Genomic DNA, 57,671 nt, shown 5'->3' with positions numbered 1-57,671 from the left:
CGGATTTCCCCGGTTTCCTCGATCAAACTTTTCGTGCCGCAACCCTCGCACCTCGCCTTCGCGGGAAACTGAGCGGGCTCGAGTTCGTACACGCGGGCACAGGCGGGGCACTGGAATTTCATCGGCACGGTGGAGTAATAACGAATGAATTGGCCTAAAGTAGCATATTTTGTGAAGATAAATGACGATGTGTGGTGATTTTTGGATGCGCGAGCACCCGGTCGCATGCCTTTCTGCGCCTAATCGGATTGGACGCGACGCCTCCCGCCAAGCATGCTCCCGCCGTGCTCCCTGCGCTCACTGGTTACGATCCCGCCGCCCTGGAGGCCTACTTGGCCGCCGAAGGCCAGCCTGCGTTCCGCGCCGGGCAGATTCTCGATTGGATCTGGAAAAAAAAGGCTCCCTCGGTGGATGCCATGAGCAATCTCCCCGCCGCCTTGCGGGAGAAACTCGGCTCAGGCTTCCGACTCCACTCGCTGGATCACACGCACACCCAGGGCAGCGCGGACACCACCCGCAAGTTCCTCTTCAAGCTCCACGACGGCCGCTACGTTGAAAGCGTGTTGATCCCGGCAAACCCCGCTCTTTACGGCGAGAAGTCGGACCGCCGGACGCTGTGCGTCTCCTCACAGGTCGGCTGCGCCTATGGCTGTAAGTTCTGCGCCTCCGGCCTCGCTGGCTTCTCGCGCAATCTGGAGCCCTCGGAAATCGCCGGCCAAGTGCTCATGGCAGAACTCCTCTCCGGTGAACGCGTCGACAATCTCGTCTTCATGGGCATGGGTGAGCCGCTCGCGAATCTCGATAACCTGCTCGCCGCCATCACGACCATCACCTCGCCGTGGGGCCTGTATCTCGGCGCACGGCACCTTACGATTTCTACCTCCGGCCTCGTCCCGCAGATCCGCCAGCTCGCTGAGCACCCGCAGCAGATCCGTCTCGCGATCTCCCTGCACGGTGCGACCGATGACGTCCGCGGCCAGATCATGCCGGTGAACAAGAAGTGGGGCACCGCCGAACTCTTCGATGCGCTCGACTACTGGAACTCCCGCAAGAAGCAGCACCTCACGCTGGAGTACATCCTCATCGAGGGCGTCAACGACGACCTCGAACAGGCGCGCATCCTCGCCACTCACGCGCGCCGCCTGAAGGCGAAGGTGAACCTAATCCCCTACAACACCGTCGAAGGCCTCGATTGGAAGCGGCCGTCCGAGCATCAGTGCCGCGCCTTCCGCGACATCCTGAAAAACGCCGGCGTCTCCGCCACCCTGCGCTTGGAAAAAGGCCACGACATCGACGCCGCCTGCGGCCAGCTCCGCCTCAAGCAAGAGACGGAAGAGGGGATCATCGAGGCTCCGATGAAGCGCAAATAAGGAGCGTGGACATTCTGTCCACGCCGTGTCGACAGGATGTCGACACTCCTTAATTCACTTACGCCGCCGTCACTCCCTCCACCAATCTCCGGCACGCCGCGATCCGCGGATTCCGCTTTGCTTCCAGCTCGTAGTAGGCCTGTAGCAAGCTTTCCTCCAGGCCCACCCGTCGTCTCACCTCGCGCAGCGGGTAGTCCATCAGCGGCGTGAAATCGACCCGGTCCAGCGGCTGGCAATCGGAGATCGCCGCGAGATGCACCGCATCGTGAAACACCCGGTGCGCCGTGGGTGGAAAACGATAGGCTTTCGGATAAAAGCGGCTCGCGACCTGCCCGAAGAACTCGGTGGCCGAAGTGCGCATCCGCTTCGTCGAGCCCATCGTGAAGCCGATGATGAACGCCTCGTCCATCAACGTGGTCCCGCGACCCAGCAGCAGGTGGATGTAGTCGTGCTGCTCCAGCGTAACCCGCCCGCGAAAGAGCGACAGCGGCGGCACATCGAAGGCGGGGTTCTCCATGATCCTCACGATCCACGGCACGTCCCCTTGGGGATTGCCGATGGCCATGAGCCGTTCCATGCCCTCTCGCAAGGTGACGTGTCCCTCGCGGAGCGGAAGAAAGAAGGTCTTCAGTCCCGGATGGTAGCCTGGCATGGGAGACTATCCCATTTTCGGGAGAGCAAAGCAAGATGGCAGTCCGAGTCTTGCCTGCTCTTCCCGGTCCCAACGGGGACCACTCATAAAAGCCCGGCACGAAGTGCCGGGGAAATACCATGCGCGATCGGCTGCAGACTCTCAGGCTTGGAAACTTTCCCGGATCTCCACCAGCAATCCATTCACTACATCCCGATCCGGCTGTTCCGGCAGGGGACTTCTCTCAAAGGCAGCCTGCACTTCGACAAGCTGCTCTTCCGCCTTAGCCACAAGATCCTCGTAAGCAAATTCACCCGTGCGCACCCGCAGCAGATACTCCCGGTTCGGCCTGCGCACTCGCAGCGCGCCCTCCGTCGCGATCTCCCCCGCCATGTCGAGCAGCCGCAGCGTGTGCATCAGGTTCTTGGAATCATACCCGCGGCCATGGCTGGCATTGGTCGCATAGCGCTCCTCATTGCGCTGGCCGACCCATTCCCAATACTCGCGATGAGCCTTGCAGTGGGCTTGGAAGGCATCGCGGTTGAAGTGCATCCACGCCAAGGGGATGGCCTCTTTCGGCACGCTGCTGAAGATGAGCGTGTCGGGATCCTTGGGTGAAACGATCCCGCGCTCCTCGCCACGAGGGTCATGGTAGATCGCGAACATTCCGGCCGCGTGCTGCACCGCAGTGAGCCCGCATTCGCGCGGGGAGATGCCGCGCGCGGCGAGCCAATCAAGCACTGGCGTGCTGCCTTGGCCTTCCGGCACATGGCAAAACTCCAGCATCGCCCGCCGCTGTTCCGGCTCGGGATTCACGATCTTCTTGTTCAGTCCGCGCGCCTTGCGGATCTGGCCCATGGCGTATTCGCCGAAAGTCTTGGCGCAGAGTTTCGAGAGGAAGATCTCCGGCTTCAATCGCTCGAATAGCGCATGCCGGTGGCGGATGCAGTCGTCCGGCATCGCCAGCAGTTCGAGCGCATTCGGATTGTTCTTCAACAGCAGCGCCACAAAGTGACCCAGCTCGTAATAGACTTGGTCGTTGCGCTCATCCGCGACCTGCTCGATCTCATCGAGTCCAAATAAGAACGAGCGCGGCACCGCGAAAACACCTCGGCGGTCTTCGTCCGAGCCAGCGATGGCGGTGCCATAGGCATGGCTCCCGGCGACCGTATCGAGCAGCAGCACATTATGCTGGCGGACGCGATCGAGAGTGAAGTCCACGGGCTTGAGCACCTGCGATGGCCTGCGAATCTCGGTACGCAGCAAGGCATCGAGCGGCTCAGCATTGACCGTGAGCGCCGGGATCTCGATTTGTTCCGCCAGCGAGGCGGCGAGGAATTCGTCGAGCACCGGCAGGCGTGCCATGCGCTCGCTCTCTGCCGTGCGTGCCTTGTGCTCCAGCAGGCCGGGAATTAGCGCCCGGATCTCTTCCGGTGCACTTGGAACCAGTTCGGCGAAAGCCACCGGTGGGATGCCGTTTCCATCGGCAATCCACCGGGCGCAGAGGATGGAGCGCAGGGCGTAGAGGTAGTCCTTCGCGCGGACCTGCTCGCCTTCCAGCTTTCCGAATAGCATCTGCTTCGCCAGTCCATGATAGTGGTCGCGGGAGGCGCGGGGCGAAAATACGGCGCGCGCCGTACTTTGCCAGCGCTCCCGGAAGCCCGGCTCGCAGCGATAGACCACGGGCGAGTGAAGCCATTCCACCAGCGCGCCATTCGACTTTCCTAACAGCCGCGCTGCCTTGCGCGCGTCCCAGCCGCCGGCATCCAGTTCGCCTTCCAGCGGAAGGTCGATGGATTCATTGCCATCCAGCACGGACAGGTAGGTCTTCTCCGCCCGCACGAAGATGAAGCGGATGTCATAATCGCTGTCCGGCGACGCGAAGCCCCAGGCACGGCTGCCGGATTCGCAGGCGTAGGGAATCGTCACGCCATGCTGGCGTTCGATACGGTCGAGCAATGCTTGGATTTCGGCTTCCATGCCGCCGCGATGACGCCCGAAGCGCGCCACTGCTGGAAGGGAAAAGGACAAGTCCGCCGAATGAAAACCGCCTCACCCTCCACTCGAAAGCTCGGGAGAACCGGAGCAGTCCAAGGGCAGCGGCCCCGCTGGCATTGAGGCCATTCGTTCGGTAGCTCGGCGGAATCTCCGCCATCTCCACGCCACCACCGCCGCCCACGGAAGCAGATAGAGCGAAAGGAGGAACCAGTGGGGAAGAGTCAGGAAGTCGCTCGACATGCGTTCGGTATTGTAGCGGACACCGATCCATCCCGGGCGCAGTTCGTCATGTCGGAACCGGGGGATCCTTGCGTTTTCCGCGGGCATCGGAAGCCAGGATGGGCTGGGATCGGCTCGTGGGGTACGTGTTCGGGTCACGCCCGTTGGCAGCAACTTGTCGTACAACGAATCCTGAATCTGGAGATAGCCGAATTGCTGCGAGACGGAGACGAAGCGCTGACCCTTCGCCGCGATCAGAGTGGAGTCGTATTTTCCCGAATCCACCCAAGCCCAAAGCAGAAACACCAGTCCCGGCATGCCAAACCAGAAGGCGCGCGAACGGAACAGGTGGAATCTCATTCGCTTCTCCTACCTTGGAGCCAAGAAGTTGGTCCACCCGGAATGCAAAAAGGCGGCAGCCCTTTCAGCCACCGCCTCTTGTCGTCCTTCAGCGAATGACCCCGGCGGGCGCGGGAAGAAACCCAAGAATCCCGCACCCGCCGTGGTGCACCGTGATGGAGGTTAGTTAAACCCAAGAAACCTTCCTCCATCACGGACCATCCGCTAACCAGGAAGAGCTTTCACGGTGCCAACGCTGGCTCCAATTTTCCGAAAATGTATGAGTCCGGGATCATGCCGATGTGGTCGACGATCAAATCCGGCTCATAGGCGAACTTCTTCAAATCCTTCCGGCAGGTGCCGCCGCTGAGCACCAGCACGCTGCGGTAGCCCATCTGCACCGCACCGAGGATATCGGTCTCCATCGTGTCGCCCACCATGATCACCTCGTCGGTGCGCAGGCCCATTTCCTTGCGCGCGGCACGCATCATCACCGGGCTCGGCTTGCCCACGGAGAAGGCTTCCACACCGGTGGCACGCTCGATCATCGCGACAATCGCGCCACAGCCGGGACGGGTGCCTTGATCTGTCGGACAATTCGGATCGGGATTCGTCGCAATCAAGCGTGCACCCTTCTCCACCAGTCGCACGCCACGCTCGATCATCTCGAAGGTCATGGTGCGGCCTTCGCCGACCACCACGAAATCGGGATCATCATCCACGACGGTGAGGCCATTGCGATGCAGCGCGGCAGCAAGGCCGTGTTCACCAATCACATAGGCGGTGCCATTCGGCTTCTGGGATGCCAGGAAGCGCGCTGTCGCCATCGCACAGGTGAAGACCTCGTTCTCGCTCGCCTCGATGCCGAGGCGATGGAGTTTCAGCGCGACGTCACGGCGTGCGCGTTGCGAGTTGTTCGTGAGAAAGCGGAACGGAATCCCATGATTCCGCAGGCGGTTAATGAAGTCGGAGGCGCCGGGAATCAGCCGGGAACCCCGGTAGATCACGCCATCCATGTCGAGTAGGAAGCCAACGGTTGCCATGCCGTTGAACCAGCGGCTGCCATGCCACCACGTGCCCTCCTCCGGCGAAGCGACTGAGGCATCCTCATGCGGATACCCCATCCGGGTGACGCTGCTGAATGTTTGGCCGAATTAGACATTCAGGCCTGCGAAATCGGTCAGGAGCTGTGTGTCGAGGCCGTCACGGATGTTGCTTCAGCAGTTCCTCAGGCGTGTAGAAGTCGACCTTTGCCTTCGTGGCTTCGCGGACTTTGGCGACGGTCTTTGGCTTCACCGCGGGCGCTTGGTTACCGAAGCTATTGCGGACGTAGGTCAGCACGCCGGCGAGTTCCTTGTCATTGAGCATCGGTCCGAAGCCCATCATCGGTGGCACACCGTTGGCAGGCTCGAACTGCGTGCCCTTCACGGTGATGGGACCGTAAAGGCCTTTCAGCGTGAGCTTGATCAGGCGCTCTTCATTGCCGGTGACCCATTCACTGCCGGCGAGTGGTGGATAGATCTTCTCCTGGCCTTTGCCGTCGGGCTGGTGGCAGGTGAAGCAGTGGGCATCGCGGCCGAAGACTTCCTTGCCGATGCGCCATAGCTCCAGTTCATCGGCGGGCAACTTCGGCTCGGGAGTTGCGGCGGCAGTGGTTTCCTCGGCTTCGAGCTTCAGCTTGCCGGAAAGGAAGTCGGCGGCGCGCGGGTTGTTGGACAGATCCAGTTTGCCGTCCTTCTTCAGCACTTCGATGTCATCGGCCAAGGTGAGGAAGGCGGTCTTCACTGCTTCCGGCATCCACTTGTCGATCGGCTGCTTCAGCACTTCGAGCGCAACGCGTGCGCCATCCGCATTATCCATCCACGAAGCCGCGGCGAGCGCTTCAAGGCGGACGAGTGAATCGGGATCTACAGCGGCCTTTAGAAGAATGTCCGTATGATCAGGGATCTTGCGCCAAGCATGACGCACGACTTCAACAGCAGCCGCACGGGCTTCATGAGCCTTTGCAGAAAGGCACAGGCCGAGGATGTCGCGATCGACGCGGTTCTGCGCCCAGGTCGCCCACAGCGCTTCGCAGAGATGGTGCTCATAGCGCGGGTCGGCCTTGTCGAGCGTGCCGATCCACGCCTTCGCTGCGGCCACGACGGTGTCCGCAGGATGGCTGCGAAGTTCCCGGCGCGCGCGATAGCGGGTGCGATACTCGGGCTCCTTGAGAAGGTTGAAGAGGCTGGCCACGGAAGCGCCGGCAATGTTCGCCGGCTTCACCAGCGGGCGCGACTTGCAGGTAATGCGATAGATGCGGCCGTGCTCGTGGTCGCGATTCGGGTCACGCGCCGAGTGCTGCATGTGACCGATCAGCGCATTGTGCCAGTCGACGACATACAGCGAACCATCCGGTGCGAACTCAAGATCGGCTGGGCGGAAATTCGGATCGGATGACGTCACCAGATCACCGAGATGCTTGCCGGAGAAGCCCCCGCGATCTTCCCACACCTGGTGGATGCTGGTGCCGAGGAAGCCGATCGAGTTATTCGTCATGAAGCCGCCTTGCAGCTCATCCGGAAAATTGCGGGACGAGATGAACTCCGCACCTGCCGTCGGACGCGCACGCTTCGGTGCGAACTCCCCGATCTTGCCGGTCTCGTAGCTGAAAGGTGCTTTGATTGAGATCGGCAGCGCCCAGTAATTGTTGCCGCCCGAGGCATCGGCGATGAAGCACTGCTGCCAATCATCGAAAGCGATGCCCCATGGGTTGTTGAAGTAGGTCTGCACGTAGCGCTCCAGTCGCCACGTCTTCGGATCGAAGCGCCAAATGCCGCCTCCCGTGCAACGCTGCGGGCCATAGGGAGTCTCGACCTGTGAGTGAAGGAACACGCCTTCACCCATATAAAGAGCGCCCGCAGAGTCCGAGCAGAAGGCGTGGATCGCGTGGTGGGTATCGTGGGAATCGAAGCCGTGCAGCAGGTACTCGCGCTTGTCTGCCTTGTCGTCGCCATTGGTATCACGCAGCAGCACCAGATTCGGCTCCTGCGAAACATAGACCCCTTCCGGCGCGAGCTCGATCCCGATGGGAAGATGCAGTCCATCGGCGAAGACCGTCTGCTTGTCCGCACGGCCATCGCCATCGGTGTCTTCGAGGATGAGGATCTTGTCATTCGGCAGCGGGTCGCCCGGCCGGTAGTGCGGGTAGCTCGGCATCGTGCAGATCCACAAGCGACCCTTGTTGTCGAAGGTCATCTGCATCGGATTCGCGAGATCCGGGAAATCCTCTTCAGAAGCAAAGAGGCCGATCTCGAAGCCATCCATCATCTTGAACTTCTCCAGCGCCTGCTTCTCGCGCAGGTACTGGATCGGCTGGTTGAAGTTGGTCTTCACTTCATCCAGCGGTCGCGTCTTCGCGTCTTCCGCCTTGAGGTCGAAGGCCTGGCCCTTCACCGCGGCCCACACAGCGCGGTCGCGGTTCGCGGTCATCTGGCGGATCTTCTCGATCTCCTGCGGGTAGTTGAATTCTCCATACGGCTCGAAGCGACGGCCATAGGCGTGGACGCCATTGAGCATGCGGTGATCATTCTGCCAGAACCATGACTTCTCCTTCACCAGCCGGAGCAGCTCGCTGACGCTGCCTTCGACCACGATTTCCTTGGCATCATAGAGAGAGCTGGCGAGCAGATTGCCCACTTCATCGTCGCCGGCTTCGTTCAGGGAAAATCCATTGATGGTGAGTGGCTGCTTGGCCTCTGCGAATGTCTTCTTGGTCGGCGTGAAGAGATCGATGAACCCGACCTGCTGTTCCTTGGCGACCTGCTCCATCACCTTGGTGTAGCGCTCCAGGTTGGCGTTCTCCTGGGTGCCATCTGGAAGATCGAAGAACTTGGTCAGGTTCTCGAAGGCGATCGGCGAAATGAGCACCAGCTTCGGCGCAGCGGTACCATTGTACTTCTGGGTGAGCGTGTGGGTCACGAAGGCGCTCAGCTCGCGGCGATATTTTTCCACACCGTCCGGACCATCGAAGGACTCATTGAAGCCGAAGAAGGCGAGGATGGTGTCCGCCTTGCAAATCGTCAGCCACTCGTCATCGGACGGATAGTGGCCCTCGCCCTTGTGCTGGTTCAGTTCGGGCCGCAGGGTTTCACCGCCGGGAAAGGCCCATGGCGTGTTGCGGCCGGCGCGGGGGCGATAGGCCGGGGTGTCGCCGGGATAGCACATGTTGCGGACCACCAGGTGATGATCCGGAAAGCGCATGTGCAGCTGCGTTTCGAAGTTCCCGTAGTACTGCATGCGCTCGCCGAGGCCATTGCCGATCAGGACGATGTGCTCGTCCTTGAGCGGCTCCTTGAAAAGCGGCGACGCGGTCAGTGAAGAGACGAGGGCGGCGACGATGGCGAGGACTCTGGCTTTCATGAAGGGTGCGGTGGCGGGCAGTAGTAGACGGTAAGCGTCGGGAATCTGTCTTTTCCTCCGGAAATGTCTGCTTGGTTTTGTTTGGCAAGCGGGCGCTTGCCCGCAAGCGCCATCGTGAGCAAACTGGAAACATGAAAATCATCGCGAAAGTGCTCGCCAGCTGCCTGCTCCTCATTGGAGTGGCCTGCGGGGCCGAGTGGCAGGAGCTTTTCAACGGCCGCGATCTCGATGGCTGGGAGCCGCAGACGAAGGTCGACTGGCAGGTGAAGGAGGGCGCCATCGTCGCCACCAAGGGTGCCCAAGGCCTTCTCACCACCAAGGGCACTTACCTGGACTACGAGCTGGAAATCGAATTCCGCGCCCCGGAGGGCACCAACAGCGGCGTCTTTCTCGCCACGCCGAAAACCGTCACCGACCCGGCCAGCGAATGCTACGAGCTGAACATCGCGCCGGCCTCGAATCCTTATCCGACCGGCAGCCTGGTGGGCCGCGCCCGCCACGATGGCGGCGAGGCACCGGAGTGGCGGAAATTCCGAGTGAAAGTAGAGAGCGGCCGGATCGAAGTCTGGCTGAATGACAAGCAGATCATCGACTACAAGGACCGCAAGCCGCTCGGCAGCGGCCACATCGGCCTGCAATTCAACCAGGGCCGGGTCGAGTTCCGCGGGATTCGGATTCGCAAGCTGGGCCTGCCGTGACCCCCGACCCGCGAGTCATCGCCACCGAGGTCCGGGCCATCTATCGCGAGTGGGAGCAGCGGCCGCTCGAGCGCGCCTGCACCGGTCGCGGCGATTGCTGCCGGTTCCGCCACACCGGCCGCACGCCTTTCCTGACGAAGGGCGAGGCGCTGGTCGCCGCCATGGCGTGGCGGGCTGCCGGACGCACCGAAGTCCCGGAGACGGCCGACGGAGCCTGTCCCTTCCTGAAGAACAACCGCTGCCAGATCTACGAGGGCAGGCCTTTTGGCTGCCGCACGCACTTCTGTGATGCCGCGGGCGGGCCCGCCTCGCGCAAGGAAGTGCGCGACCTGATCCAGCGGCTGGAAGACATCGACCACCGGCTTGGTGGAAACGGCGGGGTCAACCTGCCCGGCGCGGTTGCGGCGGCCATGGGCTCGCTCTCCAAGCGCCGGTAGGAGGCATCCGGGCAAAAAATTGCCGCCGGGGTCCCACCCCCGGCGGCTAAAATCGTCATCGGTCAGGCCGAGGCCCTTCGTCTGACAATATGCTGTTCACCCTTACATGAAAACTCACGCAAAGCGCGGTCTTCATAGGGTCAGACCCTTCAGATCGGAGGACGTTCAAAAGTTCTGAAACTTTTTTTCGCTCCTCACTTCCGGCGGTAGAGCTCGCTGTCCGGAACGGCCCGGCGCAGGGTCCGCAGCACACCCTTCGTGCCATCATCCACCACGAAGATCGCCACGTAGGCCTCCCCGGCCCAGAGGTGCATGAGCTGCGTCTCCAAGGCCCGGCGGGCGATGGTGGAGAGGCCGGGTTCCAGCTCGATCCCGATGACCACCAAGGGCCAGCGGGGAAAATACAGGACCTCCTTGGAGGCCATCCACGCCCTCGCCACGGCAGGTTCGCGCGTCAGAAGATCGCGGAGCGCCTGATGGTCGCCTTCGCAGAGATCGTGGGGGAAAAAGCTATCGGACGCCGATAGACGGCTGCGTTCGACCAAGGCGGCTCGCAGCTCGATATCGTGCTGGTGCGCGCGCTCCTTCACCAGCGCGGCTTCTTTTTCCCGGCCATGGCTCGTTAGGGCTTGTGCCAAGGCCTCAAAGGCGCGGCCCGCGATGGTGGGGTCGGAGGTCGCCCGTTCCAGGAATTCGCAGGCTTCCGGGTCGCATTTTTCCGCCAGGTGACTGCCTCGCAGGTAGAGGGCGCCCGAGTGGGCCGGCTGGCGATCAAGGAGTGCCATCACCTCCGGCTGGACCTTTTCCAAGCCGTCAAGACGGACGAGCGCGGCGATCCTTTCCCACGCCTTGCGGGTGCCGGCCGTCTGCTCCAAGTCCTGCTGGCGGGCCCTCCGGGTGAAGCCTTCACCGGCCTCCTCCACCCATCTCCGGCTGAAATGCTGGCGGGCCTGATCGAGGAGTCCGGGAGTGAGCAGCAGATCCGCGGACGACATGCCTTTGGCAAGAGCGGACGGGAGCGTGTCCCCGGAATCCGTTGGCAAGTCGAGAGCCGCCAGCCGGATCGCCAGTCCGGGATGGCTGGCAGTCGATCCCGCCCGGATAGCCGTTGCCTCGGCAAGCCAAGCGGCCGCCTGCCCGGGTTCCACGGGTCGCCGGATCACTGCTGTCAGCCGGTCCATCACGTCTCCGGGCAGCTCGCCACCCTCCGTCACCAGTCGATCCAGAGGCTCCCAGAATTCACGCTCGGCCCGCTTGCCGAGGATCGCCAGGCGGCGCAGGCCCGAGGCCAGCGCTTGCGGCGACACCGCTTGGGCGGCGAATTGGTCGGCCGCCAGTTCGTTGAATCGCGACAGCACGATGACCCGGGAACTGAAATGCGGCCAAAACCATTCGAAGAACTCCCCGACCAACGGAAAGCGGCCATTTCGGGAAAATCGTTCCATCACCCGCTCCCACGTTTCGCGGGTCCGGTGCAGCCACGTGCAGGTCTTCCCGTCGGCGCGGGTGAGATGGCTGATCTCGTGGGCCAGCACCGCCTTCAGCTCGTCGAGCGGCAGCGCCTCCATCAGTGGCAGGCCGATCACCAGATAGGCGCGATACCAGCCAAACACGCCCAGCCGCGGCGTTTGCACCACGGAAGCATTCATCTCGGGATCCAGCAGGACCCGGTGGAAGCGCATCCCACCGGCGAGATCGCCGATTTCAGCCAGCACCCGGTGGAGTTCGGGGTGGTCCTTTTCTTCAAGCGCCAGGCCCTCTGGTGGCTCGAAGCGCACCCGCAGGCAGCCGAGGACGAAGACCGCCAGCCCGAGCCCTGCCAGCGCAACCATCCCTGCGACGAGAGTCCCCGCCAGACTTTGGTAGAAAGCCGCAAGCGCCACGCCCGTCAGCAAGAGCACCAGTCCGGCAATCACCGGGGCCGCAAGCGCGGCATAGCCAAGAGCCACCCAGCCGACCGTATGCCTCAACAAGCCCTCCGGCCGACCGCTCCACGCGGTCTCCAGCCGGTTGACCAGGGCTTGAGAGCTATCTTGGGACATCGGGAGGGGAAAACCGCGAGGCCGCGATTAATCTAACGGACATGACGTAACAACCCAAAAAGATAGCTTGGTCCGCTAATCTATCATTCATGAATGCATTTTCATGAAATTCGGATTCATCATGAAGCAATGGCCCGGCCTTTTCGTCTACAGCAAGCTGTCTGGCAGGGTTCTGGCGGCTGATGGCAGGCCGGCCGATGGCGGACGGCATGACTTTCCCGTGATAATGAAAATGTCCGATTTTCCCCCTCGGGAAAGATAGGTCAGTCTGGGGAATAAAACACCTTCCACAGGACAAGGCCATGGGCCGGGGCATTCATTCCGGCGACTCGGCGGTCCTGGGCATCGAGCATCAGCCTCACTTCCGATGCGGGAAAGCGCCCGTAGCCGACCTGCACCAGAGTGCCGACGATCCCGCGGCACATCTTGTAGAGAAATCCGCCGCCTTCGATGACGAAGGTCAGCTCCCGTCCCTGGCGGACGATATCGCAGCGGTTCAGCGTGCGCACCGCGTCCTCCAGCACGTCGCCACGGTTGGCGGTGAAGGCGCGAAAGTCCTGCCGGCCGATGAAATGGGTGGCGGCCTCGCGCATCGCCGCCAGATCGAGCGGGCGGGGGACGTGCCAGGCCTGCGTCCTCAGTAGCGGGTTCATCACCGGATCATTCCAGACCCGGTAGCGGTACTGCTTTCCGGAGGCGCCGAAGCGGGCGTGGAAGGATGCCGGGACTCGCGCGGCTGACATGACCCGGATGTCCTCGGGCAGGCCGGCATTGATCGCCAGTGCCAGATGCCGGGGTGGCATGTGAAATTGGTCCGCGGGGATTTCGAAGTGAGCTACCATCCCACGGGCGTGGACCCCGGCATCGGTGCGGCTGGAGCTTTCCACCCGTGGCGCGGCGGCGAAGAGCTTGGCCAATGCGGCCTCCACCTGGTCCTGCACACCCAGACCCGAGCGCTGCGACTGCCAGCCCTTCCAGGCCGTGCCATCGTAGGCGAGGGTCAGCTTGAACTTCAGCAGGCGCACCCGGCCTTGAAACACCACTGCGCCGTTGAAAGCAACGGCGGCTTGGAAATGCGCCGGACTCCGCTAGCTTCCCCGCGCATGTCCGCCCTTTCCAAGCTCGGTGAAGCGCGCATCGACGAGGCCATCGCCTCGGGCGAGTTGACACCTCCGCCGCCGGGCGCTGCGCTCGACCTTGAGGCCTATTTTCAGGCTCCGGAAGGTTGGCGCTCAGCCTTTGCGATGTTGAAGGGGAATGGCTTTGCTCCTCCCGAAATCGAACTCCTCAAGCAGGCGGAGAAACTGGAGGGCCAGCTTGCCGATAGCGGCGATGCTGCGGAACGGATGCGCTTGCAACGGGAAATCGACGAGCTTCGCGTGGGCTTCCGCATGGCCATCGAACGGATGCGCCGCGATTGATTTTCAGCGGAATTGGTTCTGTGCCGCCTGATACTCGTAGCCGACCTTCGCCATCTTCTCCGTCAGCTTCTTGGGATCCAGCCCGTGGGTCTTCACGAGGTCGTCCAGCGAGTCGCAGTGGTTCCGCAGCTCGGTATTGAGCAGGCCTAACAGGAGGTGCGGGTCCATGCGGAGGTATTTGGAGAGATCCACGCCGCGGAAGCTGGCCGGAGCGGTGCTTGCCGGCAAGTTCGGGCAGCGGTCACAGCAGATGAAATGCTATTTTAATAGCATTTGGCTTGCGGTCCGGGACCTGATGTGCTGTTTTTCCAGCATGAAAAGTATGCGGGTGATTCGCGTGGCCGTTTTGCTGTTGGTAGCTTCGCAGTTTTCCAGCTGCACGTGGTTACTCGGACTGAACCACCGATCGGAGCCATTCCAGCGTCCGTCTGCGGCGCCACCGGCACGGAAGCCTGCGCCTGGACCGGAAAAGCCACCCGGGCCTCAGCCGGAACTTGGGCCCAAGCCGACTCCCAATCCCACTCCTGAGCCTCAGCCCCAGCCTGAGCCTCAGCCGCCTGCTCCAACGCCACCCGACAGGAAGAACGTCCCGGTGGCGCGAGCCGTGCCGGGTAAGCCGGGCTTCGTTTTCAGCCCGTTTAACAACAAGGTGCTCGACGTGGACGGCGTCCCGAGCGGCCGGCTGATGGCCGATCCGACCTATCCTCCTGAGGAGAAGAAGTACTTCCGCGTCCCTTAAGCGGACTAGGGCCGTCTGACCGGGCTCACGACTTCGGCTCGAGAGGCTTGTCCCGGTCGAGGCCGTAGTCGTCAGCCAGATTGTCGTGGGTGTGGTTGACGAATACCGATTGGCCAAGCGGGTGCACGTCGCCGAGCACCTTCTTGATGGCCCTTCGCCACAGGTCGACCATTTGGGTGGCCGCCTGCGCAGCGAGGATCACGGACGAAGGATTCGACTGGTGCAGGAAATGGGCCTCATTTTCCACTGAGGCTTCCTCTTCTTCGATGTGGCGGAGCAGGGTCTCGATCTTCGCGAGCCGCACGTCATCCGGCTCACCGCGGGCGACCGATTCCTCGATGTTGCGCTTCAGGGCGTTGTCCTCCACCCGCAGCGCGTCGTAGCGCTTCTTCAAATCATAGGCGGCAGGCATGCCGATCTCGGCGATTTCCAAGCCGAGTGCATCCAGCTTGGCATCTACCTCGGCGATCTTGGTGGCTAGCGGCGAAAGGTTCTCGGTGTTCATCGGCAATCGGGGCAAAAGTTCACCTTTCACCCTAACGCCTGTCCCGGCGATTCACCACGCCTTTTTCTCGCTCACCCTTCGGCGTGCGGAAAAATCACTGCCACGCGGTCGATCCCCTGCTTGGCGAACTCGTCCCAGTAGCGCTTCTCGATGTCCCGGGTCTGGGCGCGCCGGTCCTCCTCGGTCATCTTTTGCCACGCGGCCATCCCGATGACTTTTACCAGGTCGCGGTCGGCGAGGCGGATGACCAGTTCTTCCCAGAACGACTCGTTGCGGAACTCATCGTAGCACTGCTGGAAGAACGAGCTTTCCTGGTATTCGGTCGAGAGGTGGTGGCGTTGCTTTTCTTCGTCGAAGTCGACGTGCTCGCCGAGTCCGGCGTGCTTGGCCTTTTCCAAGACCTTGTTCTCCAGTGCCTCGTAGGCCGAGATGCCTTCTTCCGCGCCGGGGCGCTCGTTCCAGGACGCGACTTCGGCGGCCAGGCTGACCATTTCGACCAAGGTGCCGAGTTCTTCTTCCGTGAAACGCAGGTGCATGTTCGAGGCGCGGGAGAGAACCACCGCTCCATGCAACCCGCAAGCCCGCAACCACTCCGCGCTTGCGCCGTCCGTGGCATCGGGGAAGACTGCGCCCGTCTGCACGGAAATGCGCGAGTAGCTCAGCGGTAGAGCAACCCGTTTACACCGGGTCGGTCGGCGGTTCGATCCCGTCCTCGCGTACGTGCTGGTTGGAAGTTCCGGGTGGGAAGTTCGGAATGCGGGGGTGAATGGCGTGGAAATGCCGTCCTTGGGTCGATTCTTGTCCTTGTCGATAATCCGGCGGATCATTTAATCACAGTCGGTCCAGACTTCAGCTCCACCTCCCATCAGACACCTATGAAGCCCTCCCCGCGGCCACGCCTTGCATCCCTGATTCTCGGTATCTCGATTCCCGCGATCCTTTTCTCAGGAAGCGTCATCGCGGGTGAATTGGACGACCTGCTCTCTCCCGACAAAGCCAAGGCGAAGCTGGTGGATGCCAGTGCGACCGAGGCATGGAACGGAGTGGTGGATGCATTCCGCAGGAACGATCTGGAGAAGGCCCGCGAACTCGGAAACGCCTTTTTGCAAGGCGACTACAAGACCAGCCCCTATCAACTGCTCGGCGTGCAGGTGATGCTGGATCTGGCCAACGCGGAGAATCCAACCGTCACCAAGGACGCCGCCCTGACCGTCGAAATGAAGCGGCTGATGTCCGAGCGTGATGCGCTCCGGACCAAGCATGCCAACCTGCAGGCGGCCATTAACGAGGCCGACGCGACGATCAACCGCTTGACCAACAACCGTACCCGGCCGGTGCAAGAGGGGACGGCTGCATTCCGCGAGTGCAGCCGGGCCTCCGAACAGATGAGGGCGGCTAGCGCTGAATTGGAGGCGATGAAGCCGGAGATCGAGGCAAACAAGGTCAAGGTCGGCAACGTCGAGGTGGGAACCAACGAGAAGCTCAAGGCCGATACTTTGAAACTGCTGGATATGCTGGTCCAGGCGGATGAAATCGAAGCCGCTTTCGCGGTCACGAATGTTTTCACCCGGGTCGTGGGCAACGATCTCGATATCGCCAAAAAGCAGCAGGACGTGATCCGCCTGCGTGAGGATCAGAAGCAAGCCGAGAAGATCGCATCCGTGATCTCCGGCGAGATCGAACCGTTGATTGCGGTCGGCAAGGGCGAGGAAGCCGAGACCAAGTTGAACCAGTTGATCGCGAAGGTGGAAGCCAGTGATCAAACTGCCTCCGTCAAAAGGATGACCCTCGTGAAGCTCAAGGTTCTCGGCATGAAAGTGGATTCCGCCAGGGACGGCGAGAGCCGCGGGCAGGCAGTGAGTGCCAGCGAGATGGCCGAGATCGGCAAGCGCCTGGACGTCCTTGAGAAGAAGCTTGAGGATGCCCAGGATTTCTTCGGGACACTGGTTCGCTCCATCGATGGGTTCTCCGATTTCAGCAGTGATTTCAAAGCCGAGTCCGACCGGGAAAAGGTTACGACCAGCCTTCGTGAGAAGGTGAAATCGGGTGCGGTCAGCAAGGAGAAGGTGGACAACCTCATCAAGGCGAAGTCCCAGCATGCGGGAATCCTGCGAGAGGTGGAGATCCTCCAAACGGCCGCGCCCAAGCTTGGCGTCGTTCAAAGAGGACGATTGGCGAATCTCCAGGAAACCGCGAAAACCGCGCTGGATCTGCTCAAGTCGGTGACGCCCTGAGCTACCGGACGCTAGTTACATTCTCCGCTCCAGCGCTTCCATCATCGCCTTCTCCACGAGCGCGGCGGCGAAGGCTTCGGTAGCCTTGTCGAGACGTTGCACCGCGGCCTTGAGCGGATTCGGCAGGCCCGCCGCGAGCGCTTCCCTTACCGTCACGGCAGCGTCTTCGATCTCGCGGCGTTCTTCTGCAGAAACAAGTTCGCCAGCGTCTGCCAGTGCTTGCTCCACGGCGGGCAGCAGTTCCTCCGCCTTGAGCTTCGCTTCGGTGAAAATCCGCTCCGCCATGTCCTCAAAGGCGTATTCGACCGACTCACCGACCATCTTCTCCACGGCCTCGTCATCGACATTCACGGCCGCACTGCGGATCTCGACGATCGTGTCACGGCCGGTGGTCACGTCGCGCGCGAGGGCTTCTAGAATGCCGTTTTCATCGATGCGGAATTGCACTCCGACCCGTGCCTGGCCTTTCGGCGCGGGCTCGAATGGCACTTCGAAGCAGCCGAGCTCCCAATTGTCGCGGGCCATCTCGCGCTCGCCCTGAAGCACGCGGACACGCATCGAGGCTTGGCCGGCGGCGGCGTTGGTGAACATCTCGCCTGCCTTGCACGGGATGGTCGTATTGCGCGGGATGAGCACGTTCATCAGCCCGCCGAAGGTTTCGATGCCGAGGCTGAGCGGCGTCACATCGAGCAGCACCATCTTGCGCAGCGTGCCGCCGAGTACGCCGGCTTGAATGGTGGCACCGAGCGCCACCGCTTCATCGGGATGCTGGGAAAGATCGGGCTCGCGGCCGAAAAGGTCCGCGACGGCCTTGCGGACGGCAGGGATGCGGGTGCTTCCACCGACCAGCACCACCGCATGGAGATCGGCGGCTGAAGTATTGGCATCCGCGAGCGCTTGCCGGCAGCAGGTGAGGGTGCGGGCGATCAAGGGCTTGGCCAGCTTCTCAAGATCATCTCGGGTGATCTCTTTCTCCAAGCTGCGGGACCCATCGTAAAAGGGAGCGCGGAAGGTCTCCGACTCGCGATCGGACAGCGCGCATTTGACCCGCTCCGCTTCGGCGATGAGCCGGACTTTGGCAGCCATGTCGAGCGCGTCGAAGTCCTCCACGCAGTGGCGGACCAGCTCGGCATCGAGGTCATCGCCGCCCAGTCGCGTGTCGCCACGGGTGGCGAGCACTTGGAAAACGCCGCCCTGCATTTCCAGCACCGAGAGATCGAAGGTCCCGCCGCCCAGGTCATAGACGGCGACCCGCGCGTGCTCATCGAGCTTGTCGAGGCCATAGGCTAATGCCGCCGCCGTGGGCTCGCTGACGATGCGGACCACTTCCAGCCCGGCGAGTTCCCCGGCGCGCTTGGTGGCCGCGCGCTGGGCGTCATTGAAATAGGCGGGCACGGTGATCACCGCTTTCTCCGCAGTGCGACCCAGCCGGAATTCGGCGATGCCCTTCAGCTCGCGCAGGATTTCCGCGCTGACTTCCTCCGGCGAGCGCCCGAGCACGCGGATCCCGCCATCGGCAGCACGCTCCATCGGCACGCAGAATTCGGCGTCCTCACCGAAGCGCCGGCCCATCAGCCGCTTCACGCTGGTGACGACCCGTCCGGGTTCGTTGGCGCGGCGGCGCAGGGCCCTCCGGCCAACCTCGGTCGATCCATCCGCCCCGAACCATACGGCGCTGGGCGTGATGCGGCGGCCTTCGGCGTCAGCGAGCAGGATCGGGAAGCCCGACTCGACCGCGCCGACCGCGGAATTGGTGGTCCCCAGATCTATCCCCAGAATCAGCTCGCCCGTCACGGGGAGAGGCTGGGGGGCGGTTGCGGACGGGTCAATTTTTCCGAGCAATGCGAGCTTGATCGCTGGGTCGTGCATATTGCACTTTGCAACCCATGCTTTTGGCAGGTGGCAACATGCACGATCGCGGCGCCTTGCCCTCCCTCATGGTCGGTCTCCAAGTCCATGAGGCTCAATACTGCCGCTGCAAGGCGCCCGGAAGGCATGCAGATTGTTAGGGAGTGTGACCCAACCCCATGGACATTCTCATCGTAGACGACGAAAAGTCGATTCGCCTCACCACGTCCCTCGCTCTCGAAGGGGAGGGTCATTATGTGGAAACCGCAGAGGACGGCGAATCGGCCCTCAAGCGCATCAAGGAAGAGAATTTCGACCTCGTGTTCCTCGACCTGAGGCTCGGCGACGAGGACGGCCTCGAGATCCTTACCCAGATGCTGAAGCTGCGGCCGCGGCAGCTGATCACGATTTTCACGGCCCACGCGTCGGTGACCACGGCGGTGAAGGCAACCCAGCTCGGTGCCTTTGACTATCTGGAGAAGCCGTTCACGCCCGACCAGCTCCGCGCGATCCTGGCCAAGGCGCACCGCGCCCTTCAGACCCGCCACGAAGTGGTGCGGCTGGAAGAAACCGTGCAGGAGCTGAAGAGCGAGGTTCGACACGGCGCGCCGCCGCTGCGCTTCACCTCGGAGGATGCGAAGACCAATGCGGAGCTCGAAACGCTTTTCCGAGCCGCCGCCTCGCCGGCTTCCGTGTTGATCCTTGGCGAAAGTGGCACCGGCAAGAGCGCCATCGCCCGCGAGGTGCATGATCGCAGCCACCTGCGCGACAAGCCGTTCGTCACCGTGAGCTGCCCCAGTCTCTCGAAGGAGCTGCTGGAAAGCGTGCTCTTCGGTCACGTGAAGGGCTCCTTCACCGGCGCGATCAAGGACACCTGGGGCAAGGTCCACGCAGCCGAAGGCGGCACGCTTTTCCTCGACGAGATCGGCGAGCTGCCGATGGAGATCCAGCCGAAGCTGCTGCGTCTCCTTCAGGAGCGCGAATACGAGCGGCTCGGTGAAAACAAGGTGCGCGAGAGCAATGTCCGCGTGATCGCCGCCACCAACCGCGACCTCGCCGCCTGTGTGGCCGCGGGAAGCTTCCGCGAGGACCTCTACTACCGCCTCAATGTCATCAGCGTCACCGTGTCACCGCTCCGCGAGCGTCGGGGCGACCTGCTGCGCTTCGCCGATGATTATCTTTCCTTCTTCTCCACCCAGATGGGCCGCAAGCTCGATGGCTTCTCGGAAAGCGGACGCCAGACTCTGATGCGTCACGCTTGGCCGGGCAACCTGCGCGAGCTGCGGAATGCGATCGAGCGCGCCGCCATCCTTTCACACGGCCCACAGGTCGAGGCCGCCGACTTGCCGACGCCGGTCGGTGTCGTGGAAGGAGCGAACGGCAGTCCGTCGCTTCCCATCATCGGTGGAGAACACAGCCTCGACGATCTCGAACAGGCGCACATGCGTGAGGTGCTTCGGTGGGCACCGACCCTCCAGGACGCAGCCGCCATCCTCGGCATCGACAAGGCCACCCTCTACCGCAAGCGGAAGCGCTTCGGCATGGACTGAAGCTTCCGCCACATGCTCCGCACCCGCCTGCTCTACGGCCTGCTTACCCTGATCCTGCTCCTCTGGAGCGTGGGTGCGGCGGCGCTGTTGCTGGTGCAGGATGCGAACAAGCGCTTCGCCGCCCTGAAGGAAGAGAACTTTCCGGTCATCCAGACGGCGCGGGGAATTCGCACGGATACCTCGACGCTCAATACCTACTACCTCCCGGCCCTGGCAGCGGAGGCGACGGGTGAGCCGGTCAGCGAGAGCACCTACAAGGAGAATCACGGGAAGCTCGCGGCCCGGATCGATTTCCTTCAAAGGAAGGGGACTGTCGATGCCCGGCGCAAGGAGGTGATCGAGAATCTGGTAGGCGCGTTCACGACCTATACCGAGGGCTACTCCCGTCTCTTCAACAATCCCCCTCAAAGCCGTGAGCAGCGCGCCGAGTTGCTGAGATACATCAGCGCCCAGAGCCAGCGGATTACCGATCTCACGGAAACCGTGCTCAATACCTCGGAGTCGCAGTTTGACCAAGGCGTCCAGCAGCTGAATAACGAGAAGGCCAAGAACACGCTCTTCGTCGTCACGCTCGTCACGCTGGGCACCGCCATCGCGGTGCTGATCTATTTCCAGCTCGTTCGCCAGCTGGTCCATCCGGTGGTCGGCTTGAAGCGGTCGATCGACGAGATCCGCAAGGGGAACTTCGAACTCACGTTGCCCGAGCCTTCGGCCGACAGTGAGTTCCGGGGTGTTGCCGCCGCGTTCAATGACATGGCTGCCGAGCTTCGCCAGCGGCGGGGCGAGACCAATGAGCGGCTCACGCGCACCCACCTGGTGAACCGTGCCATCCTCGAGGCGATCCCGTCGCCGGTGTTCGTGCTCAGCGATGACGGCCGCATCCTCCAGATCAATCCTGCCGCGGAGAAGCTGACCGAGGGCCTCGGCGTGGCCGGCCGCCTGCCGGCGAAGATCCAGCGGATTCTCGACGAAACGGGCCCGGGCGGAAACAACCACCTGCCGGAAGATCCGCGCGATGCCCTGCTGTTCCGCGTGGATGAGCGCGAGTTCTACTACCTTCCTCGTATCTTCCGTTTCACGTCGGAGGACGGGGTTCATTCCGGCCGCGCGATCCTGCTGCACAATGTCACCCGCATCCGCTGGCTGGATGACATGAAGACCAACCTGCTCTCCACGGTCAGCCACGAGATCAAGACGCCGCTCACCGGCATCCGCATGGTCTTGCACCTGATGCTGGAGGACCGGACGGGCAGCCTTTCCGATCGCCAGCGCATCATGGTCGGCTCTGCCAATGAAGACTGCGAGCGCTTGCTGGCGACGCTCAATGCGCTGCTCGAAATCTCCCGAGCGGAGAGCGGCACGACGCATCTGGAGCTCGCGCCGATCTCGTTGCCGGACGCCTTGGAGCGTGCCGAGCGGTTGTTTTTCCCGAAAGCCGGAGAGAAGGGGATTGTGTTCCGGCGCGAAATCCCCGCGAACCTGCCGGAAGTGAAGGCCGATTCCCTGCGCCTCGACGAGGTGGTGAACAACCTGGTTTCCAACGCGATCAAGCACAGCCCGAGCGGTGGGACGATCACGCTCAAGATCACCCGGCCGGAAGGCGATTTCATGCGGGCCTCGATCATCGACGAAGGCCCCGGCGTTCCCGCCTCCGCCCAGAACCGTATCTTCGAGCGCTTCTTCCGCGCTCCCGGGCAGGACACGGATGGCGTTGGCCTCGGACTGTTCATTTCCCGCGAGATCATGAGGGCGCACGAGGGGGGCATCGGCCTGTTGGAGCGAGCTGACAAGAAAACGGAATTCTACATTGATGTCCCGCTCGCCTGATACCGCCGACCGCCGCTTCAAGGTGCTGGTCGTGGATGACGAGCCGACCTTGCGCTTGGGATTTTCGTACGCCCTGGCGGACCACGATACCGACACCGCGGCGGGAGGGCGCGAGGCACTGATCAAGATCGGCGAGCAGAAGTATGACATGGTCATCCTCGACCTGCGGATGCCGGACATCGACGGCTTGCAGGTCATCGAAATGCTTCGCCGGCAGGATAATCTGCTGCCGGTGGTGCTATGCAGCGCAGCGCTCACGCCCAGCTCCGCCCTGCGGGCGATCACTGGCAATGTGGTGGATTTCCTGCTCAAGCCGGTGCGCCCGGCCGAGCTGCGCGGCGTGATCGAGCACGTCCTGTGTCCCGGGGAGGATCCGCTTTCCCAAGCCCTCTACAAGGCCCGGAACGGCTTCCTGAACCAGGCTATCCACCATCTGGAGACCGTGGCCGATCCGAACTCGCACGTCACGGTGTGGACCAGCGTGCTGCGCGCCATCCGGCTCGGCGGCTTGGAAGGGGAAGCAGCGGCCTTCGCCAAGCTGGAACGCGAGGGGCTGGATCAGCTCGCCTTCCGCGCCGAGGGCTGAAGGGGCGTTTGTTCGGGCAACCTCGCCATTTCTCCCGTAATTCCCGTATAGATACATACGGGAATAGTGAAGTTCACCGGCTGCGTCAGGATGCTGCGGATAGGTACGCGAAAGCAGGGATCCGGCGGAACCGGATCCCTGTCGGGAAGAACAGAGGATATTCAAGCACGGGGCACGCCCGTGGCACGCAAGCCTTAAGACTTGTAGCGGAGCCGCTTCTTGTGGCGGTTCTGCTTCATGCGCTTCTTGCGCTTGTGCTTGTTGATCTTCGTCTTACGGCGTTTCTTAAGCGAGCCCATGGTGGTGCTTGGGGTTACGGTTGGATAGGAAAGGGGTGGTTCAGGCGACGATCTTGTTGAGGGGGTACTCGATGATGCCTTCGGCACCGAGTTCCTTGAGCGTCGGGATGATGTCGCGGACGATCTTCTCGCAGATGACGGTCTCGACGGCGACCCAGCCCTCTTCGGAGAGTTGGGAAACGGTCGGCCGGCGCATCGCGGGGAGCTTTTCCAGCAGGGCGGGCAACTTGTCCGCCGGGAGATTCATTTTCAAGCCCACCTTGTCGCGGGCTTCGAGCGCGGCCTTCAGGAGAAGGGTCAGGCGGTCCATTTTCTGGCGCTTCCACGGGTCCGCCGCAGCGGCCTGGCTGGCGTAGAAGTGCGGGAAGGAGGTCAGCAGCGTGTCGACGATCCGCAGCTTGTTGGCCTTGATCGAGGAACCGGTCTCGGTGACATCGACGATCGCGTCGACGAGGTCGGGGACCTTCACTTCGGTCGCTCCCCAGGAGAACTCGACTTCGGCATTGATGCCCTTGGCCTTCAAATAGCGCTCGGTGATGGCGACGCCTTCGGTGGCGATGCGCTTGCCTTCCAAGTCTTCCGGCTTGCGGATCGGCGAGTCTTCCGGGACCACCAGCACCCACTGCGTCGGACGCGGGGTGGCACGGGAGTAGGGAAGTTCCACCAGATCCACGAGGCTACCGTCGAACTCGCTGGCCCAGTCGTAACCGGTGATACCGCAGTCGATGAATCCCTGGTCGATGTAGCGGGCAACTTCCTGGGCGCGAATCAGATAGAGATCCAGCTCCGGGTCGTTGGACGAGGGGCGGAGACCGCGCGAAGAGACGTATACCTCGTATCCGGCCTTCGCCAGAAGGTCGAGGGTCGGCCCTTCCAAGGAACCCTTGGGAATGGCCAGTTTCAGCGTCTTTTCAGTGGTCTCCGGCATCGCGGCGGGCGGCGGGGATAGCGGGCAAGACGCCGGGAGGCAAGGGAAGTTTTTAGAAGTCTGAAGCCCGTCACATGAGGTCTTCCGGCAGATGGCTGCCGAAGTCCATCGACCCGTGGAGCACTCGTAGCACTTCGATCCGGTCCGGTTGGGCGATGAAGAAGATCACGTGCCGCCGACACTTGGCGCTACGACAGTCCCTCCCGAATTCGGAGCGAGATCTGAAGGCGTCGGGCTTGGCCGCGATCCTTTCCAGCAGGTTCCAGATTCCGCCGAGGTAGTCTTCTTCTTGTTCCGACCCCCAATGTTCGAACGTATAATCGGCGATAGAGCCGAGATCGGCCACTGCCGCTGGGGAAAGGTCGAGTCTCATCGGCCTTGTCTCACCAGAGCCATGAACTCTTCTTTCGAGTTCACGGTGATCCGCTCGCCACGCTGGAGTTGTTCCATTCCCAGGTTTACCTCTGCCTGCAGCCTCTGGCGCAGGACATCGCGCTCGACCAACAGTCTCAAGGACTCCCTGACTACCTCGCTGGCGTTGTTATAGAGGCCGGATTCGACTCGGAGACGGACTTGCTCCTCAAGTGCAGGAGTAAGGGAAACGTGCATGGATTCTCTTACCACCGTTGGAAGAGTGCGACAATACGAAGATTGGCAATCTTTGGTTAGTGAAGAATTTGAATTCGGCCGCCGGAATCTCGTTACAAGGGGAGTTCTTGTCGTCGCCGCCGGTCTTGTTAACTTCTGCACCCTGATGAAATCCCATCTCCCCTCGGTCTTTCTCGCGTCCTGTTTTCTGGCGGCGCTCCCTGCGATGGCCGCTTCCGGCTCGGGAGGTGGGGTCGGTCCGGGAGAGGATTTCGCGCCTACGCCGGGCATCCCGGTGGAGCCTCCGGCCAAGCCGGGCCTGATCCAGACGCTGACCCACGAGGACTTCAGCGGGGTCACCAGCATCACGCTCGCGCCGGGCGGCAAGCACGCCTACGCCGCTTCCTTTCACAAGGGGCTGATCACCCTGATGGTCCGCAATCCGCTGTCCGGGCGACTGACCCATGTGAAATCCATCACGGCTGACCACTACGGCGGCGCGGTGTCGTTCCGGCTGTCCAAGGATGGCAAGCTCGGGGCTGCGTCCGCCTTCGGTTCGGAGTCTCTCATTCTTTTCAGCCGCGACCCTGAATCCGGGGCTCTCACCGAGACCGACCATGCCGGCGGTGCTGACAAGCCGATGGCCGGCCTCGGCTTCTGTATCGACAACGTGTTTTCGCCGGACGGGAAGTTCGTCTACGCGGTGGGGGCGGATTCCATCGTTTCCTTCAAGATCGTAGACGGAAAGCTGGTCCACGTTGAAACCCTCACCGAGGCGGTGGAGGCCGACGCCGAGGGGAATCCCAAGATGCCGAGGATGAGCGGCGCGCGCGGGGTGGCGGTCACTCCGGACGGGAAGACCTTGCTCTCTTCATGGAACAACTCCGGGGTGGTGCTGGTTCATTCGCGGGATCTCGAAACGGGGAAGCTCACTCTCTTGCAGTCGATCTCGAACGGCGCAGGAGCCGATGCGGGACTCTTGGGGGTGATGCACGTGACGGTCAGTCCGGACGGAGCCTTTGCTTACACTTCCAGTGGCCGGTTTGGCGGGGAAAATGCCGTGTGCGTCTTTTCGATTGAGCAGAAGACCGGAAAACTCAATTTCATCCAGTGTCTGACTGGCAAGGACTTGCCGCCGGATTATGATGGCGGGAATGAAATCGTCGTCTCGCCTGACGGCTTCCAAGTCGCCGTCGCCTGCACGCTCTCGGACTGCCTGACGCGCTTCAATCGTGACCCGGAGAACGGGAAGCTGACTGCGGGCAAGAGCTTCGCCTGCGGTCCGCCTGCCAATCCGGGGGCCTGCGGGGTGATCTATGATTCCACCGGCGGCCACATTCTAGTGGCGGACGAGAATTCAAGCAGCATCGTCGCTTTCCGGAACCTTACACGTTGATTGATATTTCGGATCAAAGGGTTAGCGTCGCGGCGCTGATGAACCCTCTCCCTTTGATTGCCGCGGCGCTCGTCCTGCCGGCCCAGGCGGTAACGCTCCTGAATCTGAACTTCGACGCAGGCGTCACCCAAGCCCAGCGGCAGCAATTTGAAGGTGCCGCGGCCTTTTGGAATTCGGCCATCGTGGGCTACGATCTGATCTACGACTCGAATGGTCAGGTTCGTCCCCACTCTTTGACGATCAATGTTTCGGTGCCGACTATCGACGGCGTTGGCGGGATTCTCGGGAGCGCCGGGCCTGAGACGGCCACCTATTACGATAATAACCCTATCGGAGCGCCGACCTTGGCGCTCCTCTACTCGGCGTCCGGCAGCATGCAGTTCGATGCCGCCGACGTGAACAGCATGATCTCCAACAACACCTTCTTCGGGGTGGTGCTGCATGAAATGGCCCACGTGCTGGGGATCGGGACGCTCTGGACCTACAATACCGACCTCGCAGGTGCCGGAACCTACAATCTCTACACGGTCGGCTCCGGCCAGTACTTCGGGCCCAACGCGCTCGCCGCGTGGCAAAACGAATTCGGCCAGCCCGGAGCGACCTACGTGCCGGTGGAGCTCGGCGGGGGCGCGGGCACGGCCAATGGCCACTGGAACGAGGTGGACGGGGGAGCGGGAAACACGGGATTCGTCAGCAATATCACCGGCTTGGATTTTTCCCGCGAGCTGATGACCGGCTGGGCCTCGAACCAGTTTTTCCTCTCCACGGTCACTCTCGGGGGGCTGGATGACCTCGGCTATGTGGTGGACTACTCGAAGGCCGGGCTGATTCCCGAGCCGGCGACCGCGATGCTCCTTGTGGCGGCTTCCGGGCTAGTGTTCCGCCGCCGCCGCAGAAGTCCCTGAAAACAGGGGTTTTTCGGCTTGCCAACCCGGTCCTGCGACCTAGGTTCGCCGCCCCGTTTCACCTTTCAGATTACCGGCGGGCAGTTGGAGCCCCGTGGCTCGCCGGTTCTTCCATCGGGGCAAATGTCGGAAGGAAAGCGAAACCAACAACCTAACCTCAAACCAAACCACCATGAGCATTAACGTGCTTGAATCCCCAACCAATCAGGAACTTGCCGATCTCATCGATTCCAAGTTCCGCGAGTTCCGCGAAGGAACCATCGTGAAGGGCACGATCATCGAGATCCGCCCGCAAGTCGTCCTCGTCGATATCGGCTACAAGTCCGAGGGCGCCATCCCATCGAATGAGTTCGAGGATGAAGAAATCGAAGCCGGCGACGAAGTCGAAGTGCTTCTCGAAAAGCTTGAGAACGACGAGGGCATGGTTGTCCTCTCGAAGGAAAAGGCTGCTCACAAGCAGAACTGGGAAAAGATCGTCAAGGTGTTCCAAGACGGCGGCCTCGTTCGCGGCAAGGTCAAGTCGGTCGTCAAGGGCGGTCTCACCGTCAATGTCGGCGTCGAAGCCTTCCTGCCAGGTTCGCAAGTGGACATCATCCCGCCGAAGGATCTCAACGAGTACGTCGGCAACATCTACGAATTCAAGATCGTCAAGGTCAACGACGAGCGGAAGAACATCGTTCTCTCCCGCCGCGAGGTCATCGAGGCCGAGCGTGCCGAGCTGCGCCAGCAGTTCCTGCGCACCGTCAAGGTCGGCGACAAGGTCACCGGCGCAGTCAAGAACATCACCGACTTCGGTGCGTTCGTCGACCTGCAGGGCATGGACGGCCTTCTCCACATCACCGACATGTCGTGGGGCCGCATCAACCATCCTTCCGAGATGCTCGTCATCGGCCAGCCGGTCGACGTCGTCATCCTGGATGTGGATCGCGAGAAGGAGCGCGTCTCCCTCGGCCTCAAGCAGATGTCCGACAATCCTTGGGAAGACATCGAGCGCAAGTTCCCGATCGGCTCGCACGTCAAGGGCAAGGTCACCAAGCTCCTGCCATACGGCGCGTTCATCGAACTCGAGCGCGGTGTCGAAGGCCTCGTCCACGTGTCCGAACTCTCCTGGGTCAAGCGCATCACTCGCCCGAGCGATGTTCTCGAACTCGGTCAGGAAATCGAAGCCGTCGTGCTCGGCATCTCCATCGAGGAGCAGAAGATCTCCCTCGGTGTCCGCCAGCTCGAGCCGAACCCATGGGACGAAATCGAAGTCCGCTACCCGATCGGCGCCACCATCAAGGGCCCGGTTCGCAACCTCACCGCTTACGGTGCGTTCGTGGAACTGGAAGAAGGCATCGACGGCATGGTCCACGTCTCCGACATGTCCTGGACCCGCAAGATCAATCACCCTTCCGAAGTTCTCAAGAAGAACGACGAAGTGGAAGCGATCGTGCTCTCCATCGACAAGGCCAACCAGCGCGTCTCGCTCGGCCTCAAGCAGCTTGAGGACGATCCATGGAGCCACATCGACGAGCGCTTCAAGGTGGGCGACCTCGTCAAGGGCACCGTGGCGAAGATCGCTTCCTTCGGCGCCTTCATCAGCCTCGATGGCGACATCGATGGCCTGATCCACATCTCGCAGCTCAGCGAAGACCACGTGGAGAAGGTGAAGGACGTGATCAAGGTGGGCGACGAAGTCGAAGCCCGCGTGATCAAGGTCGACAAGGTCGAGCGCCGCATCGGTCTCTCGATCAAGGCCGTCAACTACAGCGAAGCCGATCTCAAGAAGGAAAGCGCCAGCTTCGAAAGCCTGCGCCCGTCCTCCGAGATGGTGGGCCTCGAGCAGGCCTTCAACCTCGCCGCCTTCAAGGCCGAGGAGTGGAGCCCGTCCGAAGACTGATCCGCTGCGTCAGCAACGATTCCAAAAGCCGGGAGGGAAACCTCCCGGCTTTTTTGTGGCGCTGTGGTGGGGTCGGGATGGCGGCCGTCCGACCGTAGGAGCCGGACGCGGTTTCACGGGTTTTTCATGATCTGCCGGTAAGTCCCTCCTTGTAGGGAATTCTCCGTTTGTTAACGCTTAAGGCATAGTGAAGCATTCTCGGGTCCCTCTGATGCTTTTGCTGGCGTTGCTGGCCGGGGTTTTTGTGGCTGTGACGCGGCAACCCGGACCGGGAGAAAGGACCGGGATGGCCGCCACCAAGTCGAGTGATCGATCGGCGGGAGGCACGCGGCTTGGAGCTTCTCCAGACGAGGCGGGAGAGGCGGAGCTTGGGAAGACGGACGATGCTTTCACGCCGATTCCTTGGAAGCCGTTGCGCGGTGCGTCGCCTCAGGACCCGGCGACTGATGCCATGCCACCATCACCCGCGGAGCTGGCCGCACGGAAGCAGGCGGCACTTGACGAGGTGCTGGCGGACATTGATTTGAATCCGCACCTGACCCGGGAACAGGGTGACCGGCTCGCTCGCTATGCGGGTCAACTCGCCACCACCGATACCCCGAGGGTCCAGTGTTGGGAGCAGGGAACGCCGCCGGAAATCGTCCAGGCCTACTTGCTGGCGGAACAGAAGATCACGGCAGCCGGAGCCTTCGGAGTGCAAGCGCTGCAAGTCAGCCGACACTGGACCCGGACCGCGACCAATGGCAGCAATCAGGGCACCCAAGGGCAGCCGGTCACCGTGACCTGGAGCATCGTACCGGATGGTACGCCCATCACTGCGAGTGATTCGGGCGACACCTCCAATGCCAGTAATCTGCGCGCCCGGATGGCGGTGATCTACGGCGGCAGCGCCACCGGTACGGCCTCGGCGCAACCATGGTTTTCCGTCTTCCAGGCCGTCTTCGACAACCTGGCTGCGATCTCCGGCCTGCGTTTCGTCTACGAGCCGAATGACGACGGTGTTGGAATCGACAGTGTCACCACTACCGGCGACTACGGCGTACTCGGCACCCGCGGCGATATCCGTATCAGCGGCCACCTGATCGATGGCAACAGCAACACGCTCGCCTATGCCTACTACCCGGACAATGGCGACGTGGTGATCGATACCGGTGACAGCTACATCAACGACACCAGCAGCACCTCGCTGAAGCTGCGCAATATCCTGGAGCATGAGATCGGCCATGCGCTCGGCCTCGCCCACGTCTGTCCGGTGAACCAGACGAAGCTGATGGAGCCTTTCATCAACCTCAGTTTCCGTGGCTGCCAGTTCGATGACATTTACTCGCACCAGCGGAACTACGGCGACCCGCTGGAAGTCCACGACTCCGTCCGCAACAACGATACCACGGCCAATGCCACGCCGATTTCCCTGACGCCTGGCACCCTGGCCTCGTGGCAATGGCTGAGCATCGATGACAACAGCGACACCGACCTCTTTTCCTTTACGGCCGCCACCACCCAGCAGATGACCGTCCGCATCATCCCTTCCGATCCGATCCTTCCTTCAGATCCGGTGAATGACACCTACCTGGAAGGACTTCAAAATTCCGACGGCACATGCACCGCAGGGACCGCCTTCGATCCCACCACCCAGCAGGATCTGGTGCTTGATCTGTTAGGGCCGAATGGCACCACGGTGATGACCACCGCGCCGACGCAGGCGGCGGGTGTCACCGAGGAAATCAAGACCTTCAAATTCACCACCGCTGGCACCCACTACATCCGGGTCCGCGGCGGGACCAATGACCGGGCCCAGCTCTACCGGATGGAAGTGCTGATGGAGGGGGTTCCTCCGGCACCCCAGCTTGTCGTCACGTCCCGGCGTCTTGCCGCCGAATCCAACAGCGGGGCGAACGGCGCGCCCGACCCCGGCGAAACGATCCAGCTGGGCATCACGCTCACCAATGCCGGCAACCTTACGGCGACCAATATCACGGCATCGGTTTCGGCACTGGCGGGGGTGACCGTGTTCGGCAATGCGCAGAATTTCGGCACGCTGGCTCCCGGGGAGGAGTCGGGCGAGAGGATCTTCACCTTCGCGGTGGCAGGTACCGTCGGGCAGGCGGTCAGTCTCCAGCTTTCCGCGAATGCTACCGGCTATTCGGCTGCGGTGCCGTTTTCTCTAACCTTGGGAACCTCGCTCGGGCCGGCACCGCTCGACGAACACTTCGACTTGTCCGCCAGCTTGCCGGCGGGGTGGAGCCAATCGGTCACCGGATCTGGCAGTCCTTGGGTGGTGTCGTCGATCCGCTCCAAGAGTACGACGAACTCAATGTTCTCGCCATCGGTCACGACCACTGGCGAAGCGATTCTCTCTGCTCCGGCCATGACGGTTGGCGCGGGCGGAGGGATCTTGGAATTCGCCCACCAGTATCTGCTGGAGTCCACGCGTGACGGCGGCGTCCTCGAGGCATCCCGGAATGGTGGCGCGTGGTTTGACCTGATGAACTCCGCCGCCTCGGTGCTGGCCGGTGACTATAACAGCACGATTTCCGCGAGTGCGGGCTCGGCCATCAACGGCCGCGAGGCATGGACGGGCAATGCATCGAGCTTCATCAGCACGCGGGTGAAGTTGCCCGCTGCTTGGGCGGGCGAGAGCATCGTCTTCCGCTGGCGGCTGGCGCATAACAACTCCACCATCGTCAACGGCTGGAACGTCGATGACGTGAAGTTCTTCCCGCTCGCGGCCTTGGATCCCTTCCGGCCACAGCTCTCGCTGACAAGCTCGGGAACCGCGCTGTCGGAGAACAATCCCTCGGCCACCGTGGGTATTTCCCTTTCGACGCCCCTGCCGCTCGCCCAGGCCGTGGCGGTTCCGCTTGAGGTTTCCGGCACGGCGAGCCCGGCCGATCTCTTTGGCTCGCTCACGCTGACGCTGCCGGTGGGACAAACCAGCGTCACGGGCCAGGTGGGCTCGTTGCTGGATTCCCTGGTCGAGGGAACGGAGTCGCTGGTGCTTTCGATTCCTTCCGCCAATGCGGGTTTTGCGGCGATGGCCCCGTCCAGTGTCACGCTTGAGATCGCAGATGCGCCGGTGGTTCCGGTCACCGTTCAATTGTCGGGCTTGAATAGCGTCTACGATGGTTCGACGAAGGCCGCCAGCGTGACCACCGATCCGTCCGGAGTGACGGTGGTGGTCACCTACGATGGCTCGGCCACGTTGCCACTGAATGCCGGCAGCTATGCCGTGGTCGCCACCGTGACCACGCCCGGCTTTGTCGGCAGTGCCAATGGAACGCTGGTGGTTGCTTCCGCCTTCACCGGCTGGATCGCGACCTTCGCCAATCCGGCAGATCCCTTGGCTGCTCCTTCCGCTGACCTTGATGGCGACGGTTGGAGCAATGTCGGCGAGTACGCGTTCAGCACCCTGCCGAACAATCCCACCTCCATGCCGAAGTTCCCGCAGATCATGACACCGTGGGAGGTCTGGCTGGTCGTTCCTCCCGCGCCACCGGGGATCGTGCGCCACGGAGAAGCCTCCACCGATCTCAAGACCTGGACTCAGGAGGGAGTCAGCGAAAATTCCCCCGGCTACATCGTTCCAAGGAATGGCATCGAGAAAAAATTCCTCCGGGTCGTTTACGAGCTGGTGAACTAGGAAAGCCTGCTGGTCAGGAAATCGCGAGATCCGCGGCAAGGCGGTCCACCGTGGTTTCAGCTTCCCGCACCATCTGCTGCCACAGCTCGTCCTTGTACTCCTCGCGCGCCACTTTCGCGTAGGCGATATTGCCGAGCCCGATGAAACCGAGGATGGTGGCCAAGTGGGGTTCGAGGAAGTTCAGGCTCTCCAGCATGCCGCCCGCTTCGTATTCGCCGGAGCCCTTGGAAGTCACGACCACGACAGGCTTCGCGGGAATCAGGGGCTTGTAAGGATTCTCGGGATCCTCCGCGAAATCAAAGGTGCGGCCGACGCGCACGATCTGATCGAAGTAAGCCTTCAAGGCTGCGGGCATGCCGAAGTTGTACATCGGAGCGCCGATCACGATCACGTCCGCTTGGAAGAGTTCGCTGATGAAGGTCTCGCTTCTGGAGAGCGCTGCCGGCGTCTCGCCGTTGGGCGGCCCGAAGGCGGAGGCGATCCAAGCATCGTCGATGGCAGGCGGTGGATTCGCGCCGAGATCGCGGTGAATCACGGCGGAGTCTCCGAATCGTCCCTTCCATGCTTCGGCGAAGCGATGGGTGAGGGCGCGGGTGGTGGAGCGGTTTGAGCGGGCGCTGGAGTCGATAACGAGCAGTGTCTTCATACACCGCCAGCGTGGCATGCTCCGGAGTCTTCCGCTTCGTCCCAAGATTGTGAGCCACTCACGAAGATGTGAGCGAGTATCCTGAATTCAGCACCGGGTCGCCGGCGTCTTGCCCTGCCGCTCGAGGTGCTTGCTTCCCCAGTTTTCCAACTCGTCCATCAGCACCGCGAGCGAGCGGCCGTGATCGGTGAGGGCATACTCCACCCGCGGCGGAATTTCCGGATAGACGGTCCGCTCCAGGATGCCATCCGCTTCCAATTGCCGGAGTTGCACGGTCAGTGCCTGCGCGCTGATGCCGGGCAAAGTGCCCTGAATGTCCGAAAACCGCCGCGTGCCATCCTTGATTTCCCAGAGAATGGATGGCTTCCAGCGCCCGGTCAGCACGTCGAGTGCGGCGCGCACCGGGCAATGCTGCCGCAGCGGATCGATCTTCGGGGAGTAGTCAAGGCCCTCTTTCACGGCAGGAGCTTGGACGCGTTTTGGCCGGGCTTCAACCCGCCAGCGGCGGCTGCTGTTCGTGTGTCCAGCGCCCGCTGATGCAGGGAAGCGATCGTTAGGGTAGTTTTCTCGTCGGAGCCTTGGATGATTGCGACATCGGAGAAAGGAAAGGTCCGGCAAAACCGTTGCCCGCTGCCATTCCGCATGCTTGCCATGCTTTCCGACGACCGTTAGACAGACCGCCACTTCCCAAGAAACCTTATGACCACAACACTCAGCGATCAACCCGTCGCTCATAATGCCAAACGGCTCCTATGGGCCGGTTTCCTCGCCATTCTGGCTGCCGGTATCGGCTTCGGTGTCCGCGGCGGCATCCTCGCCAACTGGGCCGCCGACTTCGGCTTCACCGGGACCCAGCTGGGTGACATCGGCGGGGCAGGTTTCACCGGCTTCTGCTTCGGCATCATCATCGGTGGTGTGATCGTGGACAAGATCGGCTACGGCAAGCTGGTCTTCGCGGCCTTCCTCTTCCACGTGGTCTCGGCGCTCATCACCTTCGCCGCGCACAAGGGCCAGTCCCAGGAGACTGCCTACAATTTCCTCTACTGGGGCACGTTCGTGTTCGCCTTGGCCAACGGCACGCTTGAAGCCGTCGCCAACCCGCTGGTCGCCACGCTCTTCCCGCAGAACCGCACTCACTACCTCAACATCCTTCACGCTTCGTGGCCGGCAGGGATGGTCGTCGGCGGCGTGATCGGCTGGACGCTCGGCGGTGCCGGCGTCTCCTGGCAGATCCAGCTCGGTCTCTTCCTGATTCCCGTGATCCTCTACGGGTTCGCTTTCCTCGGCCAATCGTTCCCGAAATCGGAAGCTGCTGCCCAGGGTCTCAAGGTCGGCGACATGCTCAAGGAAGTGGGTATCCTCGGCTCCGCCGTTGCTGCCTACCTGCTGGTGCTGTTCTTCCAGAACGCCCTTCATCTTCCCCAAGCGGCTTCGTGGGCCGTTGGTGGTGTCATCGTGGTGGTCGTGGGTGTCCTCACCCAGTTCTCCATTGGCTCGCTCCTTCTCTTCGTTCTCTTCATCACTCACGCCCTGGTGGGTGCCGTTGAACTCGGCACTGACGGCTGGATCCAGAACATCACGGGTAACATCCTCTCTCCCACGGAAGGCAAGATTCTGTTCGTGTTCACCTCGTTCCTGATGTTCACGCTGCGCTTCTGCGCTCACTTCATCGAAAGCAAGCTGAAGGTTTCGCCAATCGGCCTGCTGGTCATCTGCGCGATCCTTGCCGTGATCGGCCTCAACCTCGTCAGTAACATCACCAGCTTCGCCGTGGCGCTCGGAGCCCTCGGCGTTTACGCGCTCGGCAAGACCTTCTTTTGGCCGACCATGCTGGCGGTCATCGGTGACCGCTTCCCGCGCACGGGTGCCATCGCCATGTCGATCATGGGTGGCATTGGCATGATGTCCGCCGGTCTGCTTGGCGGCCCGGGACTTGGCTATGCGAAGGACCGCTTCACCGTGGAGCACCTCAAGCAAACCGCTCCCGCCGTTTACGAGGCCAATAAGGCCGAGAAGCCGGGCTCCTTCCTGTTCCTCGAACCAGTGACGGGCCTCGACGGCACCAAGCTTTCCGCCGCCCAGACGGCGAAGCCGGAAGAGCGCACGGAAGAACAGAAGACGCTTTCCGAGGCCAGCATCATCGGTGACCGCAAGACCCTGAAGGCCGACTCCTTCATCCCGGCCACCATGGCCGTGATCTACCTGTTGCTGTTGGTCTTCTTCAAGGCGATCGGCGGCTACAAGGCGCTCAAGATCACCCCGGAGCAGGCTGCTGGTGGTGTCAACGGCCCGGCTGACTACTGAGCTGATCCTGTCTGGTTTCTCTTCTCAAAGCGCGGTCCCGTTCGGGGCCGCGCTTTTTTGTTGGGCGGACGCGTGGTCAGAGAATCCCGGTTTCGTCGATCCCGGCGCTGTCGGTGCCGAACTTTTCCTTCAACTGCGCTCGTCGTATGGCGTTTTCGGCCTTGAGCTCTTCAAGCTCGATGGCCCAGCGGTTGATCTGCCACTGGCGGAGGAACCAGAGGCCTGTGGCCATCATGACAATAAGCACCACGCACGTCACCCATGCGACTGACTTCGGAAGCCAATCATAGAACCTGCCGGTTCTTCCCGCCAAACAAACCAAGGCCTCGACGCCGGCAAGGATACCGCAGGCGAGTGGCGTGTTGGTTTCATTGCGGATGAACCAATACATCGACGCCCCGAGAAAGAAGATGTTGGGGAGCAGCCACATCGAAAGCAACAGGGCCGGGCTGTAGAGTAGGATCTCTCCTTCGAAGCCCCATCCCTTGACTAGCCGGCCGGCCACCAAGGCAGCTGCTCCCACCGTGCAGCCGAGCCACATCGACGCGACGAAAAGGAAGATCTGTTTCACCAGCCAGCCTATGCCGCTGGCAAAGACGTCGCCGAAATCGATCTTCACGGCTTCACCTTGGCTGAAAGCGGCGCGTCAGGGAAGCAGGGAGGCTTTCCATTTCCTCACCATTCGCAGCATCGACTCCTCACCGGTCAGGTCCTCGACCTCGTCGGGAGTGACCCAGCGGAGGTCGTGGGATTCATCGCTGACGATGTAGTCGGTGTTGCCGGTGGCGCGCAGCACGTAGCGGACGTCATAGTGCAGGTGCTCCGGGTCGCTCTTGCGCGCGGGGATGGGATGGATGTCCAGATCGAAGATGCCATCGCCGACCGGCTCGAAGTCGGTCAGGCCGGATTCCTCGCGGGCTTCCTTGAGGGCCACGGCGAGCACGTCGGCCTCGCCATCGGCATGGCCGCCGAGCTGGAGCCAGCGGTCGAGTTTGGCATGGTGGGTGAGCAGCACCTGTGAGCCGTCCGCATTCACGATCCACGCCGAGCCGGTGACGTGGCCGATCGCCAGCGAGCGCTCGAAGCAGTCGGCTTCCATTTTCACGAAGTCGATGAAGCGGCTGACCGTCGCGGCCTCGTCCGGATGCTTCGCGGCATAGGCGGTGAGCTGGTCGAGCAGGGGCTGGCGGTGCATGGCGCGGACGCTGCCCGCTCGCCACGGAAATGCAACGAAAGCTTCGCAGGGTTTTCACCGGTCCATCGAACCCGCTTCTCCGAATTCAGGCGGAATGATGCCGCAACTCATCACGACCATGAATCTCGACTACTGGACCGAACACTTCCGCCGCAATGCCGAAGACCGCCCCGAGCCCGACTGGAATGCTCCGATTTCGCTGCGCGGGCCTGCTCTCGCCAAACTCGTGAAATCGCTCCAGCAATTCCAGCTCGGGGATGGTGGCGGTCCCGCTTACCTGATCGCATGGGATCACCAGCGCCTGCTCGCGTCGGACGCGGGGCTGAAGGAGCTGGTTGATCTGTGGTTCGCGGAGGAGCGGGAGCACTCGCGGCTGTTAGGCAGTGCGCTGAGGCGCTTCTTTGCACCGGAGATCCGGGAGCACTGGAGCTTCAGCTTGTTCTGCGGTGTGCGGAAGCTCGCCGGGGTGCAGTTCGAACTCTACGCGCTACTGCTGACCGAAATCGTCAGCCACGTTTACTACAAGATGCTGCGCAAGCATGTGAAGGACGAGGCGGTGCGCGGGATGTGCGCGCTCATCATCCGCGACGAGGCTGGGCACATCGCCTTTCACCGTGCGCGCCTCGCCTCGGAGAAGCGTCCTTTCGGCCGGCTATGGGAGCTGGCATTTCGCTTCCGCGGGCTGGCGGCGGGGACCGTGCTGTGGGTGAATCATCGCGGTGCCTTGCGTGCGGCCGGAGCGACCGACGCTGAATTCTACCGCGGCATCTGGCATGGCATGGACGCCTTCATCCGTGGCCTGCGCGGCGATCTCGAGCGTGTCCGTGCCGGTGCCACGATGAAACCCTGCGCCCAGATGGTGGCGGAGTGCGCGTGACCTGGCGGTTTTCCTCGTTTGCCATTGATTCGCGCGGGATCTTCCCGAGGCTTGGGGCATGCCGGTTAGCGGCCCCAAGGAGTTGTTCCGAGGTATTCTCGAACGCGAGTCACTGCGACCGGACTTGAACCGTGCGATCCGCGGGACGGTGGCGTTCATGCTGCCGCTGCTGGCGATCCTGTTCGGTGGCTTGCCGGCCGACGTGGCGTTTCCCTGCATCGCGGCGCATACGATTTCGCTGGTGGATGTGCGCGGTGCCTACTCGCTGCGGCTGGGTTTGCTGCTCGTGATGAGCGTGGTCCTCTCGGCGGCTACCGCACTCGGTGTGCTCGGGGCGGAGAGCTTGCCGCTTGCGTTGTTAGGTTCCGTGATCGTGAGCCTGGCCGGCGGGCTGTGGCGACATCTCAGTAGCGAATACGGTCCGGGGCTGGCGATCTCGACCGGCCTGATGTTTTTGATTTCCCTGTCGCCGCACACGGTGCGGCCGGATGCGATCCATCCCGCGCTCGGTGCCCTGGCGGGCGGGCTGTTCGGTGTCTTGCTGCAAGTGATCGGCTGGCCATTTCATCCCCAGCATCCGCTACGCCGCACGGTTGCGGAGAGCTGGCTCGCGCTGGCGGACTTCCTCGATGCCGTGGCGAGCGAGGGGGAGGGTAGGCACGAAGCGATCGTGCACCGGCAGGCTGACCTGCGAACCACGCTGAACCAGACGCAGGCGGTGCTGGCGGAGTCGAATGCGCTGCCTGGAAATCTGCCGCGACATCTGGAGCAACTGAACCTTGCCGCCGCGCGGCTGACGCTGCGGGTGATCGTGCTCAATACCTCGCTGGAAGCAGCGATGGCCCGCTCGTGCTTCGCGCCGCTGGCAGCCGGGCTGGCCCCGGTCCTGGCGTCGCTATCGAACTCGGCGCGAACGGTCGCCCTGGCCGTGGTGTCGCGCCAGCCATCGCATCTCGCAGCCCTCGAGGTGCGGCTGACCCGTTTGGAAAACCTGCTCGCGGTGTTGCGTTCGCAGGTGAAGTCGCGCCTGGACGATGCCGCGATCGCTGGCCAGCTCGATGACGTTCTCCAGCAGCTGGAAGATCAGCTTCCGGCGATCCGCGAGGCGCTAAGTGCCACGCTCGACCGGGAAAGCGAACGCGGAGCCTTTTCCCTGGAACTCTTCGACCTCCACACCATCACGCTGCGGCCGCTCGCAGCGTCGCTGAACCTGCGTCGCCGGGCGGATCCTTCACTGGTCCGCCACACGGCGCGCATGCTGGTGCTGGTCGCCGCCGGCGTCATTGTTTTCAAGGAATTCCACATCCCGCACGGCTATTGGCTGCCATTCTCGATGATCGTGGTGTTGCAGCCGGACTTCGGCTCCACGCGAAAGCGCGCGGCGGAGCGCATGCTGGGCACGCTGGCCGGGGGCATCATCGCCAGCAGCTTGCTATGGCTGCATCTGCCGATCGGCGTGCTGCTCGCGGCGGTGACGGTGACCATCGCGCTCTTCTCCTACTACGTGAAGCGTAGTTACGGCATCGCGGTGATCTTCATCACGCTGAATGTGGTGCTATTGCTGGAAGCCCATCAGCCGGTCACGCTTGCCGTGACGGTGGAACGTCTCGGGTGCACGCTGGCCGGTGGCATGCTAGCGCTGGGTGCGGCCTTCATCTTTTGGCCGGTGTGGGAGAAGCAGCGCTTTCCCGGGATCATGGCGAAGGCCTTTGATGCGAACGCCTCCTATTTGAAGCAGGTTGTTTCCCGGTTGGAGGAAGGAATGCCGCACGATGAGGATCTGCTGCTCTATCGACGCAGCGCGGAGTCGGCGAACAGCGAGGTCTTCTCCTCGCTGCGCCGAATGACTGCCGATCCGCAGAGTCGCCGCGAAGGGCTTGATGAAGCTGCGGCGCTCGCCAATGGCAACCAGCGTGTGACCAATGCCCTATCGGTGGTGACCGTCCATCTCAATGACCAGCGCAGCCGGCATCCGGATGTGCTCGCCCGATTCCGCGAGGTTTGCGTGGAGGCTTTCCAAGTGCTGAAAGCCGGAGGTGCGGCGCTCGATGCTTCGTTCGAAGCTCTGGAATCATTCACCTTCCCGGAAATCGATGCCGATCATCGCGACGCCTCGCGCTTCCGTGAGCCGTGGGTTTATCCGCAGCTTGCCCGCATCATCACCGAACTCTCCGCGATGATCCTGGCGGCGAAACCGCGGGGGCAGTAATTCCCTCTTGAAAGCACGTCGATGGCGGAGATGTATCCGGTGAATGGAACCATTTCGTTTTTGTCTCCGTGCGTTGGCTCTGGGCACGCTGGCGGTGGGCATCGCCCATGCAGCGTCTCCGAATATCGTCTTCATCCTTAGCGACGACATGGGTTATGGCGACCCGCACTACGCCGGTGGCAAAGTCCCGACGCCGAACCTCGATCGGCTGACGACGGAGGGCATGCGCTTCACCGACGCCCACACGTCCTCTGCCGTCTGCACGCCGACCCGCTATGGGGTTCTCACGGGCCGCTACAACTGGCGCTCCACGCTCAAGGATGGGGTGCTTCAAGGAAACAGCCCGCCGCTGTTAGGAAATGACCGGACCACTGTTGCGGAGTTCCTCAAGGAGGCCGGCTATCGCACCGCGGTGTTTGGCAAATGGCATCTCGGTCTCGGCTGGTCGAAGCTGGCGAAGAATCGGACTGCCGAGAGTGGCCCGACTGAAGGAACGGGCTGGGGGCTCGACTATGAGAAAAAGGTGACGCGTGGTCCGCTCACTGAGGGCTTTGATGAAGACTTCATCATTCCGGCATCGCTCGACATGGCCCCGTTCGTTTATTTGCGGAATGACAAGCCGACGGCGATCCCGACGGTGACGAAGACTTGGGTCCGTCCCGGCGCGGCGGCAGCGGATTTCGAGGCCGTGAATTGCATCCCTGATTTCGCGAAGGAAGCGAGGGGCTTCATCCGCCGTAGTGCCGAGGCAAAGGACAAGCCCTTCTTCCTCTACCTGCCGCTTAGCAGCCCGCACACGCCTCTCGTTCCAAGCGAGGCATGGAAGGGGAAGTCCGGTATCGGAGATTATGGCGACTTCCTGATGGAGACCGATTGGGCGGTCGGTGAAGTGCTCGCGGAACTGGAGGCGCAGGGTGTGGCGAAGGATACGCTGCTCGTATTCACCTCGGACAATGGTTTCGCGCCCTATGTCGGGCTCAAGGAGCAGATTGACAAGGGGCACAAGCCGGTGGGCGATCTGCGGGGAGCCAAGGCGGATGTTTATGAGGGCGGGCATCGGGTGCCCTTCATCGTGCGCTGGCCCGGAGTCGTGAAGGCGGGCAGTTCTTCATCGGCGACGATTTGCCTCAATGACTTCTTCGCGACCGCGGCCGATGCGATCGGAAAGCTTTCTGACATCCCGCCATCCGCGGCCGAGGATAGTTTTACACTGATGCCTTTGCTGAAGGGCACGGATGGCTATGCGCGCGCCTTCACCATCCATCATTCGGTCAATGGCTCGTTTGCGATCCGGCAGGGGGACTGGAAGCTGTGTCTCTGTTCCGACTCTGGCGGTTGGTCCGATCCGAAGCCCGGCACACCGGAAGCTAAGGCGGCTTACCCGGTCCAGCTCTTCGATCTGGCGAAAGATCCGGCAGAAAAGAAGAACCTTGCCGAAAGTGAACCGGAACGGGTGAAGGAACTCGCTGCTGTATTGGCGAAGGCTATCCGCGAAGGACGCACGAGGCCCGGTGCACCTCAATCCAATGACGGGAAGGCGATCGAGTTTCCCGAGCGGGTGACTGAATTGCTGCCGGTGCTCAAGGATTGACCGATCTTGTTAGGAAAGAAAAAGCCGCTCCGGCCCAGTGCCGGAGCGGCCGGTGTATTCGACCCCGAATACCCCATGAAGCGGTTTACTTCGTCACCTGCAGGCGTCCGAAGAGCTTGCCGCTGGTGGCAAGGGTCCGCGGGATCTGCACGGTGATGAGGTCGGCAGCGGCATCGTTTTCCGCCACCGTGACAATGACCCCATTCGGTCCAGTAGCGGTGGCGGCGCCGATGGCGACGTCTGTCCAGCTGGTGAGGTTGGTGCCGTATTGGACGGCTTGGGCGGTCACGCTTGCTTCCGCGTCATCGCGACGGTGGAAGGTGAGCGTGAGGTAGGTGGCATCGACGGTGGCTGCGGGCAGGATGGTGGGATCGTTGGCGAGCGGATTGCCATCGAGGTAGAACTCGGTGAGGTTCTGGATGCCATCCTTGTCCGGATCATCGGCGAGGCCGTTCTCCTTGCCGGGGGTGCCATCGAGACCCTTCGACGAGGCCCATGAATCGTAGGCGCCGCCGACAACGATGCTGCCGCTGCCTGCGAAGTAGGCGCCGTAAGTCGGGTGGCTGGCATTGTAGGTGCCGGTGCCGACGCTGGTGCCGCCGAGGATGAGCGTGCCGACGACGTCCGGGGTGGCGGAGGTAAGTTCAAGCACCGCGCCGCTGTTGATGCTGACCGTCGAGGCATCTCCAAGCGAAGAGGTGGCGAGGGTGAGCTTGCCTTGAGCGACGGTGGTGTTGCCGGTGTAGCTCTGGGCGGCGGTCAGAGTCAGCGTGCCGGTGCCGGTCTTGGTGAAGGCCAGCGGGGCGACTGCGCCGTCGCGAAGTACGCCGGCGTAGCTGCTGTCAGCATTGTTGGAACCGACCGTGAGCGTTACCGGAGTGGTGGCGTGGTAGTTGCCGACGGCACCACCGGCACCGCTGAGGCTGGCGAAGCTGAGGTTGTGTCCATTCAGCTTGAGGATCGCATTGTCGACGACGAGCGGACCGGTGCTGAAGGCTTGGTCGCTGCCAGCCGTGACCGATCCGGCGGGACGGCCATTGATCTTGGTGGAGGTGTAGGTGTTTTGACCGGGCACGGTGGGTGCAACGATCAGGTTGCCATTCTCTGCCACGGGGTCGCCGGAGTAGAACTCGCACTGGAATGCACCGGTGATGGCACCGGTGACGGTGAAGTTCGTATTGCGCTGGGCCATGATGCCGGAGTCCGCGGTGAGCGTGACAGGACCTGCCCATGTGGCACTGCGATCGGCCGCGAGGCGGAGCGCGCATGGGTAGCCCGTCTCACCCCAACCGGTGCCGGCGATTTCGATCGGCGTGGTGTAGGGATCGGTGCTGGCGAAGGCGAGGAACTGGGCTCCGGGAAGGATTTGGACCTTGGAAGTTCCGCCCAGTGCAGTGTTGCTGGTAGTGCCGGAGTTGGCTTCCAAGCGGCCCTTCTCGACCCGCACCACGCCGGTGTATTCGGCGGGCAAGCTCGTGGATCCCCAGGCTGCGGAAGCGTTCACGGCTTGCGCGGAGTTGAGGTAGATATTGCCCGAGCCGGTGATGCCGCTCCATGGCACGGCAGTTGCGGTGGCTTGCTCGAAGCGCAAGGAGGTGCCGGCGTTGACTTCGTAGTATGCGGCACCGGGGGCACCATTCGTGGTTCCGTTCCCGAACTGGAGGGTGCCTCCGTTGACCTTGAAGGTTCCGGTCGCGGTGTTTGTGGGGCTAGTGATGATCTGGGTCCCGGAACCGTTCTTGTTGAAGGTTCCCGAGCCGTCACCAATCGCGCCGGCATGGGTGGAGGTGCCGGCGGGGTTGAAGATCACGGTGTCATTGTTAGCCAAGGAACCCGCGATGCTGCCGTTCACCGTGCCGTTGCCGAGTTGCAGCGTGCCTCCCTGGACCGTGGTGGCGCCTGTGGAGGTGTTGGCGGTGAGTAACGTGAGCGTTCCCGAGTTGGACTTGGTGAGGGTACCCGTGCCACCGATCGAGCCACTTCCGCTGAGCGTGTAGTTCTTGGTCGCGTTGTCGAAGGTGACACCCTGCGGTGCGACCGTGGTATTGAGGGTCACGCTGGTGCTACCTGTGGCGCTATCGTTGAAGAGCACGATGTCGCCTTCGAGATACTTCTGGGCTGCGGCACCGATGGTCCAGTTCGTCGTGGTATTGATGTCCCAGTTGGCATTGGTGTTGCCCTTCCAGGTCAGCGGAGTGGTGGTGATGCTGATGTCCACCGAGGAACTCGAGGTATTGTTTACCAGCGAAGCCACCACGCCGCGAGGCAGGGCTCCGGTCTGGAGCTGCATGGCAGCAAGGCCAGCACCGCCAATGGAGCCGCCGAACGGATAGTAGATCAGTGGCCATTGGCCGGTGGTGTAGGTACCATTGACCACCACTTGCACGGTGCCGCCAGTGGTGAAGCTGCCGAGGGCTTGAACCGGAGGAACGGTTGCATTCGGAACGAAGCCGTTAATGGTGAGGGTCGTATTGTTGAGCGTGAGAGAACTGGAGTCCAGCGGGCCGGTGAGATTGACCGGGCCGGTGAAGGTGTTGGTGCCGGAAAGGGTCAGCTTGCCGGTGCCGAGCTTGGTGAGTCCGCCGCTTCCATTGGCGGCGACGTCGCCGGCGGTGAGGACGTAGGCGAACGGAGCGGCCGTGGAGCTGGCACCGCCGCCAGTGAAGGTGAAGGTCACGGTGTCGCCCGCCGAGTAGTTCTGGCCAGGGCATGTCAGGGTGACGCCGGTCACTTGGCCATTGAGGACGTTGGCAATGGCAGTTGCACCGCTTCCGGTGCCACCGGTAGTTACGCTGACCAAGGGATTGCCAATGTAGCCGGTGCCAGCTGCGGCTGGCATATTGATGATGCCGCCGGCGGGATAGATTCCGTTGCCGGTGGTGGTCAGCAAGTTGGCAGCGATGGTGGCATCGTTGGCCTGGGTATCCACTTTCAGGCCGCCATTGTAAACGTTGGCGCTGGTGACCGTGTTGTTGACGAGGGTGAGGCCGGCAGCGTTGGCCTTCAGCGTGCCACCATTCAGATTGAGAATGCCGGTGCCGGTAGCCTTGCGAATGGTGCCAGCATTGAACTGAATGGTCCCGTTGTTGACATTGAGAATGCCAGTGGGAGTGCCCGAGTCACCGAAAGTGATACCGTTGGCTTGCCGTGAAACGACTGTGCCGGTGCCGCCGGCGGCTGTTCCCACGTTCATCGTGCCGGTGGCAGTGCCACCATTGCCGAGGATGAACCATTGGGCAGTGCCGCCATTGACCGTGCCGCCCGTGATGGTGGCAACACCGGAAGGAGCGGTGCCCTGGTTACCCGCCACGACGAAGTAGCGGGTCATATTCACCGTGCCGCCGCTCTGCACGTAAGAGCCGAGGCCGCCGGTCTGGTCGCCGATCCGCAAGCCGGAGGCGCTGGTGAAATTGAGCGTTCCGCCCGAGATGTTGTAGGAGCCGTAGCCGCCAAACCCGAGCTGAACGTAAGCGGCGTTGTTCATCACGTTCACCGTGCCTGCGGTCTGGTTGATCGCGCCCGCGCCATTGGCTGAGGCGCCGGCACCACCGACATTGACCGTTCCGTTGTGGGTCAGGGTGCCGGTGCTGTTCATGTTAAGCACGGACTTGTTGCCTGAAGCAGTGCCCAGCGCCAAAGTGCCACCGCCAGTGGAACCACCGCCGGTGAAGACTACCGAGCCGCCGCTGATCGACGTTGCACCCGTGTAGGCGCTGGAGCCGGACAAGGTGAGCGTGCCCGCGCCGGTCTTGGTGAGGCCGACAGTGCCCGCGATGACGGAAGTGATCGAGGCGTCCGCATTCACCGCGATCGTCGGCGTGGTGCCGCCGAGCGTGATGGTGCCACCGGTCAGCGAATAGTTGCCGGAGCCGGGAGTGCCGAGGGTGATCTTGTTGGCATTGACGGTGCCGACCGTCACGGCACCCGCGGCGCCGCTGCCAGCGCCGAAGATGATTTCATCGGCCGTGGTATTTGGCCAAGTGACATTGGCGGAGCCGTTCCAGAGGTTCGCATCGGTGGTATTCCAACCAAGGCCGGAGCCGTCTTGGGCTCCTATGGTTCCAAGGTCGGCATCATAGGTGACGGATGCGGCATGGCCGATGCCAGCGAGGGAGATCGGTAATGCGGACGCGAGCGCGAGGCTCAGGGTTTCGATTCGAGGATTCATGGGTAGGGTCTGTTGCAACGGGGTTGGATGGTGTTGAGGGAGAGGCTCGGGGCACTCCCGGCTCATGCGGGAACGCGGCACATCCTTGGGGATGTGCGCGTGCTCTCCCTCGGCTCCAACGCTGCAAATGACCTCAACCGGCAAATGAAGCCGTGAGTCGATGGGTTAGCCTTTGGGGTTTCGGGAGGCACGGCGTTCCATGCCTCCGACTTCCTTCAGGTTTAAAAAATCGTTCTGACAAGGAGTGACGGATGCGTCACTCCACATGAATGGACGGCGCGCAAACAACGACGTGCCGGTGCGCGGAAAGTACGCCGCCTCTCGTACAACTTAAAATGGCAGACCTTCGTTTGAGGCCAGTCCTTGAGCCAGATGTTTGAGATGAGAGCGGCGGCAGAAGCGTCACTCGGCATGTACTGACGGCGCACGCAATAAAGATGTGCCGATGTGCTTGAAGGCCAAGTCACCGCCGGTGCGATTGCTGATCACCATGCCTTCGACGGGTTCCGGATCCTTAAGCCAGATGCTAGCGATCACGGGTGCTTGAGCAGTGCCGCCGTCATGCAAGGTCACTCGTCCATCCAATCCATAGCAAAGCGTGAGCTGATGATCCCACAATGCGCAGACAGGAGTCAGTGGTGAAACTTGTCCGCGTCCCTTGAGCTGCCAGCGGTGTGTATTCACCGCTTCGGCCACGAGACTGAAGAGTTCATTGCCCTCCGCATCGACGATGGCGATTGATTCGATGCCGTCCATCCGCTGCACCTTGTCGTGCGACCATGAGGGAGGAGTGAGGGAAAAGGAGAAGACGTAAACGGAACCCGCACCGCCCGGATCATGGGGCGACATGCGTGCGAGCAACCGGCGTGCGCCGCCGGAAGTGTCGAGCCTCTCTTTGAGGATTGGAGTCGGTTTCAATTCTTCCAGGACTTCCCACTTTTGCCCAACCTCGGGAGTGTGATCGCCAATCAAGGTATTGTCGGCCGCCTTGAAGTCATCGCTGAAGAGTGCCAGCTCCTCAGGTAGGCCCGAGCGGAATGGAATGAATGGCCTCGCGGTGGGAGTGATGGAGCCGTTTCCTTCCAAGCGAACCGCTTCTCCCGCAGATACTTTGGACGGGCCGTGTCCGGCATGCGCTAGAATCTCCAGGCTGCCGGCATTCACTTCCAGCAGGGCCGCCTGATCCGGCAGGATCTGGCAGACGAACTGCGTGCCCGATGCGCGGACTGCTCCGCCGGGAGTTTCGATCTGGAATGGATGGGTGCCTTGGTCGGCTTGGAAAGAACCGCGGCCTTCAAAAAGGCGGATGTCTCCCTGTGCATCCGCGAGCTCTATGGCGGCGGGACCTTCGAAGTGAGCCAGCACGCCCTTGCCAAGCTGGATCGCAGCTGTGCCGCGTTCCAAGCGCAGGAGTTCGCCGGGCGACCATTGCGCGCGGTCTTCGCGTTGCGCGATGGTGATGCGGCTGTCCGAACTCGCGGTGATCGATGGGCTGCTCGGGCCGGTCGTCTCGACGCTCGGACGGTTTGAGATCCATAGCCCCGCGAAAACCAGGGCGGCGATCGAAGTGATAGCGGCGACCGCCGTTTGGATCGGAGCAATCTTTCGCTTAGGGAACGAAGGCATCGTTTCATCCGCGAGGATGCCGCCCGCGTCCTCGCGCTCTCCCAGCAGTTGATCGAGGAGCATCATGTCGTAGCACGATTCGCGGGCCGAGGGATTCTCGGCCAACAATTCGCGCAGTGCTTCCGCGTCCTGGGGATCGAGGTCGCCCTCGATCCACTTGTTCACGAGCTGGTCCAATTCTGATCTCATTCGTGTGCTTCCAAAAGTCGTTGTCGCACGCACTGCCGCAGCAGTGTGCGCAATTGAAAAAGCCTAGCTTTCAGGGTGCCAACGCTGCGGTTGGTCGACTTGGCGTGTGCCTCCAGCGAGCCTTCCGACCAGTAGCGGTGGCGGATCAGTTCGAGGTCGCGCGCATTCAGCCGTTCCATGCAGCGGGCGAGTGCGACCCGGCGTTCCGGCAATTCGTCCACGGCGGCCGGCAGCTCGGTGGCGAAGCGTTCCAATAGACCGTCATCAAGTGGGGAACACTGCCGCCGACGTAGCTTGCGGAGCTGCGATTTCACCTCGAAATCTGCCACCCTATAGGCCCAATTCCGGAAATTGGTGCCCAAGGTGAAGTCGTCGCGCTTCCGCCAGAGCGTGACATTCACGGCCTGCCGAATGTCAGCGGCGAGGTGAGAGTCGCCGCAAAGCATCCGGATGAACACGAACAAGTCCGCCTGACAATTGGTCATTGCCGTGACGAATTCCTCCAAGTCCTGGGCTTCTTGGCGTTCTTCCACCGTACTTGCTACGACCTTTATCCGCTGTCGGTTTAATCGAAATGAAAATTGGTGACGGAAATTTTTCCGTTCCATGAGCGGGAAATCCGGACCGGTGAAGGAATCTGACTAATTCGCGCTCAGTGCCTCGACGGCCAGCAGGCAGGCGGCGGTGCGGGTTTCCACGTTCAGGGCCGTGAAAATCTCGAGCACATGCTTTTTAACCGTGCTCTCGCTGATGCCGAGGATGGTGGCGATGTCGCCGTTGGTCTTGCCCTGGGCCAGCCAGAGGAGGGTTTCCGCGACGCGCGGGGTCAGGCTGAAAGCGGCTTCGAGGGGAGCGGAAGAGCTGAAATCGGGATCGAATGCCGTGACCGCAGTCTGCCCGGCGCGGGTGAGGCGGGAGGAAATTGCATCGAGCAGGTCGGCTTTGGCGACCGGCTTGGTCAGGTAGTCGTCGGCGCCGAGGTTCATGCCGGAGCGGATGTCCGGCTTCTCGCCCTTGGCGGTGAGGAAAATGAACGGCGTGGCCTCGGTCGCGGTGTCGGCTCGGAGTTCACGGAGCACGCCGTAGCCATCCAGTTCCGGCATCATCACGTCGCAGAGGATCAGGTCCGGCTTTTCCCGCAGCGCGGTTTCGACACCGATGCGGCCGTTTTCGGCGACGAGCGGGTGAAACTGCTCCAAGCGCAGGATGGTCGCCAGATTTCGGCGCATCTCGGGCTCGTCTTCGATGATGAGGATCGTCTTTTTCATGAGTCAATCAGGCTGGGGAAAAGGGGATCTCGACGGTGAAGGTGGTGCCGTCGTTCTCAGAGCTCTCGACCGAGATGGAGCCGCGATGCAGCTCCACGCTCTGCTTCACGATCACGAGGCCGAGACCGGTGCCGGGCGTCTGGCCGACATTCGAGCCGCGACGGAAGGTTTCGAAGAGCGCGGGCAGGTCCTGTTCCGGGATGCCGATGCCTTCATCGCGGACCACGAATACAAGTGAGTCGCCATTGCGCGTGGCGCGAAACATCACGGGATCTCCGGGCGGTGAATACTTCACGGCATTGCTGAGGAGGTTCAGCAGGATGTGGCGCAGGAGGCTTTCGTCTGCCAAAGCTGTCGTTGGCAGATCGCGGGTGGAGAATTCGATGGGACAGCGCGCGTCGGTGGTCGAGCGCACCTCATCGACCATGCGTCGGCAGAGGCCCGCGAGATCGAGCGGACCGGGAACGAATTCCATACGTCCGGAGTCGAGGCGGCCTAACAGGAGCACGTCCTCCATCAGGCCGGCCATGCGGCGGGAGTTCTTGATGATGGAAACGAGCTGCTCGCGGCGCTCGGCCGGATCGAGCTGGTCGAGGTAGTCGTCGAGGATTTCCGCCGAGGACTGGATGATGCCGAGCGGGGTGCGGAACTCGTGGGAGACCATCGAGACGAAGTTGCTCTTCAGCTGGCTGAGTTCGCGTTCGCGTTCCAAGGCGCGCTTCAGTTCTTCCTCGGCGCGCTTGCGTTCGGTCATGTCGATGACGACTGCCTGCATGAAGTTCTTGTCGCCTTGCGGGATGCGGCTCAATACGACCTCGATTGATATGTCGCGGCCATCGCGATGACGATGGGTCCAGTCGAAGCGCGCGGTGCCGGTGGCGAGGCACTTTTGGATTTCGCGCTTCGCGACCACTTCGGAAAGCTCGCCACTTGGCTGATACTCGGGCGCCAGTTCGGAAGGATGGCGTCCGACGAAGAAGGATGGGTCATGGCCGAACATCGCTGCTGCGGCGGGATTCACTTCGGAAAAGAAGGTGTTCTCGTCGTGGATCATCACGCCTTGGCGAGACTCCTCGAAGAGGGTGCGGAACTTCTTTTCCGATGCACGCAAAGCCTCTTCCGCGCGCTTGCGAATGGAGATGTCCTGGGTGATTCCCCATAGCTCGTAGTGCCCGCCTTCGCGCTCGATGAGCATGCCGCTGATGGTGATCTGCACGCGATGCCCGTCGCGGTGGACATATTCCTTTTCAAAGGGGCCGAAGTGTCCATTGACCTTTACCGACTCGAGGATCTGGTTCTCGTCGTCGTTGTATTCAGGCGGGGTGATGTCCCAGTAGCTCATTTTGGCCACCTCATCCGGCGTGTAGCCTACGACTTGGGCGAAGGACGAGTTCACCTCGAGGAAATTGCCCTCCCAATCGACGCGCGCCATGCCGACCGGTGAGTGTTCGAAGAGAGCCTTGAAGCGTTTCTCGGATTCACGCAGCTCGGTGGTGCGCTCGGCGAACTTCGACTCAAGCGATTGGTTCAGTTCCTGGATCGCGATCTCGGCTTGTTTGCGCGCAGTGTCGTCTTCGTGAACGCAGACCACTTCGACGAGCTGCCCGCTGTCGGGATCGACCACGGGGAACATGGTGGAGCCGATCCAGCGGACGCCCTTGGCGGGCTGGTTCTCGCCGATGCGCATCTCGAAGGGGATCGAGGGAATGCTGACTACTTCTCCGTTGAAGGCGCGTTCGATGTGATTGCTGAGGCCTGCGGCCTTGAGCTGTGGATCGCGGCGGATGTTGAACTCGCTGAGGTCCGGCATCACCGGCTCGAAAAGCTTGCGGAAGGCGGCATTGACCCGGCGGCTGGCACCATCGGGCGAGAAGATCTGGATGCTGATCGGGGCCTGTTCGAAAACGCGGCTCCAGCGTGACTCGGAAACGCGGAGGTCTTCCTCGATGCGTTTGCTGTGCTCCACATTGCGCGTGACGGTTAGAATGACTCTGCGTCCTTCTGACTCCATCACGGTGGCCACGATATCGACGCGGGTGACGATTCCATCGAGCCTCTTCATCAGCCAGTCGAAGCGATGGCTGCCTTTCTCCAGCGTCAGCCGCGTGTGTTCCACCACGGCTTCGGTGGATGGCCGTCCATCCGATTGGAACTCAGGCGCGAGGGATGGTGGCGAAAGTCCCAGTGCTTCCTCGCGGTTCTTCGCCCCGATGGCTTCCGCTGAGGCTTCATTGCAGTCGATGAAGCGGCCTGTCTCCGGATCGATCAAGGTCATGGCGTCGGCGCTGCGCTCGAAGAGCACGCGAAACCAGTCGCCACCCATGGCGGATGGCGGGAGAACTTGGCCGGAGCGCGATTCCATGGGGTATATATGGGGCGAATTCCCATGCTTGTGAAGGCGGGGCCTTTGCACCTTTCGACCCATTTACGAGGGGCTGCCCGGAGGCACATGGTCCCGGCCCTCATGAAACTCCTCCAGGTTCTTTCCCTAGCGCTCGGCCTTTGCCTCGGCGCGAATGCTGCGAACCCCGTCACCACTGGCACGTGCATAGACTCGCTCGGCCGCTTCGAGGTGGATGCCACCGTGCCGACCGGGACGCGATGCGCGGTGCTGGAAATCAGCGGCGATCTTTCCTCGCCTGCACCATGGCGGCAGATGCTCGCCTGTGCGACCGATGGTCGTGAGGCGAGGCTTGTTTTTCGCCTGCCGCGACAGCCGGGTAGCAGGTGCTTCGCCCGGGTCCGCACCGGCACCGAGACCACGGTGCCTGCGGTGGAGCTCTCCGATCCGGATCTCATCACGCTGTCCTACGGACAACCTGTGGCAGAATCGGTGAAGGTCGATCTGCTGACGGTGGCTGGCACGAAGATGATCCAGTGGGATGGCCTGCCACCCGCGACCTTCCGCGCGAACCTCATCGCATGGGCGAAATCGCAGCCGAACGTGGTGGATGCCTGGGCCGAATCCGTGGTGGGGAACATCTGCGTCAAGTTCGCCGATGGCGAGGTGTGCGTGCTGATGCAAAAGCCGCGCACCTCGGCAGATGGCGGCACTCCGATGCCGATGGCTGCCGCCGAGCTTCCGAAGGAAGAAGTGACGTTTGGCCCGAAGGTCGCCCCCATCGGTGATCTGCCAGGCAAGAATACTGCAGTGACGGCGTTCTCATTGGAGTCGCGTTTTCCGAACTCCGCGCCGACCATCGCCGGCTGGCTGAGTGGCAAGGGCTACAATACCACGAACTACCTCATCACCACGGTTCCGGAGATCGTATCGTGGGCTCCGGATAGCTCGCCACTCGGGGTGCTCTTCTGGCACGCACACGGTGTTCCTTATGAAGATGAGAAGGGCGTGAAGCTGGGGGTGATGATCGTCACCGGTGAGTATGCCAAGGCGGTTTCGCGGCCCATTTACACCGAGATGCGCAATTCCGGCGAGCTACGGCTGGGCATCGTAAAGGGCGAGACCGTCCCGCAATACGCCGTCACTGCGAAGTTCATCCGCCAGCGCATGCACTTCGCGCCGCATTCCATTGTCGTGCTTGATGCCTGCTTCGGTGGCGATCCGGATATCGGGAATGCTTTCATCGCAGCGAATGCGGGCTCGTTCGTGAGCTGGGATTGGCTTTCCGGTGATCACAGCGGGACGCCGTGTTTGAAGATCTTTGATCGTCTGCTGGGCACGAATCAGGAGCCGCCGATCTCGGTGCCGAAGGAGCGTTCGTTCTCGCTCGATGCGATCCGCTGGTGGATGGCGCAGAACGGCTACGACTATGATCCCAGCCCGCAATACTCAAACCAAGGTCGGCCGAATGCGAAACTCGTGTGGTATAGCCACGCGACGACGCCGGGCCACATCCTGTTGCCATCGGTGATGCGCGTGCTCGCCGAAGCTCCCTATGAAACCGAGCCCTTCAGCAAATACCTGATCGAGGGTGACTTCGGTCCCGATCCGGGTGAATCGCAGCGCAGCGTGCTGTGGGGTGGCCAGGTGATGAAGGTGGAGCGCTGGCATCACTACGATGGTATCGTCATCCGCACGCCGAAGAATCCGCCGCGCGGGGAAATCCAGGTGGTGAAGAGCAAGAATTACTATTCCTATAGTAACAAGGTCCCGATCACCGAGTGGACGGTTCCCTTCAAATACGAGGTTGCCGGCGAAGGGGCGCTCAGTGCGACCATGGACCTGAACGTGAAATTCCGCGGCGACATCCATGGCTCCCGCGGCATGCCGGAAATGACGCCGCAGTACCTCGGCGTGGTGTTTTCGAACATGGCTGATTGCACCGGCACCGTCACTGCCACCGGCGTGCACTATCCCGACGTGGCCACCACCATCACGTGGTCGGGCGGATCCTCGCTGAAGTCCATCGATCCGACCGATGCCAACGACGTGATGACCGACTTGATCTGGAACAATGGCGTGCTTCAGGTATCGGCGGGCAATGCGCTGAACTTCACTCTCAGGGCCAGTGGCTCCTTCACCTCGACCGAACGCGTCATCCTCCCGAATGGCGGCGTGCAAACTACCGTCAGCCAGGAAGGAGCGGGGCTGGATGCTTACGTCTTCCTGCTGAAGAAGCCGCTCAGCTTCAACCCGGCGACCGGGGTCCTCGCCGCGGGCAGCCCGTCGTATCCGAATGCGAAGCTCTCATGGCCCGCGGTGACGCCGCAGTTCGCGCCGAATGCTGATACGCCTAGGTAACTTTCCCCCACCAGTAGCAGAACGAAAAAGCCGCTCCGGTTTCCCGGGGCGGCTTTTGATATCTAGCTGAGGAAGCTAGCCTTGCGGCTTACTTCTTCTTTGCGGCCTTCTTGGCTGCCTTTTTCGCAGGAGCCTTCTTGGCGGCTTTCTTGGCAGCCTTCTTTGCCGGAGCGGCACCCTTGCCTTCTTCGATCGCGGCCTGGGCAGCGGCGAGGCGGGCGACGGGCACGCGGTATGGCGAGCAGGACACGTAGTTCAGGCCGAGCTTGTGGCAGAACTTCACGGAGTCCGGATCACCACCGTGCTCACCGCAGATGCCGAGCTTGATGTTCGGACGGGTGCTGCGGCCCTTGGTGACGGCGGTTTCCATGAGCTGGCCCACGCCGGTCGCATCGAGGGTGGCGAACGGGTTCTTGGAGAACACTTCGCTTTCGATGTATGGCATGAGGAACGCGCCCATGTCGTCACGGCTGATGCCGAGAGCGGTCTGGGTGAGGTCGTTGGTGCCGAAGCTGAAGAACTCGGCGCCCTTGGCGATCTCGTCGGCGGTGAGGGCACCGCGTGGGACTTCGATCATGGTGCCAACCTGGTATTCGAAGCTGACCTTCTTCTCGGCCATGACTTCCTTCGCCACGCTGTGGACGATGGCGGCCTGGAGTTCGAACTCCTTGCCGAAACCGACGAGCGGGATCATCACCTCAGGCTTCACGGCGATCTTCTTCTTCGCCACGTCAGCGGCGGCTTCGAAGATGGCGCGGGCCTGCATCTCGGTGATTTCCGGGTAGGCGATGCCGAGGCGGCAGCCGCGGTGGCCGAGCATCGGGTTGAACTCGTGCAGGTCGTGCACGCGCTGGATGATCTTCTCGACCGGCACGCCGATTTTCTTGGAGAGATCGAGCTGCTGCTCCTTCGTGTGAGGAAGGAATTCGTGGAGCGGCGGGTCCAGGAGGCGGATGGTGGCCGGCAGACCCTTGAGGGTCTTGAAGATGCCGGTGAAGTCCTCGCGCTGGTAAGGAAGGAGCTTGGCCAGGGCGGCCTTGCGGGCTTCCAGCGTGGTGGCGAGGATCATCTCGCGCATCGCGTCGATGCGGTCACCTTCGAAGAACATGTGCTCGGTACGGGTCAGGCCGATGCCGACAGCGCCGAAGGCCACTGCGATACGGGTCTGCTCCGGGGTGTCGGCATTGGTGCGGACGGCCATCTTGGTGGCTTGCTCACACCATTCCATGAGCTTGAGGAAGCTCTTAAACTTCTCGGTCTTCTTCGCCACCTTGTCGCCATCGACGATGCCGGTGATGATTTCCGAAGGAGCGGTCTTCAGCTCGCCACCGTAAACGGTGCCGCTGGTGCCGTCGATCGAGAGGTAGTCACCTTCCTTGAAGGTTTCACCTGCGACCTTCACGGTCTTCTTGTCATAGTCGATATCGATGGTGGAGGCACCACAGATACAAACCTTGCCCATCTGGCGGGCGACGAGAGCGGCGTGGGACGAAACACCGCCCTTGGCGGTAAGGATGCCCTCGGCAGCGATCATGCCGCGAAGGTCTTCCGGAGAGGTTTCGTTGCGGACGAGGAGGACGCGCTCACCCTTTTCAGCGGCGGCCGCGGCGCGGTCGGCGTTGAGGTAGATCTTACCGGAAGCGGCACCTGGGCCGGCCGGGAGACCCTTGGCGAGTTCCTTTGCCTTCTTCACTTCGGCGAGGTCGAAGATCGGGGCGAGGAGTTGGTCGAGCTGGTCGGCCGGGTTGCGGAGAACGGCGGTCTTCCAGTCGATGAGGCCTTCCTTCACCATGTCCATGGAGAACTTCAGCGCGGCAGCAGCGGTGCGCTTGCCGTTACGGGTCTGAAGCATGAACAGCTTGCCTTCCTGCACGGTGAACTCGACGTCCTGCACGTCCTTGAAGTGCTTCTCAAGGATGGCGCGGACCTTCATCAGTTCCGCGAAGGGCTTCGGCATCGCCTTCTTCATGAGGGCGACCGGATCCGGGGTGCGGACACCGGCGACGACGTCTTCGCCCTGCGCGTTCACGAGGAACTCGCCGTAGAATTCGTTCACGCCGTTGGCGGGGTTACGGGTGAAGGCCACGCCGGAACCGGAGGTGTCACCGGTGTTGCCGTAGACCATCGCCTGCACGTTCACGGCGGTGCCCCACTCGGCAGGGATGTTGTACTTGCGGCGATACACGATCGCGCGGTCATTCATCCAAGAGCTGAACACGGCACCGGCGGCACCGCGGAGCTGCTCCCAAGGATCGGAAGGGAAACCCTTGCCGGTGCGGTTCTTCACGAGCGCCTTGAAGCGCTTCACGAGTTCCTTTTGGTCATCGGCCGTGAGGTCGGAGTCGATGATGTCCTTGTGATACTTCTCGTGCTTGAATTCTTCGATCACGACCTCGAAAGGCTCGTGGTCTTCGCCTTCGGTCTTCTGCACGCCGAGAACGACGTCGCCATACATCTGGACGAAGCGGCGATAGCAGTCCCAAGCGAAGCGCTCGTTCTTGGTGACGGCGGCGAGGGACTTCACGGTCTCGTCGTTGAGGCCGAGGTTGAGGATGGTGTCCATCATGCCCGGCATGGAATCGCGGGCACCGGAGCGCACGGCCACGAGGAGCGGGAGGCCCTTCGCATCGCCGAACTTGCAGCCCATGATCTTCTCCATGTTCTTCACGCCAGCTTCCATCTGAGCCTGCAGGGAGGACGGGTAGGTCTTCTTGTTGGCGTAGAAGTAGGTGCAGACCTCGGTGGTCACGGTGAATCCAGGAGGCACAGGCAGACCAATGCGGGTCATTTCCGCGAGGTTCGCGCCTTTGCCGCCGAGGAGGGCCTTCATCGACCCGTTGCCATCGGCTTTGCCGTTGCCCCAGGTGTAGACGTACTTGGTGCCCTTGGCAGCGGGCGCTTTTTTGGCCGCCTTTTTGGCGGACTTCTTCACGGTAGCCATCTGTAGTTCGTGGAGTAGGTTAACTGTGGAAAGGCGCATGGGGACGACGAAAAGGTCGTGGGTCCCTCGGGCGCGGACGCGCGAGGCTAGCGACGAAGAACCCCGTGTCAATGAACCAGTTCCGTCAGTAAAACGCCGTTCAAGGAACCTTTCTCATGTCTCTTCGAAATCGGGTGATGCGATCGATCCGTCGCGTCGGTTTTCGAGCATCACGAGTTGTCCAAGGAATGGGGCGGGTCCGACACCTTTCTTCGCGGCGAGCGGTCGCCGGTCGTCGCCGCTTTCAGGAACCGGCCTTGACCACTGCCGCTTGGTTCGGGAAGGCTGGGCAAGCGTCCGCCATGATTTCCCTCCAGAAACGCTTCCTCTTCGTCCACATCCCGAAGACTGCGGGCAACTCGATCCAGAACATCCTGCGGGATTACTCCGAGGATCGGATCGTTGCCAGCGGCGGCCAGGATGGGGTGGAGCGCTTTGAGGTGCGCTCCGAGGGCCGCGATCTGGTGAAGCACTCGGTGCTGGCAGATTACTACCGCGAGCTGGGCAAGGAGGAGGCGGACGGCTTTTTCAAGTTCGCCTGCGTCCGGAATCCTTGGGACCGGATGATCTCTTTCTGGTTCTCGCCGCATCGCCGGGAGACCGAGTGGAACGCGAAGAAGTTCCGGAAGTTCGTGGAAAAGGAGGTTCGCCCGCTGCGCGAGTATTTCGCCCTGCCGACCGACGCGGGGAAGCCGCCGTTCGCGAATGTCGATTTCATCATCCGCTACGAGCACCTCAACGAGGATTTCCAGAAGGTCTGCGAGCGCCTCGAAATCCCGACCGTGGAGCTGCCGGTGCGGAATCGCTCCGATCGTGGAAGTGCGGCGCAGTACTACGATGACAAGCTGAGCGACTTCATCGCCGAGACTTTCGCCGACGAGATCGCCTACTTCGGCTACCAACGCCCATGACCCGCCCGGTCTTCCTGCTGTCGTTGCCGCGCGCGGGATCGACCCTGCTGCAGCGGCTGCTCTTGATGAGCGGGAAATGCGCGACCCTCGGCGAGCCGAGCCTGCTGCTGCGCTTTCTGGGGGATGACGAGGCGATGACCCGCAAGGCGACCTACTGGGAATCGCTGGTGGAAACGGCCGCTGCCGACATGCGCAAGGCGTGGGACGGCTACGACGAGGCCTACCGGAAGGGGGTTCGCGAGCTGATGCTCGGCATTTACGACGGGCTCGCTGGCGGCAAGGAGTGGTTCCTCGACAAGACGCCGCGCTACACGCTGATCGGGGAGGAAATCCTGGCGACCTTTCCGGACGCGAAGTTCATCGTGCTGTGGCGGCATCCGGTCGCGGTGGCGTCGTCGGTGTCCTCGACCTTTCGCAAGGGCCGCTGGTGTCCGGATGAATTCGGCATTGACTTGCACGAGGGTCAGCAGCGGCTTCAGGACTTCTGTGAAAAGCACGGCGACCGCGTTTTCCAGATCAAGT

General features: G+C 62.1%; 45 protein-coding genes and 1 tRNA gene (1 of these 46 only partly in view). 21 read left to right on the top strand and 25 right to left on the bottom strand.

Going from position 1 to position 57,671, the window contains the following annotated elements; all coding sequences use genetic code 11:
• The first annotated feature begins 284 nt into the window (after window positions 1–284).
• Window positions 285–1,370 carry a dual-specificity RNA methyltransferase RlmN gene (gene rlmN, locus WKV53_RS04770; RefSeq protein ID WP_341403208.1) on the top strand — a complete coding sequence of 362 codons (1,086 nt, stop codon included), beginning with the start codon at window positions 285–287 and terminating at the stop codon, window positions 1,368–1,370.
• A gap of 58 nt (window positions 1,371–1,428) precedes the next feature.
• On the opposite strand, the gene WKV53_RS04765 is transcribed toward rlmN, so the two are convergent.
• The 5 genes from WKV53_RS04765 to WKV53_RS04745 all read right to left on the bottom strand — a co-directional run bounded on the left by WKV53_RS04765 (window position 1,429) and on the right by WKV53_RS04745 (window position 8,958).
• Window positions 1,429–2,022, bottom strand: coding sequence for a hypothetical protein (locus WKV53_RS04765; RefSeq protein WP_341403207.1), 594 nt, complete (start codon window positions 2,020–2,022; stop codon window positions 1,429–1,431).
• Between the two features lie 141 nt (window positions 2,023–2,163).
• Window positions 2,164–3,981: a DNA polymerase beta superfamily protein gene (locus WKV53_RS04760; protein ID WP_341403206.1), complete on the bottom strand. Its 1,818-nt coding sequence runs from the start codon at window positions 3,979–3,981 to the stop codon at window positions 2,164–2,166.
• Window positions 3,982–4,053: 72 nt separating this feature from the next.
• Window positions 4,054–4,578, bottom strand: a complete 525-nt coding sequence (locus WKV53_RS04755; protein ID WP_341403205.1) for a hypothetical protein — start codon at window positions 4,576–4,578, stop codon at window positions 4,054–4,056.
• A 221-nt stretch (window positions 4,579–4,799) separates the two neighbouring features.
• Window positions 4,800–5,600, bottom strand: coding sequence for an HAD-IIA family hydrolase (locus WKV53_RS04750; protein ID WP_345789637.1), 801 nt, complete (start codon window positions 5,598–5,600; stop codon window positions 4,800–4,802).
• Window positions 5,601–5,760: 160 nt separating this feature from the next.
• The gene (locus WKV53_RS04745; protein ID WP_341403203.1) at window positions 5,761–8,958 is read right to left on the bottom strand and encodes a PVC-type heme-binding CxxCH protein; all 3,198 of its coding nucleotides are present in this window, start codon (window positions 8,956–8,958) and stop codon (window positions 5,761–5,763) included.
• Between the two features lie 131 nt (window positions 8,959–9,089).
• Here WKV53_RS04745 and WKV53_RS04740 point away from each other — a divergent pair, with 131 nt between their 5' ends.
• A complete protein-coding gene (locus WKV53_RS04740) occupies window positions 9,090–9,656 on the top strand; it encodes a 3-keto-disaccharide hydrolase (protein WP_341403202.1) in 567 nt (188 codons plus the stop codon).
• Window positions 9,653–10,093 (top strand): YkgJ family cysteine cluster protein, encoded by a 441-nt coding sequence (locus tag WKV53_RS04735; protein ID WP_341403201.1) that lies wholly within the window; start codon window positions 9,653–9,655, stop codon window positions 10,091–10,093. Before WKV53_RS04740 ends, WKV53_RS04735 begins: the two co-directional genes overlap by 4 nt.
• A gap of 194 nt (window positions 10,094–10,287) precedes the next feature.
• Here the strand turns inward: WKV53_RS04735 and WKV53_RS04730 are convergent, their stop codons facing one another.
• Both WKV53_RS04730 and truA read right to left on the bottom strand, forming a co-directional pair.
• Window positions 10,288–12,135, bottom strand: coding sequence for a M48 family metallopeptidase (locus WKV53_RS04730; RefSeq protein WP_341403200.1), 1,848 nt, complete (start codon window positions 12,133–12,135; stop codon window positions 10,288–10,290).
• Between the two features lie 263 nt (window positions 12,136–12,398).
• On the bottom strand, window positions 12,399–13,178 hold the full coding sequence (gene truA / locus WKV53_RS04725) for a tRNA pseudouridine(38-40) synthase TruA (protein WP_341403199.1): 780 nt from the start codon (window positions 13,176–13,178) through the stop codon (window positions 12,399–12,401).
• Between the two features lie 60 nt (window positions 13,179–13,238).
• On the opposite strand from truA, the gene WKV53_RS04720 reads away from it, so the two are divergent.
• Window positions 13,239–13,556 (top strand): DnaJ family domain-containing protein, encoded by a 318-nt coding sequence (locus tag WKV53_RS04720; RefSeq protein ID WP_341403198.1) that lies wholly within the window; start codon window positions 13,239–13,241, stop codon window positions 13,554–13,556.
• A 3-nt stretch (window positions 13,557–13,559) separates the two neighbouring features.
• Here the strand turns inward: WKV53_RS04720 and WKV53_RS04715 are convergent, their stop codons facing one another.
• Window positions 13,560–13,784, bottom strand: a complete 225-nt coding sequence (locus WKV53_RS04715) for a DUF4250 domain-containing protein (protein WP_341403197.1) — start codon at window positions 13,782–13,784, stop codon at window positions 13,560–13,562.
• Window positions 13,785–14,148: 364 nt separating this feature from the next.
• Here WKV53_RS04715 and WKV53_RS04710 point away from each other — a divergent pair, with 364 nt between their 5' ends.
• Entirely contained in the window at window positions 14,149–14,295 is a 147-nt protein-coding gene (locus WKV53_RS04710) for a hypothetical protein (RefSeq protein WP_341403196.1), read from the top strand.
• A 25-nt stretch (window positions 14,296–14,320) separates the two neighbouring features.
• Here WKV53_RS04710 and WKV53_RS04705 read toward each other — a convergent pair whose 3' ends face one another.
• Together WKV53_RS04705 and WKV53_RS04700 are read right to left on the bottom strand one after the other, a co-directional pair.
• A complete protein-coding gene (locus WKV53_RS04705) occupies window positions 14,321–14,800 on the bottom strand; it encodes a hypothetical protein (protein WP_341403195.1) in 480 nt (159 codons plus the stop codon).
• 71 nt (window positions 14,801–14,871) lie between these two features.
• A complete protein-coding gene (locus tag WKV53_RS04700) occupies window positions 14,872–15,441 on the bottom strand; it encodes a hypothetical protein (protein WP_341403194.1) in 570 nt (189 codons plus the stop codon).
• Between the two features lie 6 nt (window positions 15,442–15,447).
• On the opposite strand from WKV53_RS04700, the gene WKV53_RS04695 reads away from it, so the two are divergent.
• Together WKV53_RS04695 and WKV53_RS04690 are read left to right on the top strand one after the other, a co-directional pair.
• Window positions 15,448–15,519, top strand: a tRNA-Val gene (locus WKV53_RS04695).
• A gap of 156 nt (window positions 15,520–15,675) precedes the next feature.
• The gene (locus tag WKV53_RS04690; protein WP_341403193.1) at window positions 15,676–17,034 is read left to right on the top strand and encodes a hypothetical protein; all 1,359 of its coding nucleotides are present in this window, start codon (window positions 15,676–15,678) and stop codon (window positions 17,032–17,034) included.
• A 15-nt stretch (window positions 17,035–17,049) separates the two neighbouring features.
• Here WKV53_RS04690 and WKV53_RS04685 read toward each other — a convergent pair whose 3' ends face one another.
• The gene (locus WKV53_RS04685; RefSeq protein WP_341403192.1) at window positions 17,050–18,828 is read right to left on the bottom strand and encodes an Hsp70 family protein; all 1,779 of its coding nucleotides are present in this window, start codon (window positions 18,826–18,828) and stop codon (window positions 17,050–17,052) included.
• Between the two features lie 233 nt (window positions 18,829–19,061).
• On the opposite strand from WKV53_RS04685, the gene WKV53_RS04680 reads away from it, so the two are divergent.
• The 3 genes from WKV53_RS04680 to WKV53_RS04670 are packed head-to-tail and all read left to right on the top strand — an operon-like array spanning window position 19,062 to window position 22,845.
• Window positions 19,062–20,432 carry a sigma-54-dependent transcriptional regulator gene (locus WKV53_RS04680; protein ID WP_341403191.1) on the top strand — a complete coding sequence of 457 codons (1,371 nt, stop codon included), beginning with the start codon at window positions 19,062–19,064 and terminating at the stop codon, window positions 20,430–20,432.
• A gap of 12 nt (window positions 20,433–20,444) precedes the next feature.
• Window positions 20,445–22,259 carry a sensor histidine kinase gene (locus WKV53_RS04675; RefSeq protein ID WP_341403190.1) on the top strand — a complete coding sequence of 605 codons (1,815 nt, stop codon included), beginning with the start codon at window positions 20,445–20,447 and terminating at the stop codon, window positions 22,257–22,259.
• Complete coding sequence (locus tag WKV53_RS04670; RefSeq protein ID WP_341403189.1) at window positions 22,243–22,845, top strand: response regulator; 603 nt, start codon at window positions 22,243–22,245, stop codon at window positions 22,843–22,845. Before WKV53_RS04675 ends, WKV53_RS04670 begins: the two co-directional genes overlap by 17 nt.
• 194 nt (window positions 22,846–23,039) lie before the next feature.
• Here WKV53_RS04670 and WKV53_RS04665 read toward each other — a convergent pair whose 3' ends face one another.
• The 4 genes from WKV53_RS04665 to WKV53_RS04650 all read right to left on the bottom strand — a co-directional run bounded on the left by WKV53_RS04665 (window position 23,040) and on the right by WKV53_RS04650 (window position 24,681).
• On the bottom strand, window positions 23,040–23,144 hold the full coding sequence (locus WKV53_RS04665) for an AURKAIP1/COX24 domain-containing protein (protein WP_169454664.1): 105 nt from the start codon (window positions 23,142–23,144) through the stop codon (window positions 23,040–23,042).
• A 40-nt stretch (window positions 23,145–23,184) separates the two neighbouring features.
• On the bottom strand, window positions 23,185–24,072 hold the full coding sequence (hisG, locus tag WKV53_RS04660; RefSeq protein WP_341403188.1) for an ATP phosphoribosyltransferase: 888 nt from the start codon (window positions 24,070–24,072) through the stop codon (window positions 23,185–23,187).
• A 70-nt stretch (window positions 24,073–24,142) separates the two neighbouring features.
• Entirely contained in the window at window positions 24,143–24,445 is a 303-nt protein-coding gene (locus WKV53_RS04655; protein ID WP_341403187.1) for a type II toxin-antitoxin system RelE/ParE family toxin, read from the bottom strand.
• Complete coding sequence (locus tag WKV53_RS04650) at window positions 24,442–24,681, bottom strand: type II toxin-antitoxin system ParD family antitoxin (protein WP_341403186.1); 240 nt, start codon at window positions 24,679–24,681, stop codon at window positions 24,442–24,444. Before WKV53_RS04650 ends, WKV53_RS04655 begins: the two co-directional genes overlap by 4 nt.
• Window positions 24,682–24,826: 145 nt before the next feature.
• On the opposite strand from WKV53_RS04650, the gene WKV53_RS04645 reads away from it, so the two are divergent.
• From WKV53_RS04645 to WKV53_RS04630, 4 genes are all read left to right on the top strand, one after another.
• Entirely contained in the window at window positions 24,827–26,056 is a 1,230-nt protein-coding gene (locus WKV53_RS04645; protein ID WP_341403185.1) for a lactonase family protein, read from the top strand.
• A gap of 38 nt (window positions 26,057–26,094) precedes the next feature.
• Window positions 26,095–26,961, top strand: a complete 867-nt coding sequence (locus WKV53_RS04640; protein WP_341403184.1) for a leishmanolysin-related zinc metalloendopeptidase — start codon at window positions 26,095–26,097, stop codon at window positions 26,959–26,961.
• A gap of 172 nt (window positions 26,962–27,133) precedes the next feature.
• Complete coding sequence (gene rpsA / locus WKV53_RS04635; RefSeq protein WP_341403183.1) at window positions 27,134–28,843, top strand: 30S ribosomal protein S1; 1,710 nt, start codon at window positions 27,134–27,136, stop codon at window positions 28,841–28,843.
• A 451-nt stretch (window positions 28,844–29,294) separates the two neighbouring features.
• Complete coding sequence (locus tag WKV53_RS04630; protein ID WP_341403182.1) at window positions 29,295–32,483, top strand: MBG domain-containing protein; 3,189 nt, start codon at window positions 29,295–29,297, stop codon at window positions 32,481–32,483.
• A gap of 13 nt (window positions 32,484–32,496) precedes the next feature.
• Here the strand turns inward: WKV53_RS04630 and WKV53_RS04625 are convergent, their stop codons facing one another.
• Both WKV53_RS04625 and WKV53_RS04620 read right to left on the bottom strand, forming a co-directional pair.
• Window positions 32,497–33,129 (bottom strand): FMN-dependent NADH-azoreductase, encoded by a 633-nt coding sequence (locus WKV53_RS04625; RefSeq protein WP_341403181.1) that lies wholly within the window; start codon window positions 33,127–33,129, stop codon window positions 32,497–32,499.
• An 87-nt stretch (window positions 33,130–33,216) separates the two neighbouring features.
• On the bottom strand, window positions 33,217–33,588 hold the full coding sequence (locus WKV53_RS04620) for a winged helix-turn-helix transcriptional regulator (protein ID WP_341403180.1): 372 nt from the start codon (window positions 33,586–33,588) through the stop codon (window positions 33,217–33,219).
• 240 nt (window positions 33,589–33,828) lie between these two features.
• Between WKV53_RS04620 and WKV53_RS04615 the strand changes: the two genes are divergently transcribed.
• Window positions 33,829–35,433, top strand: a complete 1,605-nt coding sequence (locus tag WKV53_RS04615) for an MFS transporter (RefSeq protein ID WP_341403179.1) — start codon at window positions 33,829–33,831, stop codon at window positions 35,431–35,433.
• 76 nt (window positions 35,434–35,509) lie between these two features.
• Here the strand turns inward: WKV53_RS04615 and WKV53_RS04610 are convergent, their stop codons facing one another.
• The gene (locus WKV53_RS04610; protein WP_341403178.1) at window positions 35,510–36,052 is read right to left on the bottom strand and encodes a hypothetical protein; all 543 of its coding nucleotides are present in this window, start codon (window positions 36,050–36,052) and stop codon (window positions 35,510–35,512) included.
• 27 nt (window positions 36,053–36,079) lie between these two features.
• Entirely contained in the window at window positions 36,080–36,628 is a 549-nt protein-coding gene (locus WKV53_RS04605) for an NUDIX hydrolase (protein WP_341403177.1), read from the bottom strand.
• 94 nt (window positions 36,629–36,722) lie between these two features.
• On the opposite strand from WKV53_RS04605, the gene WKV53_RS04600 reads away from it, so the two are divergent.
• The 3 genes from WKV53_RS04600 to WKV53_RS04590 are packed head-to-tail and all read left to right on the top strand — an operon-like array spanning window position 36,723 to window position 41,305.
• Window positions 36,723–37,505: a hypothetical protein gene (locus WKV53_RS04600; RefSeq protein WP_341403176.1), complete on the top strand. Its 783-nt coding sequence runs from the start codon at window positions 36,723–36,725 to the stop codon at window positions 37,503–37,505.
• 58 nt (window positions 37,506–37,563) lie between these two features.
• Window positions 37,564–39,714: an FUSC family protein gene (locus tag WKV53_RS04595; RefSeq protein WP_341403175.1), complete on the top strand. Its 2,151-nt coding sequence runs from the start codon at window positions 37,564–37,566 to the stop codon at window positions 39,712–39,714.
• A gap of 43 nt (window positions 39,715–39,757) precedes the next feature.
• Window positions 39,758–41,305 carry a sulfatase family protein gene (locus tag WKV53_RS04590; RefSeq protein ID WP_341403174.1) on the top strand — a complete coding sequence of 516 codons (1,548 nt, stop codon included), beginning with the start codon at window positions 39,758–39,760 and terminating at the stop codon, window positions 41,303–41,305.
• 85 nt (window positions 41,306–41,390) lie between these two features.
• Here the strand turns inward: WKV53_RS04590 and WKV53_RS04585 are convergent, their stop codons facing one another.
• The 5 genes from WKV53_RS04585 to WKV53_RS04565 all read right to left on the bottom strand — a co-directional run bounded on the left by WKV53_RS04585 (window position 41,391) and on the right by WKV53_RS04565 (window position 50,918).
• A complete protein-coding gene (locus WKV53_RS04585) occupies window positions 41,391–45,473 on the bottom strand; it encodes a beta strand repeat-containing protein (protein ID WP_341403173.1) in 4,083 nt (1,360 codons plus the stop codon).
• Window positions 45,474–45,875: 402 nt separating this feature from the next.
• Entirely contained in the window at window positions 45,876–47,288 is a 1,413-nt protein-coding gene (locus WKV53_RS04580) for a FecR family protein (RefSeq protein ID WP_341403172.1), read from the bottom strand.
• Complete coding sequence (locus WKV53_RS04575; protein ID WP_341403171.1) at window positions 47,285–47,896, bottom strand: sigma-70 family RNA polymerase sigma factor; 612 nt, start codon at window positions 47,894–47,896, stop codon at window positions 47,285–47,287. The genes WKV53_RS04580 and WKV53_RS04575 overlap by 4 nt, the downstream gene beginning before the upstream one ends.
• A gap of 33 nt (window positions 47,897–47,929) precedes the next feature.
• Entirely contained in the window at window positions 47,930–48,556 is a 627-nt protein-coding gene (locus tag WKV53_RS04570; protein ID WP_341403170.1) for a response regulator, read from the bottom strand.
• Window positions 48,557–48,563: 7 nt separating this feature from the next.
• Window positions 48,564–50,918 (bottom strand): sensor histidine kinase, encoded by a 2,355-nt coding sequence (locus tag WKV53_RS04565; RefSeq protein WP_341403169.1) that lies wholly within the window; start codon window positions 50,916–50,918, stop codon window positions 48,564–48,566.
• Window positions 50,919–51,020: 102 nt separating this feature from the next.
• On the opposite strand from WKV53_RS04565, the gene WKV53_RS04560 reads away from it, so the two are divergent.
• The gene (locus WKV53_RS04560) at window positions 51,021–53,258 is read left to right on the top strand and encodes a hypothetical protein (RefSeq protein ID WP_341403168.1); all 2,238 of its coding nucleotides are present in this window, start codon (window positions 51,021–51,023) and stop codon (window positions 53,256–53,258) included.
• Between the two features lie 88 nt (window positions 53,259–53,346).
• On the opposite strand, the gene ppdK is transcribed toward WKV53_RS04560, so the two are convergent.
• Entirely contained in the window at window positions 53,347–56,238 is a 2,892-nt protein-coding gene (gene ppdK, locus WKV53_RS04555; RefSeq protein WP_341403167.1) for a pyruvate, phosphate dikinase, read from the bottom strand.
• A gap of 302 nt (window positions 56,239–56,540) precedes the next feature.
• Between ppdK and WKV53_RS04550 the strand changes: the two genes are divergently transcribed.
• The gene (locus tag WKV53_RS04550; protein WP_341403166.1) at window positions 56,541–57,149 is read left to right on the top strand and encodes a sulfotransferase family 2 domain-containing protein; all 609 of its coding nucleotides are present in this window, start codon (window positions 56,541–56,543) and stop codon (window positions 57,147–57,149) included.
• On the top strand, window positions 57,146–57,671 hold the 5' portion of the coding sequence (locus WKV53_RS04545; protein ID WP_341403165.1) for a sulfotransferase family protein. It continues 440 nt past the right edge of the window; 526 of the gene's 966 nt are visible here — the first part of the coding sequence; it begins with the start codon at window positions 57,146–57,148; the stop codon falls past the right edge of the window. The genes WKV53_RS04550 and WKV53_RS04545 overlap by 4 nt, the downstream gene beginning before the upstream one ends.

Origin of the sequence: Luteolibacter sp. Y139, assembly GCF_038066715.1 — a bacterium.
GTDB classification, from domain to species: Bacteria; Verrucomicrobiota; Verrucomicrobiia; order Verrucomicrobiales; family Akkermansiaceae; genus Haloferula; species Haloferula soli.
The sequence above is the reverse complement of the archived record's forward strand: the minus strand, read 5'-3'. Positions and strand labels throughout refer to the sequence as shown.

What these genes read in the sequence shown, in the direction of transcription:
- WKV53_RS04750 (WP_345789637.1), bottom strand. Translation starts at nt 5,600, where the DNA reads ATGGCAACCGTTGGCTTCCTACTCGACATGGATGGCGTGATCTACCGG.
- WKV53_RS04605 (WP_341403177.1), bottom strand. Translation starts at nt 36,628, where the DNA reads ATGCACCGCCAGCCCCTGCTCGACCAGCTCACCGCCTATGCCGCGAAG.
- WKV53_RS04645 (WP_341403185.1), top strand. Translation starts at nt 24,827, where the DNA reads ATGAAATCCCATCTCCCCTCGGTCTTTCTCGCGTCCTGTTTTCTGGCG.
- WKV53_RS04595 (WP_341403175.1), top strand. Translation starts at nt 37,564, where the DNA reads ATGCCGGTTAGCGGCCCCAAGGAGTTGTTCCGAGGTATTCTCGAACGC.
- WKV53_RS04745 (WP_341403203.1), bottom strand. Translation starts at nt 8,958, where the DNA reads ATGAAAGCCAGAGTCCTCGCCATCGTCGCCGCCCTCGTCTCTTCACTG.
- WKV53_RS04650 (WP_341403186.1), bottom strand. Translation starts at nt 24,681, where the DNA reads ATGCACGTTTCCCTTACTCCTGCACTTGAGGAGCAAGTCCGTCTCCGA.
- WKV53_RS04690 (WP_341403193.1), top strand. Translation starts at nt 15,676, where the DNA reads ATGAAGCCCTCCCCGCGGCCACGCCTTGCATCCCTGATTCTCGGTATC.
- WKV53_RS04575 (WP_341403171.1), bottom strand. Translation starts at nt 47,896, where the DNA reads ATGGAACGGAAAAATTTCCGTCACCAATTTTCATTTCGATTAAACCGA.
- WKV53_RS04665 (WP_169454664.1), bottom strand. Translation starts at nt 23,144, where the DNA reads ATGGGCTCGCTTAAGAAACGCCGTAAGACGAAGATCAACAAGCACAAG.
- WKV53_RS04560 (WP_341403168.1), top strand. Translation starts at nt 51,021, where the DNA reads ATGAAACTCCTCCAGGTTCTTTCCCTAGCGCTCGGCCTTTGCCTCGGC.
- WKV53_RS04765 (WP_341403207.1), bottom strand. Translation starts at nt 2,022, where the DNA reads ATGCCAGGCTACCATCCGGGACTGAAGACCTTCTTTCTTCCGCTCCGC.
- WKV53_RS04670 (WP_341403189.1), top strand. Translation starts at nt 22,243, where the DNA reads ATGTCCCGCTCGCCTGATACCGCCGACCGCCGCTTCAAGGTGCTGGTC.
- WKV53_RS04600 (WP_341403176.1), top strand. Translation starts at nt 36,723, where the DNA reads ATGATGCCGCAACTCATCACGACCATGAATCTCGACTACTGGACCGAA.
- WKV53_RS04585 (WP_341403173.1), bottom strand. Translation starts at nt 45,473, where the DNA reads ATGAATCCTCGAATCGAAACCCTGAGCCTCGCGCTCGCGTCCGCATTA.
- WKV53_RS04630 (WP_341403182.1), top strand. Translation starts at nt 29,295, where the DNA reads ATGCCACCATCACCCGCGGAGCTGGCCGCACGGAAGCAGGCGGCACTT.
- WKV53_RS04625 (WP_341403181.1), bottom strand. Translation starts at nt 33,129, where the DNA reads ATGAAGACACTGCTCGTTATCGACTCCAGCGCCCGCTCAAACCGCTCC.
- WKV53_RS04680 (WP_341403191.1), top strand. Translation starts at nt 19,062, where the DNA reads ATGGACATTCTCATCGTAGACGACGAAAAGTCGATTCGCCTCACCACG.
- WKV53_RS04570 (WP_341403170.1), bottom strand. Translation starts at nt 48,556, where the DNA reads ATGAAAAAGACGATCCTCATCATCGAAGACGAGCCCGAGATGCGCCGA.
- WKV53_RS04640 (WP_341403184.1), top strand. Translation starts at nt 26,095, where the DNA reads ATGAACCCTCTCCCTTTGATTGCCGCGGCGCTCGTCCTGCCGGCCCAG.
- WKV53_RS04590 (WP_341403174.1), top strand. Translation starts at nt 39,758, where the DNA reads ATGGAACCATTTCGTTTTTGTCTCCGTGCGTTGGCTCTGGGCACGCTG.
- ppdK (WP_341403167.1), bottom strand. Translation starts at nt 56,238, where the DNA reads ATGCGCCTTTCCACAGTTAACCTACTCCACGAACTACAGATGGCTACC.
- WKV53_RS04655 (WP_341403187.1), bottom strand. Translation starts at nt 24,445, where the DNA reads ATGAGACTCGACCTTTCCCCAGCGGCAGTGGCCGATCTCGGCTCTATC.
- WKV53_RS04755 (WP_341403205.1), bottom strand. Translation starts at nt 4,578, where the DNA reads ATGAGATTCCACCTGTTCCGTTCGCGCGCCTTCTGGTTTGGCATGCCG.
- WKV53_RS04760 (WP_341403206.1), bottom strand. Translation starts at nt 3,981, where the DNA reads ATGGAAGCCGAAATCCAAGCATTGCTCGACCGTATCGAACGCCAGCAT.
- rpsA (WP_341403183.1), top strand. Translation starts at nt 27,134, where the DNA reads ATGAGCATTAACGTGCTTGAATCCCCAACCAATCAGGAACTTGCCGAT.
- WKV53_RS04705 (WP_341403195.1), bottom strand. Translation starts at nt 14,800, where the DNA reads ATGAACACCGAGAACCTTTCGCCGCTAGCCACCAAGATCGCCGAGGTA.
- WKV53_RS04720 (WP_341403198.1), top strand. Translation starts at nt 13,239, where the DNA reads ATGTCCGCCCTTTCCAAGCTCGGTGAAGCGCGCATCGACGAGGCCATC.
- WKV53_RS04550 (WP_341403166.1), top strand. Translation starts at nt 56,541, where the DNA reads ATGATTTCCCTCCAGAAACGCTTCCTCTTCGTCCACATCCCGAAGACT.
- WKV53_RS04730 (WP_341403200.1), bottom strand. Translation starts at nt 12,135, where the DNA reads ATGTCCCAAGATAGCTCTCAAGCCCTGGTCAACCGGCTGGAGACCGCG.
- hisG (WP_341403188.1), bottom strand. Translation starts at nt 24,072, where the DNA reads ATGCCGGAGACCACTGAAAAGACGCTGAAACTGGCCATTCCCAAGGGT.
- WKV53_RS04740 (WP_341403202.1), top strand. Translation starts at nt 9,090, where the DNA reads ATGAAAATCATCGCGAAAGTGCTCGCCAGCTGCCTGCTCCTCATTGGA.
- WKV53_RS04615 (WP_341403179.1), top strand. Translation starts at nt 33,829, where the DNA reads ATGACCACAACACTCAGCGATCAACCCGTCGCTCATAATGCCAAACGG.
- WKV53_RS04675 (WP_341403190.1), top strand. Translation starts at nt 20,445, where the DNA reads ATGCTCCGCACCCGCCTGCTCTACGGCCTGCTTACCCTGATCCTGCTC.
- WKV53_RS04580 (WP_341403172.1), bottom strand. Translation starts at nt 47,288, where the DNA reads ATGAGATCAGAATTGGACCAGCTCGTGAACAAGTGGATCGAGGGCGAC.
- WKV53_RS04565 (WP_341403169.1), bottom strand. Translation starts at nt 50,918, where the DNA reads ATGGAATCGCGCTCCGGCCAAGTTCTCCCGCCATCCGCCATGGGTGGC.